Origin of the sequence: Xanthocytophaga agilis (assembly GCF_030068605.1) — a bacterium.
In the GTDB taxonomy this organism is placed as follows: domain Bacteria; phylum Bacteroidota; class Bacteroidia; order Cytophagales; family 172606-1; genus Xanthocytophaga; species Xanthocytophaga agilis.
This window is the reverse complement of the sequence record NZ_JASJOU010000004.1, coordinates 461,372-519,042: the sequence shown is the minus strand read 5'-3', so window position 1 is coordinate 519,042 and position 57,671 is coordinate 461,372. Positions and strand designations below refer to the sequence as shown.

Annotated in this window: 50 protein-coding genes and 1 tRNA gene (1 of these 51 cut by a window edge); 16 read left to right on the top strand and 35 right to left on the bottom strand. The window is 39.8% G+C overall.

Translation table 11 applies throughout. The features are described from left to right. Nucleotides 1-429: 429 nt before the first annotated feature. The gene (locus QNI22_RS15400; RefSeq protein WP_314511887.1) at nt 430-858 is read right to left on the bottom strand and encodes an SDR family NAD(P)-dependent oxidoreductase; all 429 of its coding nucleotides are present in this window, start codon (nt 856-858) and stop codon (nt 430-432) included. Here QNI22_RS15400 and QNI22_RS15395 point away from each other — a divergent pair. Next, nucleotides 804-1,139, top strand: coding sequence for a hypothetical protein (locus QNI22_RS15395; RefSeq protein WP_314512001.1), 336 nt, complete (start codon nt 804-806; stop codon nt 1,137-1,139). The genes QNI22_RS15400 and QNI22_RS15395 overlap by 55 nt on opposite strands. A gap of 71 nt (nt 1,140-1,210) precedes the next feature. Here the strand turns inward: QNI22_RS15395 and QNI22_RS15390 are convergent, their stop codons facing one another. The 9 genes from QNI22_RS15390 to QNI22_RS15350 form a co-directional block, all read right to left on the bottom strand. Next, entirely contained in the window at nt 1,211-1,726 is a 516-nt protein-coding gene (locus QNI22_RS15390; RefSeq protein WP_314511885.1) for a hypothetical protein, read from the bottom strand. Nucleotides 1,727-1,751: 25 nt separating this feature from the next. After that, a complete protein-coding gene (locus QNI22_RS15385) occupies nt 1,752-2,456 on the bottom strand; it encodes a hypothetical protein (protein ID WP_314511884.1) in 705 nt (234 codons plus the stop codon). A gap of 171 nt (nt 2,457-2,627) precedes the next feature. After that, nucleotides 2,628-3,863, bottom strand: coding sequence for an RNA polymerase sigma factor (locus QNI22_RS15380; RefSeq protein WP_314511881.1), 1,236 nt, complete (start codon nt 3,861-3,863; stop codon nt 2,628-2,630). 338 nt (nt 3,864-4,201) lie between these two features. Beyond that, entirely contained in the window at nt 4,202-4,546 is a 345-nt protein-coding gene (locus tag QNI22_RS15375) for a YciI family protein (RefSeq protein ID WP_314511879.1), read from the bottom strand. 142 nt (nt 4,547-4,688) lie between these two features. Next, the gene (locus QNI22_RS15370; protein ID WP_314511877.1) at nt 4,689-5,027 is read right to left on the bottom strand and encodes a helix-turn-helix domain-containing protein; all 339 of its coding nucleotides are present in this window, start codon (nt 5,025-5,027) and stop codon (nt 4,689-4,691) included. A gap of 228 nt (nt 5,028-5,255) precedes the next feature. Then, nucleotides 5,256-5,483, bottom strand: coding sequence for a hypothetical protein (locus QNI22_RS15365; protein ID WP_314511875.1), 228 nt, complete (start codon nt 5,481-5,483; stop codon nt 5,256-5,258). 224 nt (nt 5,484-5,707) lie between these two features. After that, on the bottom strand, nt 5,708-6,766 hold the full coding sequence (locus QNI22_RS15360; RefSeq protein ID WP_314511872.1) for a hypothetical protein: 1,059 nt from the start codon (nt 6,764-6,766) through the stop codon (nt 5,708-5,710). A gap of 99 nt (nt 6,767-6,865) precedes the next feature. Beyond that, on the bottom strand, nt 6,866-8,101 hold the full coding sequence (locus tag QNI22_RS15355; protein WP_314511870.1) for a hypothetical protein: 1,236 nt from the start codon (nt 8,099-8,101) through the stop codon (nt 6,866-6,868). Nucleotides 8,102-8,233: 132 nt separating this feature from the next. After that, nucleotides 8,234-8,536, bottom strand: coding sequence for a hypothetical protein (locus QNI22_RS15350; protein ID WP_314005992.1), 303 nt, complete (start codon nt 8,534-8,536; stop codon nt 8,234-8,236). Between the two features lie 822 nt (nt 8,537-9,358). On the opposite strand from QNI22_RS15350, the gene QNI22_RS15345 reads away from it, so the two are divergent. Further along, on the top strand, nt 9,359-10,948 hold the full coding sequence (locus tag QNI22_RS15345; protein ID WP_314511867.1) for an HD domain-containing protein: 1,590 nt from the start codon (nt 9,359-9,361) through the stop codon (nt 10,946-10,948). A gap of 91 nt (nt 10,949-11,039) precedes the next feature. On the opposite strand, the gene QNI22_RS15340 is transcribed toward QNI22_RS15345, so the two are convergent. The 13 genes from QNI22_RS15340 to QNI22_RS15280 form a co-directional block, all read right to left on the bottom strand. Then, nucleotides 11,040-11,666, bottom strand: a complete 627-nt coding sequence (locus QNI22_RS15340; RefSeq protein WP_314511865.1) for a TIR domain-containing protein — start codon at nt 11,664-11,666, stop codon at nt 11,040-11,042. A 1-nt stretch (nt 11,667) separates the two neighbouring features. Beyond that, complete coding sequence (locus QNI22_RS15335) at nt 11,668-13,110, bottom strand: SIR2 family protein (protein WP_314511864.1); 1,443 nt, start codon at nt 13,108-13,110, stop codon at nt 11,668-11,670. A 10-nt stretch (nt 13,111-13,120) separates the two neighbouring features. Further along, nucleotides 13,121-13,687, bottom strand: a complete 567-nt coding sequence (locus QNI22_RS15330) for a toll/interleukin-1 receptor domain-containing protein (RefSeq protein ID WP_314511862.1) — start codon at nt 13,685-13,687, stop codon at nt 13,121-13,123. A gap of 871 nt (nt 13,688-14,558) precedes the next feature. Continuing rightward, nucleotides 14,559-15,200, bottom strand: a complete 642-nt coding sequence (locus QNI22_RS15325) for a uracil-DNA glycosylase family protein (RefSeq protein WP_314511861.1) — start codon at nt 15,198-15,200, stop codon at nt 14,559-14,561. Then, nucleotides 15,154-16,527, bottom strand: coding sequence for a B12-binding domain-containing radical SAM protein (locus QNI22_RS15320; protein WP_314511860.1), 1,374 nt, complete (start codon nt 16,525-16,527; stop codon nt 15,154-15,156). Before QNI22_RS15320 ends, QNI22_RS15325 begins: the two co-directional genes overlap by 47 nt. 98 nt (nt 16,528-16,625) lie before the next feature. After that, nucleotides 16,626-17,150, bottom strand: a complete 525-nt coding sequence (locus tag QNI22_RS15315; RefSeq protein WP_314511858.1) for a PIN domain-containing protein — start codon at nt 17,148-17,150, stop codon at nt 16,626-16,628. Continuing rightward, nucleotides 17,128-18,204 (bottom strand): helix-turn-helix domain-containing protein, encoded by a 1,077-nt coding sequence (locus QNI22_RS15310; protein ID WP_314511856.1) that lies wholly within the window; start codon nt 18,202-18,204, stop codon nt 17,128-17,130. The genes QNI22_RS15315 and QNI22_RS15310 overlap by 23 nt, the downstream gene beginning before the upstream one ends. Nucleotides 18,205-19,106: 902 nt before the next feature. Continuing rightward, on the bottom strand, nt 19,107-20,216 hold the full coding sequence (locus tag QNI22_RS15305; protein WP_314511853.1) for a Shedu anti-phage system protein SduA domain-containing protein: 1,110 nt from the start codon (nt 20,214-20,216) through the stop codon (nt 19,107-19,109). A gap of 181 nt (nt 20,217-20,397) precedes the next feature. Then, nucleotides 20,398-20,760: a 4-fold beta flower protein gene (locus tag QNI22_RS15300; protein WP_314511851.1), complete on the bottom strand. Its 363-nt coding sequence runs from the start codon at nt 20,758-20,760 to the stop codon at nt 20,398-20,400. Between the two features lie 17 nt (nt 20,761-20,777). Continuing rightward, nucleotides 20,778-21,362 carry a hypothetical protein gene (locus QNI22_RS15295; RefSeq protein ID WP_314511850.1) on the bottom strand — a complete coding sequence of 195 codons (585 nt, stop codon included), beginning with the start codon at nt 21,360-21,362 and terminating at the stop codon, nt 20,778-20,780. A gap of 364 nt (nt 21,363-21,726) precedes the next feature. Beyond that, a tRNA-Cys gene (locus QNI22_RS15290) sits at nt 21,727-21,797 on the bottom strand. 163 nt (nt 21,798-21,960) lie between these two features. Beyond that, nucleotides 21,961-23,727, bottom strand: coding sequence for a 30S ribosomal protein S1 (gene rpsA / locus QNI22_RS15285; protein ID WP_313987001.1), 1,767 nt, complete (start codon nt 23,725-23,727; stop codon nt 21,961-21,963). 739 nt (nt 23,728-24,466) lie between these two features. Continuing rightward, on the bottom strand, nt 24,467-24,688 hold the full coding sequence (locus QNI22_RS15280; RefSeq protein WP_314511849.1) for a hypothetical protein: 222 nt from the start codon (nt 24,686-24,688) through the stop codon (nt 24,467-24,469). Nucleotides 24,689-25,302: 614 nt separating this feature from the next. Between QNI22_RS15280 and QNI22_RS15275 the strand changes: the two genes are divergently transcribed. Next, nucleotides 25,303-25,494, top strand: coding sequence for a hypothetical protein (locus QNI22_RS15275; RefSeq protein WP_314511846.1), 192 nt, complete (start codon nt 25,303-25,305; stop codon nt 25,492-25,494). A gap of 59 nt (nt 25,495-25,553) precedes the next feature. On the opposite strand, the gene QNI22_RS15270 is transcribed toward QNI22_RS15275, so the two are convergent. The 3 genes from QNI22_RS15270 to QNI22_RS15260 form a co-directional block, all read right to left on the bottom strand. After that, complete coding sequence (locus tag QNI22_RS15270) at nt 25,554-26,558, bottom strand: alpha/beta hydrolase family protein (RefSeq protein ID WP_314511844.1); 1,005 nt, start codon at nt 26,556-26,558, stop codon at nt 25,554-25,556. Nucleotides 26,559-26,688: 130 nt separating this feature from the next. Further along, nucleotides 26,689-27,573 (bottom strand): helix-turn-helix domain-containing protein, encoded by an 885-nt coding sequence (locus tag QNI22_RS15265; protein ID WP_314511842.1) that lies wholly within the window; start codon nt 27,571-27,573, stop codon nt 26,689-26,691. Between the two features lie 63 nt (nt 27,574-27,636). Continuing rightward, nucleotides 27,637-28,248 (bottom strand): DUF4240 domain-containing protein, encoded by a 612-nt coding sequence (locus tag QNI22_RS15260; protein WP_314511841.1) that lies wholly within the window; start codon nt 28,246-28,248, stop codon nt 27,637-27,639. A gap of 206 nt (nt 28,249-28,454) precedes the next feature. Between QNI22_RS15260 and QNI22_RS15255 the strand changes: the two genes are divergently transcribed. Further along, nucleotides 28,455-30,032 (top strand): glycoside hydrolase family 43 protein, encoded by a 1,578-nt coding sequence (locus tag QNI22_RS15255; protein ID WP_314511839.1) that lies wholly within the window; start codon nt 28,455-28,457, stop codon nt 30,030-30,032. 473 nt (nt 30,033-30,505) lie between these two features. Further along, entirely contained in the window at nt 30,506-31,141 is a 636-nt protein-coding gene (locus QNI22_RS15250) for an NADPH-dependent F420 reductase (RefSeq protein ID WP_314511837.1), read from the top strand. A gap of 104 nt (nt 31,142-31,245) precedes the next feature. On the opposite strand, the gene QNI22_RS15245 is transcribed toward QNI22_RS15250, so the two are convergent. Continuing rightward, complete coding sequence (locus QNI22_RS15245) at nt 31,246-31,842, bottom strand: hypothetical protein (RefSeq protein WP_314511835.1); 597 nt, start codon at nt 31,840-31,842, stop codon at nt 31,246-31,248. Nucleotides 31,843-32,077: 235 nt separating this feature from the next. On the opposite strand from QNI22_RS15245, the gene QNI22_RS15240 reads away from it, so the two are divergent. Next, entirely contained in the window at nt 32,078-33,358 is a 1,281-nt protein-coding gene (locus tag QNI22_RS15240) for an SMP-30/gluconolactonase/LRE family protein (RefSeq protein ID WP_314511834.1), read from the top strand. A 24-nt stretch (nt 33,359-33,382) separates the two neighbouring features. On the opposite strand, the gene QNI22_RS15235 is transcribed toward QNI22_RS15240, so the two are convergent. Beyond that, nucleotides 33,383-33,817, bottom strand: coding sequence for a PH domain-containing protein (locus tag QNI22_RS15235; RefSeq protein ID WP_314511832.1), 435 nt, complete (start codon nt 33,815-33,817; stop codon nt 33,383-33,385). A gap of 32 nt (nt 33,818-33,849) precedes the next feature. Continuing rightward, the gene (locus QNI22_RS15230; RefSeq protein WP_314004243.1) at nt 33,850-34,371 is read right to left on the bottom strand and encodes an HNH endonuclease; all 522 of its coding nucleotides are present in this window, start codon (nt 34,369-34,371) and stop codon (nt 33,850-33,852) included. An 850-nt stretch (nt 34,372-35,221) separates the two neighbouring features. Here QNI22_RS15230 and QNI22_RS15225 point away from each other — a divergent pair. Continuing rightward, nucleotides 35,222-35,599: a hypothetical protein gene (locus tag QNI22_RS15225; protein ID WP_314511829.1), complete on the top strand. Its 378-nt coding sequence runs from the start codon at nt 35,222-35,224 to the stop codon at nt 35,597-35,599. Between the two features lie 1,080 nt (nt 35,600-36,679). Here the strand turns inward: QNI22_RS15225 and QNI22_RS15220 are convergent. Next, nucleotides 36,680-36,853: a hypothetical protein gene (locus tag QNI22_RS15220; protein WP_314511828.1), complete on the bottom strand. Its 174-nt coding sequence runs from the start codon at nt 36,851-36,853 to the stop codon at nt 36,680-36,682. A 558-nt stretch (nt 36,854-37,411) separates the two neighbouring features. Between QNI22_RS15220 and QNI22_RS15215 the strand changes: the two genes are divergently transcribed. The 4 genes from QNI22_RS15215 to QNI22_RS15200 all read left to right on the top strand — a co-directional run bounded on the left by QNI22_RS15215 (nt 37,412) and on the right by QNI22_RS15200 (nt 46,280). Continuing rightward, complete coding sequence (locus QNI22_RS15215) at nt 37,412-40,555, top strand: hybrid sensor histidine kinase/response regulator transcription factor (RefSeq protein WP_314511827.1); 3,144 nt, start codon at nt 37,412-37,414, stop codon at nt 40,553-40,555. A 652-nt stretch (nt 40,556-41,207) separates the two neighbouring features. Next, complete coding sequence (locus QNI22_RS15210; protein WP_314511825.1) at nt 41,208-42,812, top strand: M12 family metallopeptidase; 1,605 nt, start codon at nt 41,208-41,210, stop codon at nt 42,810-42,812. A gap of 487 nt (nt 42,813-43,299) precedes the next feature. Then, nucleotides 43,300-43,875, top strand: coding sequence for a Crp/Fnr family transcriptional regulator (locus tag QNI22_RS15205; RefSeq protein WP_314511823.1), 576 nt, complete (start codon nt 43,300-43,302; stop codon nt 43,873-43,875). Nucleotides 43,876-44,573: 698 nt separating this feature from the next. After that, nucleotides 44,574-46,280: a methyl-accepting chemotaxis protein gene (locus QNI22_RS15200; RefSeq protein ID WP_314511822.1), complete on the top strand. Its 1,707-nt coding sequence runs from the start codon at nt 44,574-44,576 to the stop codon at nt 46,278-46,280. A gap of 679 nt (nt 46,281-46,959) precedes the next feature. On the opposite strand, the gene QNI22_RS15195 is transcribed toward QNI22_RS15200, so the two are convergent. From QNI22_RS15195 to QNI22_RS15185, 3 genes are all read right to left on the bottom strand, one after another. Next, on the bottom strand, nt 46,960-47,796 hold the full coding sequence (locus QNI22_RS15195) for an inositol monophosphatase family protein (protein WP_314511821.1): 837 nt from the start codon (nt 47,794-47,796) through the stop codon (nt 46,960-46,962). 35 nt (nt 47,797-47,831) lie between these two features. Continuing rightward, nucleotides 47,832-48,464 (bottom strand): NAD(P)-dependent oxidoreductase, encoded by a 633-nt coding sequence (locus QNI22_RS15190; protein WP_314511819.1) that lies wholly within the window; start codon nt 48,462-48,464, stop codon nt 47,832-47,834. Between the two features lie 464 nt (nt 48,465-48,928). Beyond that, a complete protein-coding gene (locus QNI22_RS15185; RefSeq protein WP_314511817.1) occupies nt 48,929-49,792 on the bottom strand; it encodes a helix-turn-helix domain-containing protein in 864 nt (287 codons plus the stop codon). A 492-nt stretch (nt 49,793-50,284) separates the two neighbouring features. Here QNI22_RS15185 and QNI22_RS15180 point away from each other — a divergent pair, with 492 nt between their 5' ends. Further along, nucleotides 50,285-50,881 (top strand): RNA polymerase sigma factor, encoded by a 597-nt coding sequence (locus QNI22_RS15180; RefSeq protein WP_314511816.1) that lies wholly within the window; start codon nt 50,285-50,287, stop codon nt 50,879-50,881. Nucleotides 50,882-51,023: 142 nt separating this feature from the next. Here the strand turns inward: QNI22_RS15180 and QNI22_RS15175 are convergent, their stop codons facing one another. Further along, nucleotides 51,024-52,604, bottom strand: coding sequence for a malectin domain-containing carbohydrate-binding protein (locus tag QNI22_RS15175; RefSeq protein WP_314511813.1), 1,581 nt, complete (start codon nt 52,602-52,604; stop codon nt 51,024-51,026). Between the two features lie 743 nt (nt 52,605-53,347). Here QNI22_RS15175 and QNI22_RS15170 point away from each other — a divergent pair. The 3 genes from QNI22_RS15170 (at nt 53,348) to QNI22_RS15160 (ending at nt 55,144) form a co-directional block, all read left to right on the top strand. Then, nucleotides 53,348-53,710: a hypothetical protein gene (locus QNI22_RS15170; RefSeq protein ID WP_314511812.1), complete on the top strand. Its 363-nt coding sequence runs from the start codon at nt 53,348-53,350 to the stop codon at nt 53,708-53,710. A 288-nt stretch (nt 53,711-53,998) separates the two neighbouring features. Beyond that, entirely contained in the window at nt 53,999-54,346 is a 348-nt protein-coding gene (locus QNI22_RS15165; protein WP_314511810.1) for a hypothetical protein, read from the top strand. A 210-nt stretch (nt 54,347-54,556) separates the two neighbouring features. Further along, nucleotides 54,557-55,144 (top strand): Crp/Fnr family transcriptional regulator, encoded by a 588-nt coding sequence (locus tag QNI22_RS15160; RefSeq protein ID WP_314511808.1) that lies wholly within the window; start codon nt 54,557-54,559, stop codon nt 55,142-55,144. A 2-nt stretch (nt 55,145-55,146) separates the two neighbouring features. On the opposite strand, the gene QNI22_RS15155 is transcribed toward QNI22_RS15160, so the two are convergent. Beyond that, nucleotides 55,147-55,539, bottom strand: a complete 393-nt coding sequence (locus tag QNI22_RS15155) for a DUF4345 domain-containing protein (protein ID WP_314511806.1) — start codon at nt 55,537-55,539, stop codon at nt 55,147-55,149. Between the two features lie 504 nt (nt 55,540-56,043). On the opposite strand from QNI22_RS15155, the gene QNI22_RS15150 reads away from it, so the two are divergent. Continuing rightward, nucleotides 56,044-57,671, top strand: the 5' portion of a protein-coding gene (locus QNI22_RS15150; protein WP_314511804.1) for a glycosyl hydrolase family 28-related protein. Its footprint extends 532 nt past the window's final position; only the first 1,628 of its 2,160 coding nucleotides appear in the window; the start codon lies at nt 56,044-56,046; its stop codon lies off the right edge, out of view.

Here is a 57,671-nt window from a genome sequence, read left to right as displayed (position 1 = left end):
TTTAAGGCATCATCTGCTATCTTTTCGGACAGATCACTCAGCGCATACGGATAAAAAACTATTCATTGACATCAGGCATAAAAATAGGGCGGCGCATCATGACAGCTTTATTCATTATGGTTTTTATTGTGCCTAAACGTAGCTCGAAGTGACCCGGACGCTGCAAAAAATCTAAGTAGTGGCTCTGTTGGGCATACCGATGAAGACTCAAGTAATCACTTCTGTTCCTATGCTCCACTATCCAGCCGCTTTGCTATCTTGCGCTTTGCCACCTTGAGATAGGAATTAGTGTTTGATCGCCAATACCAGACCCGAAAGGAAGCGAAAGCCCCTATTTTCGAATACATTCAAGTGTGATACGTTCCATCTTCTTTTAGAGTAGCTAATGGCAAGCAGATAAGCATATGTTGAGCGGAAGAGAACCATCCGTTACAAGATAGGACCTAAGCCAAAACCACCATCAGCTACAAATTCAGAGGCGGTAGAGAAAGCAGCGTCTTCCGAAGCGACAAACAGAACATAGTTGGAAATTTCCCGGGTAGAAGCCTGACGCGGAATGGCAAACTTGTCAACGGGCACCAGATTATTGCCCGTTACCAGATCATGCGCCAATGGGGTGTCAATGATGCCGGGGTGAACGGCATTCACCCGGATTTTATTGTGCGCCAGCTCATAAGCGGTTGTTCTGGTCAGTCCCCGCAGGCCCCATTTACTGGCTCCATACGCCAGCAGATTTGGTATAGCATGCAGGCCTGCAATGGAAGACACATTGACAATGGAGCCGCCGCCAGCCTTCCGCATAGATGGGGCAACGCTGCGTATGCCCAGAAAGGCACCGGTCAGGTTCGTTTCAAGCACTTTCAACCAGTCGATTTCCGGAACGGTTTCCGTGGTTCCTACCGCCAGGTTGGATGGCGTTATTGTGGGTGAGTTGTTTAGTGAGCGTTCTTATACGTGCAGGTTGGTTACGAATGGAAGTTCTTGCTTATATAAGCCTGCCAGAGCTGAAACCAGTTAACGAATATGGCTATGGTATACATTATTTCCGTTTTGAAGAATGGGGAGCAGCAGGAATGTTGCTCACTGCACTATTGATTAGTGTATTTTACCGAAAAAATAAGACAACAAACTGTAAGTGAAATAGCCCCATTACTCTCTATCCGAATACCCTCCCCACCTTTACAAACTTTTATTATACTAAACACTATTTTCACAATGGGCAATCTTGTTGGGTATCTTTTGGCAAATACTGGAATTGATATTTCTCTGGCAAATGGACATTAATGATTTGCTTAATCTCATCTACCTGTTGTAGATAATAGTGATGTAGATGAATACGTTTCTGTCTTGAATCTGTTTGGTAGTTTATGTCATATTCATCTCCACTGGTTGCCAGCACACAATTAGTAGTATAATATTCGTCAAGCGAATCTGAAACTATTTTATCAATCACCGCCATCTGCGCCTGATTTAGTTGAATGGGTTTGGAATACACCACTTTGCTTGTAGTATCACCAGGAAAGGTCTTTTTTACCTGTAGGATAGAGTCAGTGACTACATAGGTAGTAATCCCATCTACCAGTTGGCTGGCATGGTTAAAGCTGACAATAGATAGCCTAAACCTTGTGGGTGAGTTGTGTAGAGTAGTAGGTAATTGGGATGATGTATTTTGTTCTGAACAGGCAAACACACAAAATGCAAACACTATAACAGAAAAGAATCTCATAAAATTATTAAAAAGATTGCTGCACTTATTGTAACAAGGTTGTTTCCCAATACTTGTTTCCATCCAGGAAGTTTCTCATTTGAAACTTATTTTTTGCCAGCTTGCGCACAAGTGTTTCAAATTTTACTTTGGAAGGATTTTGTGTAAACAGATCAAATTCAGATGCCGCAATTTTCTCCCACTGATTATCTTTCAGTCGAAAAAGGTGGACAGATTTATACCGGCTAGCACAACTTGAATAAAAAAAACCAACCTCACATATTCCATCTTCATCAATATCTGGACCCTTAAAAAAATTACCAGGATGACAACATACTGATTCGGTCTCCAAGCGGGGTAACTTAGTATCTGTAAAATAATAGGACTGTCCATTCTCACATACATCTAATGGCGGCAAAATAAAAATTGTATCATTCTTCTTGTCATTATTTACATCTCCCAAATTCTTATATCCTTCAAAACTCTCCCGCAGCATGTGTTTGGCATAGGTTATAGGAACACAGCGATTATGATGGTACTGTTTTATCCAGAAACGAATCAGATTTGCATGCTCTGGAAATAAAGAATCTCCATAAAAAGAGTGATTAGTAGAAAGTACAGAATCTATCCCAGGACTTATTTTTACAGAATACGGTTGCGAAAATTGTTTGGGTGGTGTTTCTATCCTGGAAGGTTCTGAACACCGAAGGGTAACACAACATGATACAACCAGAAAAAATATATATGACAAATATTTAGATCCCATAAACTGATTTATCTCTCTTGTAAATATGGCAGATATTTGGGTACATGGCATAATTGATGTAAGTCTTTTGGAGGCATTGAAAATAGTATTGAGTTAATAATATTCAGAGCAATATACCCGTATCCGAAAAGGAACGAATGGATATTACAATAGATACTATATGGATACGGTTCGCTTTCTGATCTGTTCCTGTATCATTTTTTTCTCAGTGTCTGTTTTGCAAAGAGTAAGTGCCTTTTTTAAATAGGATACAGATAGGCTGGAATCGATTTGAGTGTAAAGTTCAGCCAAAAGAACAAAGTAAAAGTGATTTGTCTGCAAATGTAAGCTTTCGGCTTCCTGTATGGCCGCTGCGTTTCCGTGTACCTTTGACAAAGCCCAGATCCGGTTTAAAGCTCCAATTGGTGAAGGATGAATGGATAACAAAGCATCATACAATTTTAATATACTCGGCCATTTTGCTGCATTCGTATTATCAACCGTATGCCAATAGGCAATGCTGGCTTCCAGATAATACGGTGAGGTGATTTCCCATTTAGATGCCTGCTGTAAATAATAAAATCCTTTTTCTATAAATTCTTTATCCCAGAGCTTTCTATCCTGATCATCGTATAAAATCAGATTACCGTCTTCTGACGTACGCGCTTCTAAACGGGAAGACTGGAAGCACAACAAGGACAGTAACGCATTGGTAGCATGGGTGTTTGTTAACTCGTTTCCCAACAGCAGATAGGTTAAATTTAAGGCTTCAATGCAAAGTTCTTTTCTGACAATTGAGTTATTCCTTTCTGAATAGTACCCTTCACTGAATACCAGATAGATGGTTTGTAAAACAGTTTCCAACCGTTCTTTTATTACTTTACTATCCAGTATTTCGATTGTAATCTGCTCCGAACAAAGTTTTTCCCGGGCCCGTTGCAGTCTTTTGTGAACGGTTTCTTTGTTGGATAATAAAGCGTCTGCAATTTCAGCTAATCCTAAGCCACACAGTATTCTTAAAGCCAGACAAATTTGTGCTTCTGTTGAAATAGAAGGATGGCAAACCGTAAAAAGCATCTGGAGTTGGCTGTCGGCAATAGCATTGGCAGAAAAGTCAATGTCAATTTCATCCGGTATTTTTTCATCCCTTACTTTTTGAGATACCTTCGTTTTAAAGATGCGGTTGCGGACAAAATGATTTTTTATTCTATTCTTTGCTACTGTATAAAGCCAGGCAGTCGGATTGGCGGGTTGGCCTTTGTAAGGCCAGGTATTAAGAGCTATTAAAAAAGTTTCACTGGCTATATCTTCGGCGATTTCAATATGTTCAATACCGAAAGATCTAGTGAGCACAGACACAAGTTTGCTGTACTCTGTTCTAAACAGGTGAGGAATTAGGGTATCGCTTTGCACCAGATGTTATCTATTAAACAAGCTCCTACTTATTTTTACCAGGTTATCTTTTGCCTATGTAGCACTAACCGGATTTTTGCAGTCATCAGCGCATGTCCCATTGTTGCCGATTTATAATATTCCTTTGTAAGATAGCTAAAAATATCCATACCCAGCCTTCGGGATCAGCTTGCGCTCAGCAAAAAATACAGGTTTCAGATACAGAATCCGGTAATGCTAAATAACTACATCATTGTCAGCCGATCAAACCGGGAGACGGCGATCTATCTTTATGTTTACAACAGGCTCCTACCTTCCACAAAGAAGTTGTAAACAGGAGCCTGTTGTCTTTGTGGAATTTAGCTGGCTATCATTATTTGTCGCACTTCCACTGTATTTCCTTCGCCTTGCAGAACAGGTGCACCTTTCGCAAATTCAGCAGCCTCGTCAGCAGAGTTGGCTTTTACAACAATGTAACCGCCAAGGGTTTCCTTGACATCCCCAAAGGGACCGTTGGTGACGACCTTTTTGTGACTGACCACTTTGGCATCCTCAAACAAGAGTCCGGTTCCACTGACAAATTTGTTTTGTGCAGCAATACTGTCTATCCAATCCATTTGTTGTTTCATCCATTGTTGCATTTGCTCAGGAGAAACTTTTCCGTTGGCATTCTCGTGCCTGAAAAGAAGAATATACTCTTTCATTTTTTTAATTGTTAATACATGTTTAAAATTCCCCCTACTAACAATTGAAGATGATCAAAAGGGACATACTTCTCAAAAAAAATCGGATTGTTATTTTCTTGACCAGTAAGAGTATCTACAGGTAAACCAGCTATTGTCAGAGCTATTGCTTACTACTTTTTCCAGTATAGTCGTGCTCACATATACTCGTTGTCGTCACCACCGGCTCTCCAATTCCTGTAAAGAGCCAATGCACATTGGCCTGATAGGTGGCATGAAGGCACCAGAGAAAGAAGCAGCTTGGTAGCTGGTGACCTTTTTCCAGAGAAGACAGATTGCCCTGGGCTACTCCCATGCGCTGAGCAAATTCGCGTTGAGATAGGTTGAGTATATCCATTCGAAAGAGGCGGATGCGTTCGCCGATGTCTTTTAGGTTCATAGTATGGCTGGTTTGGTTTGGTGTGTATTTAGTTGCTTGTCTGCTGAACGGAAGTATGGTCATGCAAGTTGATGACTGGAACTATGGTCAGCCAATGATTTGACTGGAAGTATGGTCATTCTGTAAAGTGAACAGAGATCGAATATTTTTGCAAAGCGACTGGGATACCAGTCAAAACAAAAAGCGACCGGAAGTATGGTCAAACAGAAAAGCGAACAGAGTTCCAGTCATTTTACAAAGTGATTCGATTTCTGTTCACTTCCCTTACTGAACATTTCTCTGGTCACTCAGTCATCGATTTCCATTTTGACCATAGTTCCGATCAATCACGGCTGTTGACCATACTTCGGATATTTCTTCTGTGTGACCGGAGTTCCGGTCACATATGATAAAGCATCTTGGTCGTTCCCATACAACGCATAGGCATTTGTCCGAACCAATGTAGGGGCGACTGGCGGTCGCCCTGATTCCCCGCCGAATGATTATGATATTCCGACCATCATTTCGGATATATCCCATACCGTGTCTGTGGGAACGTGGGCGATCTGCCAATCGCCCCTACATTTCACAATGGTGATTCACCAATCCAACCATTTGCGGCACGAAACATGGGCGCACCTGCGTGTGCGCCCCTACATTGGTTTGGCATATTCCCAATCGTTCGGAGGGGAAATGTTTGGGCGTGATTGCCCCTACAGGGTATCGGAATAATTGTTGTTAGAATTGACATTTTGCCAGTCTTTTTAGGATGCTTTGGTTTTGGATTTTTCCTGCACCTTCTTCCATTCTGCTTTGAGCCATTCGACCAGTTCGGGTTGGCGGTAGGTTTCATAGTAATCCACATAATAGAGGAATTCCTGTTCGGTCATATGGTCCATATACAGCGTCAGCTCAGCCATGATTCGCTGGCGGTTTTCGGTCTCTGTCAATGGCTTAGGTCGAGGCAGTTTGGAAGTAGGTTTGTTTGCTTCTGCCAGAACTGCATCCAGGTCTACGCCTATTTCTGGTCTGTCGGGTGTGGCTGAGTGGGTGTCCTTTTCTGTTGATAACTTTTGAGCAATCTTCTGAGCAGGCAGGGTTTGGAATGGCTCTCTAAACTCTTCAGGCGCTTTGTCCAGGTTGCTCACAATGTCATACAGAATCGAACTTTGCGAATACTTCAGGTCTTTGTGTTTCTGGTCACGCAAGGCTTCTTTTTCCTGACGGTACTTTCGCAAAAACTCGCCCAGCTTGATAAAATCAAACGACTCATAGAGCTGCCCATACTTACCGCTTTTGGTATTACGAAGGCATATCAACACATCGGTCAGCGACAGATCCCGGAACTCCAGTTGTACCAGACTTGCCATTTCTACTGTCTGTGTCAGTGCCGGCGTATGTTTGATAGTAACCGATTCGGTAAACTGCTTGATGAGCACAAACAACAATCGGTTCACCGTTTCATCGCTCTGTGATCGGGCAAACACATCCAGAGACGGAGCTCGCAGGGCATTTTCACAGGTAGCGTACTGATGCATCTGTGCAATGATGGCCGATAGATCTGCATCCAGTCGCTGGGTATTGTACAGAATGGCCTCATCTTTCTGTGCTATCCCATTCACCGCTTCGAGCAAGGTAGAGGCATAGATCTGGTATTTTTTGTCGGTCGTAATATGCACAGGCAGATTGTTTTGCCGTTGCCATTCCAGCAGGCGGTCAATGCGCGTATCAGCCTGTTTGAGCAGGCTTTTCTCATACAAAAAACCCGATTGCGATTGAGAACCAGAGGAGGGAACCGTGTTCCCACGTTGAATCGTTGTCATAGCTTACAGTTTAAAAAAGTATATAAAAATTAAATGGGAATTATAGTGTTTGTAGCCTCTGGTGCGGAACAGTCTCATACACCGGAAGTCTTGTAGACTCTATCGGTTATGTCTTCCTCTGGACTGGAGTAGCAACTGCACTGTTTCATATTCCTGATCCTGCAAAGGTGCAAAAGGTCCCCGATCCCCTCCTCCATTGCCTGACTTGATAGCCGAATAGTACTTTTCGAAAAAACGGTTCAGGTCGTTTGGTGTTGTGTGTCCATTGTCCCGATACCAGGTAGGAATCATTTCCAGCAGGCTCTGGAAGGAATGTATCACTGATTCATCGGGAATGTCAGCCAGATTCCTATCGGATTGTTGCCACTGAACAGCGATTTTGTAGCGGATCTGTTCCAATACCTGTTTGAGAAACTTGTCATCGCGCCCATAGACCCACTTGTACGCCCCGAAATACAGCAGATAGGCCTCTCGACAAGGCACAAGACACGGATCGACTGGAGTAGCCTTAGAATCAGTTTTAAGGCTATGCACGTTTTGCATAGCATTTTCAGTCTGTACAGCCTTCTTAGGGGAGGGGGCCGGCGCAACCTGGGGAGGGGTTACTATAGCGGCTTCTACAACAGGTTGGTTGTCTTCTTCGCTCTTCAAAAAATTTTCTTGCTTCTCCCCTGCTTTTTCTTTTTTAAAAATCTCCTGCTCATTTGAAAATTGAAAATCTTGCGCGTATGCGCTTTTTTGTTTTATTACTATTGTATTAGTATTGATATTACTATATATATTATTATTGTCTGCGCTTGGCGCATAATCTAACTGTGAATCGTGCATACCTGATACTACGAAATTCACATGCTCTGACTGTGAATCCTGCAAACCACTATACACGGAACTATGTAAATTCTGCATAGGTTCTTTCCCAGTTTCTGCATAGGTTGACTGCACTTCATGCATAGCCTGTCTGTGCTTTCTCTGCGCCTTTCGCCTCTGCATTTTTCGCATATCGTCTGTGTTTTGTGCAGCTGTATTTTGTGCAGAGAGATGATCAGAAGTGGCACTCTGGGTTTTACAACTGGCAATTGCTTTTTTCCAGCTCTTGCTTGCCCTCAAAAAACGCGATTGTGGATCTACCTCAATCAGTCCTTTCTGGATTAACCGATTCAGTGATTCATACACCCATCGCTGTTTCACACAAATACAGTCGGCCAGTTCAGCTCGGGAAGCATAACACCACCCTGTTTGAGCGGATAGCCCGTCAATAGCAAAGATCAGTGCATATTCGGGCATAGTAATATCAAATTGTCTGAGTAGTGGATAATAGACGATTGCGTAATTCATAAAAAAGTTAACAAGTATAATAGATCAGTAAAGGCAATAGAATTCCACCACCCAGTGTAACCACCAGGCAAATGCAGCCAGGAGCAATTCCTGTGCATTGGGAATGAGAAACAACAAAGGGATTACCCGTTCTTAGGAAACGGATTCGATGTTTAGGAACGACGGATTTTTGACCAGATGTAAAATCTCCTGGTAGTCAAACGTCCACTTGGCGTTTTTGCCAGCTCCAATGCGTTGACCACTCTGAATGATACCGGCTCCGATCAGTCTGCGAATATGAAAGCGCGAAACGCCCAGTTGATTTTCGGCATCAGCCATCGTAATGCGTTTGGCCTGACCTGTGTGACTGGCTTGCAATCGTCTTACTTCCGCCTGCAATGAGGCCAACTCAGTTTGTAATTGTTCGAGTACCTGGGGTATGCGCAATAAGTCCATAGTATATACCTGGATAGGAATAAAAAAATGAATAATGTGAAAAGAATGCAGAGGCAGGGTGTACAACTGGGGAATTGTACTTTTTTGCGGAAGGCAGGTTAGTGTCCCGGTCGACTGGGGATACTGGGAGTATTACTAAAAAATAACGGGGTACTACTACACACAAACAAGGTATTTGCCAGAAGGCTTTTTACAGGTAACAGAAGGGTGTGTAACAAAAAAGGAAAGGATTGTTTTTTTAATAAAGCAGCTTTTGTGGGTAAATGGCCAATAGGAACACCTTTTTCGACGGATAATTTTACGGTTCTCATGAAAGTTGTATGGGTTTGAAGCACTAAAAAAAGTAAATAGACTGGTAAAAATTCAGCCCTGAATTTGATCAGTTTTCAGGTCCGAATCCTTAAAAGCAAAAATAATCCAAACCGATAACAGGTGCAAATAAAATAAGTAGAATATATAGTAAAAATTAAATTTTTATGATTTTTCTTGGATATATGGTAAGTACTCTTTTGACAATTCAGTCTATCCAATCCTGATTTATTGAAGTTTTAACGAAACCAACGTAATTAATATATTTATAAGCGTCCCTATTAAATATTTTAATAAAACTATCAGTTAAGCCAAGCTATCTTCTTAAAAAACCTATAAAATCATATCCTACAACATTAACCTGTTACACAGAACTCTGTATTTATTATATTATTCTTAATAACTACTTATGTAAGTATTTGATAATTAATTAAAAGCATAATAGATAAGGATTTCATTCTTTTGAAACACACGATTCTAAATACTTACTTTTACACTTTTTACTTTATTAATATGCAGTTTGATTATAGAGATAACTATTATGGGAGTATTTTAGACCCATTACATGGTGACATAAAACTTTCAGAAATTGAAAAATGGTGCATTTCGCAACCCATATTTTCCAGATTAAGAAAAATAAAACAAAACACTTTCCTCTATTATGTTTTTCCTTCTGCCAATCATACACGATTTGAACATTCTATTGGAGTAATGCATCTGGCAGGAAAAATTTTTGATTCTTGTAAAGAAAATTATGCAACAGGTAATAAGAAGCAAGAAAAATATTCACTACAAACAAATCCTAATTTTTTCGATTTAAATACATTACAAGGTCAAGAACAAGTTTATTATCAAGAATTAAGATTAGCCGCATTATTACATGATATAGGACATGGACCTATGTCTCATCTATTTGATGAGTTTTCAATTTCTAAAGAGGCATTTTTAAAGATAGTTGATGGAGATAAACAACTACAGAAATATAAAGTAGGTTTTGAAAATCTTATTGATAAAAATAATGGTAAAGTTGAGCATGAAGTAATATCATGTGCATTTATCTTTTATTTAATTGATAAAATGAAAAACGTATATATTCATACACCACAAAAGTTTTCTAATTCGAGCCAATATGTTGTTGATAGCCTTTCTTCAGAAAGAATTGTAAAGATGATTGAACCTAAATTTGAGGGTTTAGAAGATATAAAACATAATGATCTTGTTTATACGGAGTTTTTCTCAAAGATTGTTACAGGCTTTCCTATTGATGCGGATAGAATGGATTATTTGCTTAGAGATAGCTATTTTTCGGGAGTTACATATGGAGTCTATGATATAAATAGGATATTTGCATCATTCTTAGCTTATAAGAATAAAAAGAATGAAGTTGATTTATGTTTTAAGGAAAGTGGACTAGAATCCATGCTGAGATTTATTCAATCAAGATCACATTTATATAATCAAGTCTATTTTCATAAGACTAACCGAGCCGCAAATACTATGCTTACGTATGGAACTAGGCCAACATGTAGCTGTGGTACCAAAAGCAAGCTTTTAGATGAATGCGAAAATTTAGAAAAGCTTCTAGAATTTTATACTATAAATAGTGATGAATATTTTCTCAATAGAACAGTAAAAAAACAGCTAGCTCAATCAATGACACAAAAAAAAGTAATTGAAGAGTTAGTTAATAGGAAGCTTTTCAAGCGTGTATATCAGAAGAAAATTGTTTTAGGGGTTTACAGTGATAAAGAGTTAGAAACTAGAAAAATTAAAGAAATACGGCAAAAAATAGATAATCAACTGAATTCACTTTTTGAGCTTGATAACATTTGTGCGGTATCTGATTACTATGAAAACTTTACTTTCAAAGAGGCCGATTCTAAAAGTATCACTCTTGCAAAAAAGAAAAATAAAAAGTACGAATTTATTGAAGATTGGAAAAAGGCGGGAAAAGAATTTGCAATCCTAGATATAACTGTAGGAGTACTAAGAATATACTTACGTAGGACCTTTAAAGATTCAGATGAATTTCAAACTTTTGAAGAAAGAATACGTGCTGTATTAAGACAAGAAATTGAGGATTTAGAGAAATATGAGGATTAGAAATACGCACTACACTATATCAAGATATAATGTAGTGCGTAAAAGCCTAAATAATTTATCAATACAATTAAGGAGTTTTTTATACGATCTATTATTTTTCATAACCACGTTGTAAATATGCATTTTCTACCCAGCGAGTAAAATTATCGTATCCACTATTATCTACCCAACAATATGTTGGGAATAACTGGGAAAGTTTATAGAATTTGCCCCAAGCAGTTGATAGAATACCAGAAGAAAAATAAACGGTATTAGACCTCTTATTGCTTATTTGAGGTAGTTTTTTAAATATTTGCCATTTGCTATCAACATATTCATAAAAATCAATCGTTTTTCCATCGATAGCAACCTTAACTCCTAGATAATCAAAAGGGTTTGGACCTCTTGGAAGAATATTTCCATTTTTACATTTTATCTTATTAATGTAAATTCCAAACAAACCATTGCCATCTTCAAAACTTTTAAAGATCTCATATTTTACCCAGGGACGCTCAAAAGTATTTGATCCTATTAATACAGTTGTTATAGATGTATGATGAAGCCCATCCTCAATCAATTTTTTTAATGCTGCTACGCCTTTTAGTTGTGACTCCTCCCAAATAGATTTATCATAAAAAACAGATTCTTTGTCTTTGGTCAACCAAGCATTTCTAACAACATTAGCACGAAAATCAACTACATCTTTATAATGGAAACTAAAAAAAACATGTCTAGCCATATTATTTATTTACCAATTTGATTATGTCAACAACCCTCTTAATTAATACTTCTGGTAGACATAAATTGTCATTTAGCTCCATAAACTTTGCCTTGTTTCTAATAAGTGCTGTATCTTTATAATATACATCAAAATTTTGGTCAACTTTCCTCCATATCTCTTTTGACATATAACCAGTAGCACCAACAGGAATAGGAAGCAATCCTTTTGAAATGGCAACATCAAATTCTTTCATTACCCCATCTGCATTAATGGTTTGACCATCTTTACTTTTGTTACCAAACAAAAATAAAGCGATTCCTGCCATAGATATCATTTGGTGCCGATACTCATCCCACATCTCAGTTAGCAACTTTGTTCCTGTCTTAAATTGAGGAAATGGCCTTAATATCAATTGTTCTTCAGAATATTTATCTTGATTCTCAAAAATCCTTTCAAGTGCACCATTTATTATAGCACTTCCTACACCCCATCCAAATCCATTTACTATAGTTAAATTCTCCCTTATTAATTCACTACTTAGTTTGTGGATAAATTCTTGCGCTTGATTTGTATCCATTGAGCCATATTCAACAGCACTACCAGAAATAAAAATAGTTTTCTTTTGAAACTGTCTTTCAATCTCTTTTAATATTGATAAGATGTCCTCATATTCTTCTATAAGTAAAGCTTGTATTTTGTACCTCTTTAAGTCCTGTACCATTAATTCTTGCTTTCTATTAGCATATTCATAATCAGCTTTATTTTTAAATTCAGATCTTTTAATCCTTCTAATAAAGCAGTAGTGCTGACGTGAACTCTCACCGAAGCGAAAGCTTAATCTTGCTAACACATTTGCCAGGTTAGGATCAGTAAAACTGAAACCAATGAAAAGGAAAGTTTTTGATAGCAAGTCTCCATTTAATGCTGTGGCAAATGATTGGTGAGTAAGGGAGTATTTTTCAAAATGGTCTTTTGTAATGATAGCATCAGCAGGATGATGCACATCACCATGCATTTTATAGACAACAGCTTTTCTATTAGGTACAGTGTGTGGAAGCTGCTTAACCTCATGTTTAACATCAGGTTTACGATGCAACTGTTTTAATGCGTCTTCAATGAGTGTATCATAATTAGTAGTCCAATAGGTTTCAATTGGTAACTTAGCTAATGTTTGATGTACTTCTGACGGGGAAGAAATATCGGAAAACTCCTCCATAATCTTTCGTCTTATTTTGTCTATATTTTGGTTTTTATTGACATGATATTGAGCAATTGAAATAAAATCGCTTTCCTTGCTTATATCTAACCCTAGCTCGGTAGCTATATCATCTAATAATTGAGCCCAAGTCACAAAACCCTTTATTCTAGATAAACCAGCTCCAGCAAATATTGCAGCATCTTTTTGTCGAATATGTTTCACATATTCACTTATGAACGTCTTTATTTCAGGTGAAAAATTCATAGGAGTATCATTAATTAGTTAACCAATCTTTCAACATTATCTTTTTTCCATTAGGATAAATAACAGTATATATAGTATCCCAAACCTGTTTGTAATAGTTGTAAGAACTCTCTTTCTCAACTCTAGGATAAATTTGTAAATACTCATTACCTATCCAATTGCCATCATTTTCCGCAATGGGAATGATGGATATGTTTTCAATATATTTATCTGCATCACCATAGCCTAGCTCCCAATTTACCCACTTAGAGGTAATTGCTTTATTAGTAGCTAATACAACAAACTTTCTATTTTCTTTGATTTTATCTTTTATTTTTCTAGCTGTTTCACCGTTAGGAACATCAGGCATGCCCTCATCTAGCCAATCAACATATACATCAACTCCAAGTTTGTTTAATAAAACTAAAGCCTTTTCAATCTGTTCTTTATCATGATGACTATGTGATAGGAAAACAGTAGGGTTTCTATTTCGCCTTGCCTCAAACATCTGATTTTTTTTATTAGAGAAGGCACGAACTTCCTGTTCAGACGCACCCAAGCGAACCTGAAGCAAGTCATTTTTTGTAAGTATTGTCATACTAGTAAAATTTTTACATGAGATAATATCCAACTATCCTCCCGGTATTGGCATTAATAAGAAACAGAAGAAATAGTTTAGAAACCTCTCTTAAAAGAGAGGTTTCTACAATGGATAGAAAACGGATTACAAAAAAGATTACTTTTCTTTTCTCACACCCTTAAACGGTTTGTCATCCGATTTCTGGTCGATAAACTTCCCTGTGTTGGTATCACGTTTTACCCATCGTTCAGTCTGCGGATTGAACGTCTGAGATCTCTCTTTTATAGATCCAACTCGGTGTCCGTCTCCAGACTTGCCATTTTTAGCCATTTAAAAACACCTCCTCTCATTTTTTTTAGTGAAATAGCCTTTGTGCATTGACTTATGGAGCAAGCACCTCTCCATTGGGATAAAATGCTACAAGTTGAGGACAAGGTGTAGCTGCCTAAGAAGGAAAAACAAAAGAAGTATTGGAAATTCAGAACTTCTTTTGCTATTTTGCGGAAACAAAATAGTACCCTTAGCCTTTCCAAAAGGCTATCCTCAATACAGAACACGAAGTCGGTCTTCCGCCAAGTCGCCCGACTTTTGTGTTTTATTACCTTTCAAATTATTCAAGCACAAGCATTTCTTTTAAAAAGAAACTCATTCTTGCATTTAAAGAAACATAATAACAATCTACTTCTTTTGAACTTGTGACTTACCAAAAACAATAACTTTGTTTTGTAAACACTTACTATTAAAACTGCTTTCAACAGTAGCTTTATTGTTTACAAATATACAAATAAAATTATGTTTGTCAACCAAGTAATATATTTTTTATAAAAGGCATATTGCTGAGTTAATAAAGCCAATCAACATACAGAGATTGGATTCATATAGCTTATTTTTATAAACTATATAAATGATCTATTATACTGTAAGAGATGTGATTGATATTGAGAATGTTCATACACATTTTTTGAATACTCTCAATATATAAGTCTTTCTTACTTTGCTTGTATACTTGAATATAAGAAGGATGATGAATAGGGATAAAAGTGATATTATTGATAAGAATAGAAGAATACTTAAATTCGTCTGATAGGGTTATATTAGTAATCCCTTTCTTCTTTAGCACAAACGTTGCAACTTGCTTTCCCAATAAAAAAACAATATCTGGTTGAAAAAAATTTAATTCGATCTCTAAGTTTGGAAAACACTTTTCCATTTCATGCTCAAGAGGATATCTTATTTTGCCTTCTTTTAAAGGAAGGCATTTTACCAGATTAGTTTTGTAAAACGAAATTTTGTCTATTAAGAGATTTTCTATTGCTTCAATTAGAGCGCCTGAACGTGTATCAGATGCTAAAGGTTGTCTAGTAATTTGATCTTCATCAAATTGCACTGCAGAAAGTCCAACCCAAAAAACATTTGGATTTTTTGATTTATCTAATACAGGAAATTGGTTTAAGTAGAGTCCACATAGGTTGCATAACTTACTTCTAACTGGGTTCAGTTCGAGATTCAAGACCGTTGAATATTCTGCCATTATTTAAGTTGATTGTGTTGTAAATATAGGCATGAACCTTTTCACTTTCAACCTCTGAATAATTTCCGCTATGAAAATTAAATTGCAAGCGGCCAACAAGATTTGAAAGTGTATTATTAGGGGCTATATTTTGAACACTGGCATTTATCCCTTTTCTTTCCAAATCATGATATATCTGAGTTCCATGATATGGCCTATACTGAAAGACACTAGTTCTAAAGTTCGTCTGATAACTTTCTGAAATTTTCTTTAATTCTTCTGCTAAGCGAAATGTCATCTCCATATCCTCTAAAGTTTCATCTGGAAAGCCATAAATAAAATATCCTTTAATATTTATTCCTGCTTTGAAGACCTTTGTGAGATTCTCTACTATTAGTTGGACGTTTTTAGTTTTATTAATCGAGCTTAAAACCTTAGGAGATCCTGATTCAATCCCTATAAAGAGTTCATAACAACCGCTTTTCTGTAACAACTGCATTATAGAATCTTCAATGTTATGAAAAGTCATGACATGTGCCATCGCACGCCATTGAAGATTCTGACCTAAGAATACATTTATTGCTTTTTGTACTGTATTACGTGTTTTTAGGAATAAATCATCTAGCACTCTAATTGAGTTAACGGAGGGATATTGTTGCTTAATTAAATTTAATTCAGCTTTTATTGAAGCCTCACTCCTCTCTCGAATAGAAAAATCCTTATTTAAGGATCGAGCCGCAGCACAAAAGGTACAATCATATATACAGCCCCTACTCGTAACTATATTAGCCTCAATAAAACCTAAAGGGTGAGCAACTGGCTCATTAGGAAAAAAATCTCTATTTAGTGGAATATCAGAAATGTCATTTACAAAATACCTCGAATGTTGATCTACTTTAAAAACTCTTCTATTATTTGATTTGAAAAATGGATCTTCAATTAAACGATTAAGAATAATATCAAATGTTATTAATTCTCCATCTCCTGTTACTACATCTATTTTATTATCTGAATTCCAGCCTATTATGTCTTTGTATAAATCTTTAGTTGCTAGTCCACCAATTATTAAATGAGTCTGAAAAGAAATATTTTCAACTATTTCCTTTACTAGATCGTAATTAGTAGTAAATATATTGCTTGCTAAAAAGTCAGGCTTGGAAGTATTTAACTCATGTAGCAGCTCATTTACAGATATTCTCTGATGGACAGCGTCAATTAAACTGACATCAATCCCATTACTTTGCAAAATAGTAGCAATGTACCCTAAACCAATGGGTGGAAGCGAATCCTCATCATATAGGTCGTTCTTCTCTCTGAATAATGGAGAGTTAATAATTACCACTTTCATATTTTTAGTATTTAGTACCTAAAACTTTAAAAAGGGCTCAATAGTGACTATACTTATATTTATTTAGTTTGTTTGGATAGATTCGCTATTAGTCATTCTTATTTTAATACTGAGAGTTTCTGAGTTAGAATCATTATATCTTTTATTGGTGCTCTACTATTTATTTTTGTATATAATTGAAGTTTTTCTAGCGCAATTTCTACAGTTAAGTTATTCTTAATACACAATTCTTCGATTATCCATAAGACACCCCTTACCTGCAAATTTTTTCTTGTAGCCACCTTACGTAAACTTCCATCTGCACTATAAATAATTGCATTTTTTCTAAGAGCGAGCTCTAAGACTGAACAGTCGGCAATACTCAACCCACGATTTTCTATAGAGAGACTTAGAATCGTTTCTAAGTCTCCATCACCATTGATATTCAGCTTCCCACTTTTTACATATTCGTTAATCTCTTTCAGCTGAGTTTCATTAGTGATCTCATTAATAACTTGTGTGGTAGTATATACTACTAAATCCAGTTGAAAAAAACCCTCAATTAATGCTAAATCGACTAGATCAAATAGGATACATGAGTCCTTAATAACTACCTCTGAACTATTGCTTGCCAATGTATCCATTTCTTAATTGGTCAACTGTTACATCCCATAATGTTGCAGCCTTACTCAAACTTATTAGTTCCTCGGCTAAAGCTCTATTTACTAATTGATCAAAATTTCTTGATTTTTCTTCTCCTTTGTACTTGCCAGGTTCATCTTTCGCTCCGTATTCTTTTGATATGTAAACGACCCAACGATTATAATAACTTTCAGTTATCACCTCCATTTCTTTTAACCTATGGACAATTGCTCTAATTGAAATTCCGAAATACTCCTTGATGGCTATTAACTCTTGTATTTTAATATAGTTTCTTTTGGTAGAACCGATCATCTTAATAAGCATCTCTCTCGGTAGCAAAAAACAACTTGAAAACAAATGACAATATTTTTCAACTTCCTTTGGATTATCTTCTATTGATTTATTTAGGATGAGTAAAAGATGAGCAAGCTCATGAATAACTGTAAATCTAATTCGTTCAATCGGTTTGTTTCGAGTATTTACAACTACGATCGGAATCTTTTCTGAAGTGTAAACAGCGAGCCCATCTATATCATCAACATCATCAATCAACAATATTTTTACTCCTCTCAACTCAAGCATCTCCACCAAATTGTGAATAGGAATAAGTCCTAACTGCCAGTTACTTCTTAATTCTGCAGCTGCTAGCTCTATATCATTTCGATTATTTATTACAAAGTTTTCAAGAGGATTTTCAAATTTACTTTCTAATCCTAGTATATTTTCAATCTCCAAAGATCGTTCGACATAATATCTAACCTTCTCAATAATAGATTCTTCTATTTTTTTGGACAGCGTTGTTTTCTTTCTGAATAATACTTCTCCAAGCTCTACTTGGTCTGTCTTTAAAAAGAAATCGGGCTTAACCTTAAGTGCCTTTGAGATAGCTATTAGAGCATCATTTGAGGGTTTCATTAAGCCCATTTCATATTTATGAAGTGCTTGTTTTGTCACTATATTTTCTAGTGCATCGGCAAGTTCTTGTAAAGAAAATCCGGCCATTTTCCTAGCCAACTTTAATCTATTGCCAAATATATTTTGTTCTGACGGTGTCATTGATATAACAAATTAGTTGACAAATATATAAATAAATACATAAATGTCAACTAAACTATATCAAATTCATTAACAAATCTTAGATTACCATATTAAATAATATGATAGATGAATACATACTAGCCTTTCAGTAAAAAATATATTTATACTGTCCTTAAGAACCACTTTACTTTATCCAAACAGATAAAATCTAACCACAGTAAAATAGTTATTAACAATTTAGATAGATGCAATATCTCACAAGAACACAGAATATGTCAAGGGTGTTTTCACCTTATTTATACCGTATTTTTACGTATAATTGTAGAAATATCTATAGAATGAACCTATAGCCTATTATATCTAGCTTTATTTAGGAAGAGATAGAATAATCTATGCCAGAAAAGCCCCACAGCGTCAAATTGAATCCACTTATCTAGCAGCTTATTTCTGGAATAAAGCTACATAGCAGAAACATGTGTATTTTTGTTTTAGCATCTTTCCTCTAATGTTATTATAGGCATATTTAAAAAATAGAAAGAATATCACTAAACCTTATCCAACATACAATTTTACCTTAAGCTTTTAAGCTACTTACAGTTTACAATAATGGATATTTCCATAAATCAGGATTATACACATGAATTAAAAATAATTATCAACTTGGCGAACGAACGATAGTAACTCATATAGAGATATCCAGATTCTATAAATACTCTTTTATCTTTAAAGACACTATGCTTACTGTCAGGCAACAGTACTTTTATCACTACTTTTGAATAACCATTTACTATTGGTTATATAGCCGTTAAATATTGCTTGAATAACTTTACGTCATCGTTCATAAATGACAAATCATTTGCATCAGCTCAATGGTTATTGCCAAGCTCCGCTTTTGGAAATGCCTTTTTAGTTACAGGGAATCATTCCTTAATTGTTTCCTTAAATGTGTGTCTGTCAAATCCGAAATTAACTAGGTTGTCAAGAGTCATTGCTGCCCGGTTCAACAACCAATCAAATCCAACAATCTTTAGGACTCCCTGTGTTGATTCGTTTTCTTGCTTGAGTCGTTGAGCTTGCATTGCGTCCAGCTCTGTTTCACAACCAATTACGACCAAACAGTATGGACGATATATACCAGGAAATTTTTTTGCAGCGTATAAGCCGTTATTTATTGCCCAATCTCTGAAATCTAAAGCTTGCCTTTTAGCATGGGTCGTTTTAGCTGATAATTCGCCAGCTTTTGTCATAATAGGAAAATCAGCTTGTTCAATTTCTACTACAGTGTAACTATTATCCATAGATCTAATAAGGAAATCAGGTATCAAGTCTTCACCAAACTTAGGCTTTGACCAAATCTGAGCATGAAATGGCTCAAGAATGTATGGATTAGCAACCAAGAAATTCTGATAATCTATCTCGGCTTTACCTCTACTAAAGACTAGTTCTGAAAAGTGTTTCAACCCATTAGAACTAAAGTTAAACCATCTAGCAATCAACGCTGCAAAAATATGTTCCTGTGCATTCTCATTAATGGCAAAACCAAGATTATTGGTGATGCCCATTGGAAACCTGTCCTCGGTTTCAACTGATTTTACCACATCAATAAGAGATTCTTTAGCAGCTTTAGTCCAGGCAGACGTCTTATATTTTTCACTTGACAACTCTAATAATTGAATGCTAGGTAATCCTTGCATTATGAATGGAAGGTGTTCTAGAGACTTGCTTGATATATAGCTTAAAAATCTTGTAACATTGTTAGTAGCTCTATATCTTTCAGCATTGATTGCTGCTTCAGCTAATTTTTTTATTCCATTTGGCCCCCAATGGAGGGTTCCTATAACTCCAATGTTCTGAAATTCTGCTTTATAAGTTATGCCTCCATAATCTGACAAAGCAAGTTTTATACAAAGGTCCAAAGCTTTAGTGTCATTATGCTTATACAGTTCTGCGACAACTTGGCTTATCTCTTCTAAGCTACCTTCTCTCTCGGCTAAATCAACAAGTTGTTCTATTGAAAGTTCTTGTCTCATTTTGTGTTTTTTTAACTTGTCGCTAACTTTTTCAGACTTTGCGCTCGGGTGGGTTTCGTGGTACTAAAATATCAACGAGCGCTGAACTATGAATCGAAGCACGAAGCTCCAAGTTTACACGTTGCATCGTCTGACGCAAAACCCATGTTACTGTATTTTTTACTGAGTATTTGTCATTATACTATACTTTATCTTGTTCCAAAAACTCCTTTAACCCTAAGTCTGAGAAACCTAATGAAAAAATGGGCCTTACAGAAGAAACATATTTTACATATTTTACATACTGAACGTATTTTACATACTTTACTGGTTCAACATAAGGCATAGAAGGACAGGTTTCAAGGGTAAATCCAACTCTATAACCTTGTGTGTCATAAATAATATTGTCTACAAACCAACCTATATGTTTACCCTTCCAGCCATATATTTTATCTTCCTCAATGTAACAAACTGCGTGACCGTCCCATATATAGATTGCATTATCATTTTCCGATGAAATATATGCAACTGGTCTTCCGTTTTTATCATAAAGTGTTGTTTCCATCTTTCTTTATATTAATATCATTTTTTTACAGGATTCAGCTTACTTGTCAAACTTATTATTTCATTTTGTAAACTATCAACAGTTAGTTTTAGTCGATTATTTTCAGTTTTCAAGGTTATACTGAAATTTTCTGCTTCTTTTATTTTGTTTTCAGTCTGTATTATTTCTCTTTCTTTTTCAAGTTTACCAAAGTAGTTACCTATTCCAAAAACAAGTAGAATAACAAATGCCGCCCCACTAATTACTTCTGTATTTCCAAAATGATGAAGTAAATTCTTTTTATCTGGGCTTTTATAAATACCATTTGATTCAATATGCTTTATTGCAAACAAAATTAAATCTTTGAAATTCTGTTTTTTCGAATCGTCGTAAACATAGTCTTTGAAAATTCCAATAACACCTGGAACAGTGCTATGTTCCTCCCTTGTGAAATAGAGTTTGTCAAGTCTTTGAGATATGGAAGAATTGTTACCAGTGTATAAGTTAATAGTGTCTTTTAGTGCCGCCTTCCAAGTATTTCCTTCTTGAACATTCGAAATTGAATCGATATCACTCAAGTATTTGTTTAGGGCAGTTATTGCTTTTTTAGATTTACTCCACATACGTGTTAGATGTCTTTATATTCTTGTTTGAGTCTGTGTCAAAACTAGCGCTAGTTCATAAATAGACACACTTTTGGTTTGAGTGTAATAAGTGAAATATTGAGGCCAATCCAATAATAACCATTCTCCTTTCCTCCCACAATACCTCAAATAAGGTATTTTCACCCTTATGGTGAGCTATTTTTTCACCATAAGTACGGTTTCAGGTTGGCGGTCCTTCTTGAACCAGAATAGTAACGAAAAGATGGACAGAGTGTTGGTGAAAATTTAGGTGAGTAACCAATGTGTAACCCCAACAGCAACTGCTTAAAAACACAAAACCCCTGACTTATTTTCATAAATCAAGGGTTTTCGTGATTTGTTGAGGTCCCGAGCGGATTCGAACCGCTGTAGGAGCTTTTGCAGAGCTCAGCCTAGCCACTCGGCCACAGGACCATTCGTTTTTCGTGACGCAAAAGTAGGAATAATATTACATTTTCCAAACAATTAGCGCCACAGAAAAAAAAATCTTTCACAAAAAAGATTACTCCAAAAGCAAAAAAGCCTGCCTGAGGTTGCTCAGACAGGCTTTTTATGGCTTTCGAAAAGTGAAAAGAAATTATTTCTTTCCAGAATTCAGTTGCTCTTTCAGGGCAGCTAAAGCTTCGTTGTCACCAAGAGTTTCAGGTTTGTCTTCCTCTTTAGTTTCTTTCGCTTTTTTCTTAGGAGCCGCTTTTTCAGTGGCTGCCTCTGCTGCGTCTGTGTATACTTTAGAATGAGAAACCACAATACGTTTTTCGTCTTTATGGAACTCAGCTACTTTAAAGTCAAGAGACTCGCCTACTTCAGCTACAGAACCATCTTCTTTTGCCAGGTTTTTCAGAGCAGCGATGCCTTCAATACCATATGGCAATTCGATAGTTGCACCTTTGTCGTTTTTAGAGATCACAGTACCACGGTGAGTAGAACCTACATAGAATACTGTTTCGAAAGTATCCCATGGGTTTTCTTCCAGTTGTTTATGACCCAGAGCCAAACGACGGCTGTCAGCATCGATTTCAAGAACGATTACATCGATTTCTTCGCCTACTTTTGTAAACTCAGAAGGATGTTTGATTTTCTTGGTCCAAGACAGGTCAGATACGTGTACCAAACCATCGATACCTTCTTCCAGTTCTACGAACAGACCGAAGTTAGTCAGGTTACGTACAATACCTTTGTGCTGAGTACCAGGAGCGTATTTAGTCAACAACGCAGGGTTAGTCCAAGGATCTTCAGTCAGTTGTTTGATACCCAGAGACATTTTGCGCTCATCACGGTCAAGAGTCAATACTACCGCATCGATTTCGTCACCGATCTTCACAAACTCCTGAGGGTTACGCAGGTGTTGAGACCATGACATTTCGGATACGTGGATCAGACCTTCTACACCAGGCATCAGTTCCAGGAATGCACCGTAATCTGCTACGTTTACGATTTTGCCACGAACTTTTGAACCTACCTGTACGTCTGCTGGTAATGAATCCCATGGGTGAGGAGTAAGTTGTTTCATACCCAATGAGATACGTTTCTTGTCTTCATCGAAGTCAAGCACAACTACGGTAACTTTGTCGTCCAGCTTCAATACTTCTTCCGGATGCGTTACGCGGCCCCAGGAAATATCTGTGATGTGCAACAGACCGTCTACACCACCAAGGTCGATGAACACACCGAAGTTGGTAATGTTTTTCACAACGCCTTCCAATACCTGACCTTTTTCGAGGTTGGTAAGGATTACCTGGCGTTGGTTTTCCAGATCTTTCTCGATCAGGACTTTGTGAGATACGACTACGTTATCGTTAGCATAGTTGATCTTCACAACTTTCACTTCCATTTTCTTACCTACATAGATGTCGAAGTCACGGATTGGCTTCACATCAATTTGAGAACCAGGTAAGAAAGCTTCGATACTGAAAATATCTACAATCAGACCACCTTTGGTACGGCGTTTTACAAACGCTTCGATTACCAGGTCCTGATCCAGGGCTTTCTGAATGTTGTCCCATGCAGTCAGGATTTTAGCCTTTTTGCGGGAAAGAATCAATTGTCCGTTTGGATCTTCCTGGTTTTCAACGAATACATCGATAACATCACCTACTTTAAGGGTTGGATTATCGCGGAACTCGGACAGAGGCACCAGACCGTCTGATTTAAAACCGATATTGACGATCACATCTCTTTCCGAAATGCCTACCACTGTACCTTTCACCACTTCTTTCTCGGCTACTTCTGTCAGTGTACCTTCAATAAGAGCTTCCATTGCGGCTCTTTCGGCTGCCGTGTAGCCGCTACCAAGACCTTTGGAGGTTACCTTGTCCCAGTCAAAATTTTCAGGAGATTTACTCATAATGTTGTGTGTATGACCCAAATATACATCAGCCTGTGGGTCGGGCAAGCTGAAATTTAGTGAATAATAGACGTCTTGTCTTTTTGTAAAAAGGGAAAACGGGCTGCAAAAGTAGAAAAAAATATCAGAGAATCAAAATTTTCCGATCTGGCATTCGTATTCTTTGAAGATATTTTATTGTAAACGAAGTGACCGGAGTTCCAGTCATTGTTATCTGTGACTGGAACTCCGGTTAAAGCTGAAACTGAACATACTTCCAGTCATTTTGGAAAGTGAACAGAGATCGAATATTTCTTCAACGTGACTGGTATTCCAGTCAAAACAAAAAGTGAACGGAAGTATGGTCAAAACCGAAAGCGAACAGAGTTCCAGTCATTTTACAAAGTGATTCGATTTCTGTTCACTTGCCTTGCCGAACAATTTTCCAGTCACTTGACCATCGATTTCCATTTTGACCATACTTCCGGTCAGTCACCTATATTGACCATAGTTCGGATATTTCTTCTGTGTGACCAGAACTCCGGTCAACATTTACGACAATCACTTCATTCTCTCCCCTTTTTTGTCCTCCTGAAAGGAACTCGTGGCAAGACCGGCGGCCTCTGGATTTGGAAATAATTCTTTTCTCATACCCCAAACGCGGCTCTATTTGTCAAGAGATCCTTCCAGGAAGACAGGGAGAGTGTTTTTCTTTAGTTACAAACCACTTTTCCAGAAAAGTTGTGGGACATGATAAGACCTATGTATGCGCCCGGTTTCCCGCAAACCCTGTTTGTGAAAATCCGATATTGTAGGGGCGATTGGCAGATCGCCCTGATTCGTGCAGACACGGTATGGGATACATCCGAAAGAGTCGTCTGATAAACCCGGCCATTCGCGAATGGAACCAGGGCGATCTGCCAATCGCCCCTATATTGCACAATGGTGGTTCACCAATCCAACCATTCGCTGCACGAAACATGGGCACCCGCAAGGGGATGCCCCTACAGGTTCGGTTTACTCCATGCCGTGTCCTTGGGAACGTGGGCGCACACGCAGGTCTTATCCTGTCTCATATCTTTTCCAGAAATGAATGTTTTAAAAAGAGAGTGCTGGTTCGAATGTCCGTTCGGACCTACATTGAAAGCAACGTCCGTTGCGTTGGTACAAATTGAGCCTTGTTTGGGTGTGTGATATTACTCAAACAGGGTTTTGCCTACCAACGCAGCGGACGCTCAATGCTGTCAAGACCATATAAAATGTAAGTCTGTTTTGCAGGATTTCTCAGAAACCTAGCGATTGGACTACCTATAAAGTAGGAGCCTTTTTTGTAACATGTGCCAATAACCGGACTTTTGAACCACCCCACCCTCCGGGCACCCCTCCTTAAAAAGGAGGGGAGTGGCGAGCCTTTTGTTAGCTACCATTTCTACAATAAGTACTTTAAGTGTAGAGTATTGTCTTTTAGTATATTGGACAAGTTAGGTCATAGACTCGATAAACTCCCCTCCTTTCTAAGGAGGGGTGCCCGGAGGGCGGGGTGGTTCAAACGGTTGGAGTTTGTAAGATGCCACAAAATAAGATCCTATTTTAGGCGTGCTTAAAACGCTCGAACTTTTAGCAATCCTGAAAGGCAGGCTTAAACTCTCTCACTTTGACTGCATTGAGCGGTCGCTTGCGCCAGGAACTTTCTTTGTTTCCAGAAAAGATATGGGACATGATAAGACACGCAGGTGCGCCCCTACATTGGTTCAGAATAATCCATATCATTCGAATGGGAACCAGTAGCTATTATCGTGTCTTATACTTCTCTGAAAATAAAGTAAAACTACAGATGCAAAGGCTGCCTACTTTCCATCCACCCGTCCTTGCGGATTTGGATTGTTTTGTAACGCCTCACACGCTACTGTCCAGGCTGGATCTTCCGAATAGAGAGCACTGCGCAGATAGGCCCAGGTAAGTTGCTGCACGGCAGCCACCCGATCCGGATTTTCATCGGTGGTTTCTGTGACCTGATAGCCGGAAATTCCCCCGAGCATATGTTCAGCTCCAAACAATGTAACCAGCCAATCAGCCCCAGGACTCAGCGTATAGGCATCTGTAAACCACTCTGGCCCGCGAACGGTCAACTGTGAGTAATCCTGATCACCTGCTACGACAAGCGTCGGTGTGGTGAGTCCGGCATAATTCTGATTCAGATACGACAGATGTTCGGCAGCAAATGGACTCAGATCCTCCCCTCCTCTACCACTTGCACAAAGCAGCACCCCAACCTTGATACGGGCATCAGACATATCTTCGTCCAGGCTGCCATCCGCACCGATAACCCGTGAACCCAATAACATACTGACTGTATGCGCACCAAACGAATGTCCAACCGCAGCAATACGGCTTCGGTCGAGGCGGCCTGTAAGTCCGGGAATAGCAGTTTCAATCACATCCAACTGGTCGAGAATATGCTTCATATCCTCTACGCGAACCCGCCAGATGGAAGCCGAAGCCGGATCGGCCAGATAGGTGGCAAGTGCTTCACTGTGTTTTGCGGACGGATTAGGACTCAGTGTTTTGGAATCGAGAAAGGTAGGCTGGATTACTACAAAGCCATGTGCAGCCCAAAAATTGGCAAGGGGTGCATAGCCATCCATCGAAGAGCCAAAGCCATGGGCAAAAACGATGATTGGTAACTGGCTTCCGGTTACAGGGGCAGAAACCCGTACCTCCAAAGCCACTCTCCGACCTGGTGCTGACAACACAACCGGACTTACTGAGATGACAGGTGTTGGTGTACTACGTCCATCTTCTCCTTTACGTAAAGTGGATGTCTCCACGCTGTTTAATGCTGTTTGTTCCATACGTTTTGTATCATAAAAGTGTATTACAAAGTCAGTCCTGACGACTGATTTCTTCGTTGCATGTATGGATACAAAGCTCTGGGTAATTGGTGGGTACTTTTTAAGAGATTCGAACGAAAAGTTATGATTTTCATACTTTCCCTAAGCTCTTCCGAAAGGAGTTAGGGCTAGCACCAGTCACCCGTTTGAAGTAGTTGTTAAAGTAGCTTGGATACTCAAAACCCAGACTATAGCCTATATCCCCTATACTCCAGTTGGTATGTTGAAGCAAAGCCTTAGCTTCAGCAGTGATCCGTTCGGCAATGTGTACAGAAATGGGTTTGCCTGTCACTTCCTTTACGGAACGATTCAGATAGTTGACATGTACAGCCAACTGATCAGCAAAATCCTGGGCAGTCCGTAATTTAAGGGGATCAGTAGCAACTTCAATAGGGAATTGCTTTTCCAGTAAGTCCATAAACAGATAGGTAATCCGTGAAGCTGCATTTCTCTGCTTTGCTCCGTTTTGAGGCAGAATCCTCAAGGCTTCGTGCATGATCAGGTCTATACAACTTCTGAGCATTTCATCTTTCTCATCATACTCACCACTATATACAGAGAGCATTTGCCGATACAGCACTTCAATAAATGCTGCTTGTTCGCTGCTCACCGGAATGACAGGAGTTCCATCAAAACGGAATAGCGGAGAGTTCAGCAAACGTTCTGTCCGATCTCTGCTTCCGATAAAATCTTTGGTAAACAGGCAGGCAAATCCTTTTTGTTCGGGAGACCGATGTTCAGAGGAATAGGGTATATAAGGGTTGGCAAAAAATAGGAAAGTACCTGTTATATCAAAGGTTTGATCACCATAATAAATATGCATATTGCCGGTTCCCAACACTATCTTATAGAAATCACGTCTATTATAAGACAGTGCAGGATAAGCCGGTCCTGTAATCTCAAGGACTTTAAAACCTTTTACTTTCGAATCAGGCGTATAAAAGGCAGAAGCTTCACAATGAGGGGGTAGATTCATCCTACAAAATTAATAAAATCAAACCTTAGATACATTTGATTCCTCACGTAAACTTTTTTACTTCTATCTACCTATTCTGAATCGCTGATAAAGCTTTGGTAGCATTACTTGTAGTTTGTCTTCTATTGGCTTCCCATCTTGAATCCATTCTAACTCCAGATCTATATATACAAGAGAATCCATATTTTCTCCGAAATCTTCTTCAGTCAATAATTCCTCAAAATTGTCTTCCCCTGTTTTTTGTTCGTATGCTTCACTGGCAGCATATAACAATAACTCACCACTATATTCTCTTGCCTCTGCAATAAAATCAATATCTGCTAAATCATCCGGATTGGTTAATGCGATAGTATAAATCCTGCTACCCTGACCAATTAGCCAGGCTCGGAAATAATCATAGTTATCATCAGAACAATGCCCTCGTATTAGTTCACCTGAGGCCCAAATGATCGAAGAATGTAATTTAGAATACAATTCTCCAATTATCTGGTCAAACCGGATAATGCTTTTTACAGGTAGGTTAGTTAGTAAGTCTATGATATTTTCTATCTGTTTATCAAAATTCCGATCTGTCCTTTCTTTGGACTTTTCAATAATCTGCCAAAATTTATCTATATCCATTCGTTCATACGTAAATAGGTAAAAGACATTCTTAGTAGAATGAAATGCAAACATAACTTTTACACCTAAAAATTTGCACCTTTAGCTATTCCCTACTCTTCACACTAAAATAGTATCAGTATACATACCCATATAGGCGCACGATTTAGAAGCTTTTGAGGCGTATTGTCGTAAAATTTATTTATAAAATCTAATCATGACGATAAAATTTTAAACTTGTATACCAAAACGACTGAATACATTCCATCAACCTATCCATCATGTTCAGATTTATTTCTTTGTTTCTAACCAGCCTGTTTGCAGGACTTTCGTGTCTGATAGCTGTTGCCCAAGTCAAAAAAGACGTAACCTATCACAATCCAGTCATAGCAGGAGACTTTGCTGACCCATCCGTAATTCGGGTAGGCGATACCTATTATGCAGCCGGAACCTCTTCTGAATGGGGGCCTGCCTACCCTATCTATACATCCAAAGACCTTGTAAACTGGCAGTATCTGGGACCTGTCTTTTCAGAAATGCCTTCCTGGACTATGGGTAGCTTCTGGGCTCCGGAACTGTATTACCGAAACGGCACTTTCTATGTCTACTATACCGCCCGCCGCAAATCAGATCAACACTCATACATTGGTGTGGCAACCACTACAGACATTCGAAAAGGATTCACAGACCATGGCTGTATCATTGAATGGACCAATGAAGCTATTGATGCCTTTATTATTGAAGATGCCGGAAAGCTGTATATTACCTGGAAGGCTTATGGACTGGATCAGGGAAAACTGATTCAGCTACTGGGGCGTGAACTGACTCCTGATGGACTCAAAGTGCAGGGGGAGGTACTTATGTTGCTCCAGGCCGATCCTAATTCCTGGGAGGCAGGAGGTATGGAAGGACAGGCATTGTTCAAACATGGCGACTATTTTTATATGACTTATTCTGGCAACATATGCTGTGGTCCGGATTGTAATTACATGGTAGGCCTGGCACGGGCCAAGTCACTGAAAGGCCCCTGGGAACGGTATGCAGACAATCCGGTTTTAAAGAGCAGTAACGACTGGAAATGCCCTGGACATGGTACGGTGGTAACGACACCTGATAACCGATACTTTTACCTGCATCATGCCTATTCCGGAACCGACTTTACCTTTATTGGACGGCAGGGAGTACTCAGCGAACTCATCTGGGATAAAAAAACAGGCTGGCCTGCGTTCCGGTATGGTACTACCACACCTGTAGAGGGAACCGCAGCAACTGGAAAAACACAACAGCAACAACTCAGTGTATCAGCAGATTTTTCAAAAGACAAAGCTAGCTCTATCAACTGGGTATGGGATGTAAGTCAGCCTAAACCTGCATATGCTGTTCGCAATGGCTATCTGGAACTCACAAGTCCATCCAATGGAACACAGGCATCTTCCGGCAGCTTTCTGGGACTAGTACTCAAAAAGGGAAATTATACCTTTACCACCGAAATTCTTCCACAGGCTACCAGCACCCAAAGTATCTGCCTGTATGGAGATGCTGAGAATACGCTGAACTTCGGAATAACCAAAGATTCGCTGCAACTCTGGCAGGTAAAAGAGGGCAAAAAAGAGATACTTCAGAGCCGTGTACTGCCAAAAGGTAAAGGCTCTATCCGATTACAGGTACAAAGCACGAAAGGACATCTGTATCAGTTTCGCTGGGGTCGTGCTGAGGCCAAAATGGAAACTTTCAATGCCCAGGCATTTGAAGCGAACTCACTGCCACGTTGGGATCGCGCACCTCGTATTGGATTACAGGTAAGTGGTACAGAAAAGCAAAGTGGTTTATTCCGCTTTGTTTCTGTGGTATACCCGTAAGGCTTATCTATAGCTTTGCAAGCTTTCTTTCGGAGTGCTCTTGAAAGGAGCACTCCCTTTCTGTCCTATGTCCTTGCAGAACAATATCTGCCCTCGCTGCCCTACTAAACTCTACATCTCTCTTCTACAGCCCTCTCTTCCCTGTCCTTCTGAAGGAATCTTGTGACAAGACCGGCGGCTTTTCCGACTGGAGATAATTATTTCTCCCAGAAACCAAACATCACTCTATTTGTCACAAGATTCTTTCAGAAAGACAGAAAGGGACCGATCCTTTCAGGATGACAGGGAGGAGAGTGTATCTTGCAGAATGACAGAAAGAATTATCTTTTCTAAAAACCAATAGAGAGCTTTTATAGCATGTCATTCCTGGCCTGTGTTTGGAAAACAATCTCACACAATCCTTTTGTTAACCACTGATTTACAACACATTACAATCACTAAACCATTTTTTCAACGTAAATACAACCAGCATAATGAATATCGGAATTATTGGATCAGGCCATATAGGAGGCAATTTTGGACTTCATCTCGCCAAAGCGGGGCATCAGGTTATGTTTAGTTCCCGCCATCCTGAACAGCTGGCAGACCTTGTCAGACAGGCGGGATCTAACGCACAGGCAGGCACTATTGCACAAGCAGCAGATTCCGGTAGTCTCGTGGTGTTATCCATTCCCTACGGGAAAATTCCTGAGGTAGCCGAACAGGTGGGTACGTTTGTACATGGCAAGACATTGATTGATACCTGCAACGCCTATCCGCAACGGGATGGTGAAATTGCCGAACGGGTCCGGCAAAATCCGGATCTTCGGGAAACTCAGCTTACCGTAGATTCCTTCCCTATGGCCTCTGTGGTTAAGGCGCTGAATACAATCTACTTTGTGAATTTACGCGATTATGCTTTTCGTCCGGAAGGTAGCCGGTATGCATTACCTATTGCCGGTAATCGCGAAACGGCCAAGAAGGAGGTTACAGATCTATTACATGAAATAGGTTTTGATGTGCTGGATGTAGGGAGTATAGCAGACTCCAAAGTGATGGAAGTAGACCAGCTATTTTACAACAAGCCAATGTCGTTGCAGGAGATGCAAAAGGCAGCCGGCTCCAGATAAACGTATGGCCTGGTTGTTAAACTATAATTTTCAGAAAATTACGGAGTAATAGCCAGGCCTTCTTTCTATTATGCATACAAAGAAATAACCTTGATCCTGTTTCATTAATAAACCGACTGTATGGTATAATACATATACGGATCGTTTTCGTCCAGCCACCGATAGCTTTCATAGACCTCTACATCTATTCCTGCCTGAACAACTGACTCAAATGCTCTGGGTATCCAGCAAAACAAGGCTTGCTCACAAAGACGATCTGCATGCAGGTACTTCTCTTTCAGAAAAAACCATGTATCAATGGGTGGTGTATCACCCAGATCAAAAAAAGTCTTACTCTCATGCTCAGCTGCTCCATCACAAGTGGTGTTACATGCTTCGAAGGACAATACTCTTCCTTGTTTCAGTAGTTCCTTCAAATCTTCAGTGGCATAGTGTGGTCTGGCATTTTTTGCCAGTTGAAGCATTTCTCTCAAGTGATCAGGATAGTATTTGTCTGTGTCACAGCGATAGCCACCATTCTCTTCAAATGTATACAATTTTGTGCCTCCTATCTCAGGATTAGTCTGCCGAAATACTCTGCCATAGGATTCATGGGTGGGATCAAAGTTTGCGGCAAGTCTTTGTGTCCAGTTTATTACCCGCCGGAGTTCCAGGACAAAGGTGGCTACTTCTGTGGGTGTCCAGTTTTGTTGTGAATACATGTATAAATCTTGTACCTGATGTTGGCTCTGAAAGCATCAGTAAAATAACGGTGTAAAAGCGAATGATCCTATCATATTCTTAAATCCCTCCAGGAAACAAGGCAGGAATAAGTATAAGCAAACCAATCAGGTAACCTAATTTCCATATATCACTATCTGTTTCCCTCATATATCTTCTACTCCTATCTTTAAACAAAACACTTGTATAACTACCACAAAGCCAATCGGTTCACTTATGAAAGCTCTTCTGAGTAGTGCCTGTATGTTATTAACCTGTGTAACCTCTCTGCAGGCACAATCCTCTTCAGATTCCCTGAGCATACTTGCCCAGTATCAGAAATTCATACAAGTGTATACTGCTAAAGACTATAGCCAGTGTGTAAACATTGGATCTCAGTTGCAAAAACGGCTGGAACATCCCAATGTGTTATACAAACTGGCCCAATGTCAATGTCAGTCAGGCCTTACTGAGCAAAGTCTCGCCTTACTTGGCCAGCTAGCCGTGCTGGGGCTTCCCTACCAACCAGAGGAAAACGAAAACTTTCAGGCACTGACAACCCATAAAAATTTCCTAAAGATTCGTGAGCAGTTTGCCCAAAACCGACAGCCTGTACAAAACAGCTCAAAAGCATTTGAGCTGTCAGACCCGTTACTGATTCCGGAAGGCATTGCAGCAACCTCACAGGGAGAACAATTTTTTATCGGCAGCCTAGCTAAAAATAAGATTGCCTCTTATACCCCACTGGCAGGCGAGCACGACTGGGTAGCTTCTCAACAGGATGGGATGTTTTCGGTGCTGGGGATGAAAGTAAGCAAAGATGGTCAATCGCTATGGGTATGCAGCGCATCTGAAAGAGATTCGCTGAATGGGTATTCCGGCATCTTCCAGTATGACATTTCTACTGGAAAACTGCGTCACAAGTATCTGCTGGACAACAAAACCGGAGCACACCTTTTCAATGACATAGTGGTTACCCGCAAAAATGCCGTTTACTTTACCGATAGCAAAGGCGGACAGGTACTCACTATCCAACCCAATACCAACCAGATAGTACCGTTACCGAAAGAAGTCGACTTCATCTACCCCAATGGCATTGCGATGGATGAAAAAGAAGAAAATCTTTATGTAGCTGATTTGACAGGCCTAATCCGTATAGAACTCACCACAGGCAACTATTACCGGATTGCAACTAACCAGGTAACCTACCTGAATGGTATTGATGGATTATATATCTACAAAGGTACACTTGTCGCAATCCAGGATTCGGGGAATAATGACGACCGGATTATACGGCTGTATCTGGATAAAGACAAGAAGAAGCTTGCCAAAGCCCAAACCCTCCAGTCTTTTCATCCGGACTTTGTGATTCCTACTACAGGAACAATTGTGGGAGATGAGTTTTTCTATATTGCCAACAGCCAGTTACGCAATCTGAATCCGGATGGCTCCTATACCCACTCCGAAAAGCTAAAAAAACCATTGATTCTAAAACTGAAACTGTCACCAAAAATATAAATCAGGATATGCAGGCCACCTAAATTAGGTCTCCTTTACATTCACCTGTATGTTCTCATTAGCCGTAGTTAGAGTTGCAACAAATCTGTCGCTGTCTTTTGGAGAAATATAGATCTCATCCCACTTATTGTAATGAATGATAATTCCGCCTGTACTCAAAGCAGGGCGAAAGCCTACCCATAGTGTTTGATTGACATCCATCTGCCGTATTTGTGAGATGGCTATTTTGCCACGTATTGGCCCCGATTGGTAGTAGAGATAGTTTCCGTCAATACTATAAAAAGTGCGTGTCCATACCCAGACCAATACTGCCAGTACCACTACAACCGGAATCCATACCATCGAAAGCGGCTTAGTCCACAAAGTAAGCACTGTTACTGCCACCAGAATCAGTGCAATGACGCCAAACGTGATGACTGTAAAGGCATTTTTCCGCGAATAGAAAATGGTAGCTTCCATAATCTGTCAGTAAATAAGTGGAAAAGAAAGCGTTATTCGTAATCAAACGCTTTCATCTTTTTACTCAGATACGGATGCCAGTCATCTTCTAGGTGTCCTGAAAAATCACGCAGGAACATAATAAACGACGGACGATAGGGCTTTTGTCTCAGGGCCATTTCGGCTTCTTCCGGGGTGTAGTCACCTTTACGGGCGTTGCATCGCCGGCAGGCAGCCACCAGATTGTCCCAGGACGACTTGCCACCACGTGACTTAGGCAATACGTGGTCAAGGGTCAGGTCTTCGTGTGTACCACAATACTGGCACCGATGTCCATCTCGTTTAAAAATGTTCTGCCGGGTCAGGATCACCCCTTTGAAAGGCAGATGCACATACCGATGCAACCGAATGATGGAAGGCATCGGAAATGTAGAAGATATGCTTCGTAAATAATTTGATTGTGATTCACTCACTAACTCTGCTTTGTCCAGAAATACAAGAATAAAGGCTTTTTCTACACTGCAGATCGTGAGAGCTGAATAATCCTGATTTAATACCAATACTTTCTTACCCATAAGAGAAATGAAAATAGGATGAATTACAAATAGTGTAATTACCAATACCTTTAAATTAACTGAATATCAATCAATTGGGATGCTTGGTGAATAATATGTACTATTTTTGACAGTCTGGGAGCTTCGCCTGTCTAAATTAATACAATTTTTCTTGGAAAAAAATTACACATTTTTATGAGAATTATCAAATCAGGTGATTTGTAGAAGAAATTTTGGTAGAATGACCTCCTTTCCGACTTATTTCTGATGTACACGAGTCATTCTGAATTTTGGATGGGTATTTGTTTTACAAAATCAGAGCCTAAACTTTTGAAAAGAGTATAGGCGCTGATTAATTTTTGAGCATCTATTTAGTTGAGTCAGTTTATTGTCTCCTTCTTCACTCTACCTGTCATGGTACTTTTTTGTCATGCCACGGCGTAATACCCCAAAAAGGACAAGAGATTCCAAAGCTTCGCCCCACAGGCCAACGCTAGGCCCGCGGAATTTTTATCTTCACGCACCTACACGACCACACAGATTGAAGTTATCTTGGCTCTCTTTGTAGCTCCTTTGTTTCTCTTTTTCTAAAGGAGGCAATAGTCTTTTCCTCAAAATTTGGGATGAGTCATGGATTACGGGGCGACTTTTTCTGCTTTTTTTTGCTTCTCTCGCTTCTTTCCCTATCGCCTATTTGGTCAAATGAGGCTTTTTTGCGGTTGGTTACAATAGTAACAGATACTGTTACAATAGTAATAACCCCTCAAAACCTCCTGGCCATACCTTTGTCCCATCTTCAATCTGCTAATCGGCAGAGGGAAAACAAAAACAAACACTATTTTATTTTCACTTCATTTATTCATTTACAACTATGATTCGCACAATCAGCACATTCGCTCTCTTAGTACTTGTTTTCGTAACTACATTCGGCTGTAAAGACAAAGAGAATATAAAACCAGCTAATCTGGGTTCGTATCAGCTCTATACCAATATGCCGGATGTTGAATTTGATCAAATCGAGATTAAGATTGATAACGAGGTAGCAGGAACACTTACAGCGCCCTATATGGACACTCCTGTATGTGAAACCACTAGTCCGGGAGCTATACTTCGGGCTGAACGTACAGCAGGTACACACACGCTAAAGGCTACGGCCTACAAAAACGGCGAATATGTAACTTCCTGGAATACTGATCTCAATTTTGAAGCTAATTACTGCAAGAAAATACGTCTTAAGTATGAAGATTAGTGTAATACGTTTGTAGTAAAATGGAGAAGCGTCAGGTTTACCAACTTGGCGCTTTTTTATTTAACCTACTGTAATTTGAACTTTGATTCCTTTTCTAATTTCATACTTTTCTAGAAATAAAGAAGTATCCGGCGCAAGTGTCTACCCAAGGCTATCCACTAAAGAGAGTTTCTCTCCTTTGATCCTCGTACCTTTTTTGTCCTTCTGAAAGACGGAGAGGGGGACATTCTTACAGGAGGCCAGGGAGAGTAGCAAAAAATAGACTTTACTGCTTAAAACTCTTCAGTTGAGAGCATTCAGGAGCCGTTGGGTTGGCATCATTAAAGTTACATTCAGGTTTGTGCTATCTGGTAAATATATTTGTCGATATAAACACAGTAGTGTCAAATTAAGGTAAAGGATTCCGGAAAATCTCTTTCTGTTCTCATGAAAGTAGCTCATAACAACATGAGTCATCCCGAATGTTGGATATGAGTAAAACCCAAGACTATATTTTTGAAAAATATGGGCTTGGGTTCATTTGAGAGATGTTTCTTTCTGAATTGGTTTATAGCCCCTTACCTTATTCTTCCCTAGGCTTCTTCATTTTTTGCTTGTCCAAAACAGGGCACCAAATGAGAATTTGGTGAGCCAGATTTGTGTGTGTGCAAAAAAGGGCAAAAAATTCCAAAGCTTCGCCCCGCAGGGCTATCGCTAGACCCGCGGAATTTTTATTCCTACGCACCTACACAACCACTCGCGTTTAAAGGAATCGCAGCTCTCCTTGTGACATTTTTTATCATTTCTCAATGATACCCTTTTACTCAAAAGTTGGGATGACTCATGGATCATATGTATACTTCAGTTGAAAGACCTTAGAGGAAAGAGATAACTATTTCCTTAAGAACACTTCATTCAGCAAGATAAACAAATGTTGTTATCAATTTTTATACAACTAGAAATGCCGTCAAAGGATTCTCCTTTTGGATCAAGAGCAGAAATTTCAAAACAAAACCAGCCACGCCCATAAAGAATAGCTCTACAGGCATGACTGGCTTTCAGGATAAATCTGTTTTATAGGAACATGTTCAGATTATCTTTCTAACGTGGGTAATTGGGGTGTTGCTTTACTTTTTTGATTTGTCGCAGATGGCGGTCAATATGCCCAAACACATTGATATATACTTGCTGTACACTCGGTCTCCCAGCCCGTAGGAAATACAAACGTAAATCTTCAGGAGCTTTGGTGAGGTAAGCAATAGATTCGCTTCGCATTTTCAGGACCAGGCCAGTGTATTCTTTCCTTCATCCAATCCCATTGGTACACTAAAGGTGAACGGTTCGGTATAATCAGTAGTACTATGTGGCGTTTCATCCAGCAAGAAATCCAGGATCACACTGTCAGGCTTCGTTAACTTTAGCAGTCAGTTGTGCTGTCTGTTTAACAACCTCATCACGGGTTCGAATCAGATTGTCCAGTAGATACTTTCGCTCCTCTTCTGTCTACTGACTCACTTCCTGTGCAGAAACAGTGCATGAAAGAATACAATTAAATAAAAAAACAATAACGATGTGAATGGTTTTCATAATTGAAGTTTACAATAAAGCGTGAAAGTTAACTAATGTGTATTGTTAAGATAAGAGCCTGGTAAACAAGCAAATTACTTCATCTCCAATGCTATCAGAGACGATGGCAAAAGTATAGTCTGAGATATAGTAGCTGTTAACAGTATTGTAACTCTGTTTTATAGTATGGTAACATAGTCCTGAAATGGACAAAATCTTGCTGCCAGGCCATTCTTTATAGTATTTTTTCACTACCCGCTTCAAAGGATGATATCAAAGAACCAAACTCCTTACACACTACACAAAGCGAGAGGGCCCCAACATCTTTGTGTATGTTCTTCTGTTCCGTTAGGGCATACCACATGGCTAGGTAAGGCCTGTCTGCTCACAATAGCAGCGCTTTTCGCTGTTGTTGTACTTCAGGCACAAGATACTGAAGCAGATAGCCTGCTACAGCAATTAAAACTTGCCAAAGACACAAGCCGAATCAATGTATTGAATCAACTAAGCTTTCACTACAATGCTGCTGACCCTGCCAAAGCCATTGCCTATGCTACCCAGGCATTACAGCTTAGTCAGCAACTGGATTTTAAGAAAGGAATGGCTCAGGCATTCAATCGGTTGGGTATAGGCTATTCGCATCAGAATAAATATGCACAGGCAATGGCATACTATGATAAAGCATTACCACTCTCCCAGGAACTTGGCGATTTACCAGGAGAGCTGGCCCTGATGCTTAATATTGGTATGGTCTATCACAAACAGGATAACCGTCCCAAAGCTACTGAGTACTATCTGAAAGGATTGAAAATTGCAGAAAAGCTGGAAGATGACATCCGGATAGCCAATATCTATAACTTCCTGGGTAATATATACAGTGAACTGGAAGATTATCCCCAAGCCATTGTATATTATCAGAAGTCACTGGAACTAAAGAAAAAACGTTTCACCAGAGGAAGGCCGGTAAGCCAGGTACTGAACAATCTCGGGGATTTGCATATGCGACAGAAAGAGTATCAGAAAGCATTGCCTTATTTTACCAAAGCCTTAGACGGGCTTACAGAACAGGATAAAGATATTCAGGCTGCCTGTTTTATCAATATGGGTCTGGTATATGGCGGACTACCGGATGGAGGCCTTCAACAGTATTCCAAAGCACTTGAATATCTTAATCAGGGGTTAAGACTTCAGCAGGAAGTGAAAGATCCCTATACTATACCGTATGTCCTCACAGGACTGGCCTATGTATACCAGAAAACAGATGAATTAACAAAAAGTGAAGCCAATGCACAGCAGGCACTGCAAATGGCCCGACAGATGGAAATCAAAAGTCTGGTGGCAGAACTTTACCAACTCTTATCACAACTGGCCTCCAGGCAGAAAAAATACCAGCAAGCTTACGACTATCAGTCACGGTTTATCCAAACGCAGGATTCACTCCGCAATGACGAGAACACCCGTCAGATTGCCAAATTACAGGCAGACTACGAAACTGAAAAGAAACAGGCAGAGATTGAACTTCTGAAAAAAGAAAGCGAAAAGGAAGCATTACTACGCAATATTATTGGACTGGGCTTGCTGGCAACTCTGATCATTGGCGGACTGATTGTGAGCCGTCAGCGACTGAAAATACGAAACAATCGGTTACTGGTTGAAAAAAGCCTGGAAATCAGCCAGAAAAATGAGGAACTTGCCCATACCAATGAACTACTATCCTCCCAGTCCGAGCAACTATCTATCATCAATGAAACACTTAGTCAACAATCCAGACAACTGGCAGAGCAAACAACGAAATTAAAAGAACTGGATCAGGTAAAGTCTACATTCTTTGCCAATATATCCCATGAATTTCGTACACCATTAACACTTATTCTGGGCAATCTGCAGGATAAGCTGGAAGCTGGCAAAGGTGCTGGCCATCCGGAAACGCTTTCTTTTGGTTCTGGAGAAGTAACCAGTATGCATCGTAATGCAGGTCGCCTGCTAGAGCTGATCAATCAATTGCTGGATCTATCCAAACTGGAATCCGGGAAGATGCACTTACAGCCACAGGCAGGTAATCTCAGTCAGTTCTTTCGTCTACTCACGGCTTCGTTCTCGTCTCTGGCTGAATCTCGTGAAATTGCATTCAAACTGGATTTGCCGGCAAAGGAGTTATATTATGCCTTTGACTCAGACAAACTCCATAAGATTTTTGCCAACCTGCTATCCAATGCCTTTAAATTTACGCCTAACAATGGAGAGGTATCCCTTCGGGCAGAAGTCCTTCCTTCTGTTACAGATGCACTTCCCCGATTAAAAATTACTGTACAGGATAGTGGCAGCGGTATTTCTGTTGAACAGCTGAACTCTGTTTTTGAACGGTTTTATCAGGGTTCTCAGCATTATAGTGACCAGCAAGGTACAGGTATTGGGCTGGCATTGGTAAAAGAGTTGGTTCAGTTGCATGGTGGCCAGGTATATGTAGCCAGTGATGCACTTCAGGGCACCCGGTTTGTCATCGAACTGCCATTGGCTCCATGCTCTACTACAGATATAGAGCCTATACCTTCCATTGCTACTACTACAACATCCTATGAACAGATAGCTGATAATGCATCTGTTGAATCTACAGATGATATAGATACTGTTGCTGGCAATGAACAACCACTGATACTGATCGTAGAAGACAATGACGATTTACGTGCCTATATTCGAAAGCATCTGGAAGGCCCCTATCGCATTCTTGAAAGTAGCAATGGGAAAGAAGGATTTGACACAGCACTAGCCCAGATTCCGGATCTGGTTATTACAGACCTGATGATGCCCGAAATGAGTGGTACGGAACTATGTGAACGCTTAAAAACCGATGAACGCACCAATCATATTTCAGTGATTATGCTAACGGCATTAGCTACTCAGGAAAGCAAACTACAGGGACTTCAGACAGGTGCGGATGATTACCTGACCAAACCCTTTGATGCCCGGGAATTACGGTTACGTGTAGGTAATTTGCTGGAAAGTCGCCGTAAACTACGCGAACGGTTTAGCAAACAAATTCGGATTGCCCCTTCGGATATAGCGGTTAGTTCGGTAGATGAAAAGCTGCTGGAACGTATTCTGAAGGTGGTAGAGGAGAATATGAGTAATACAGAATTTGGGTCTGAAGAATTTGCCCGTGAAGCAGGCCTGAGCCGTATGCAGCTCCATCGCAAACTCACCGCCCTGACCGGACAGTCGACCAGCGAATTTTTGCGCAGCATGCGATTGAAACGAGCCGCTCAACTGCTTGATGCCAGAGCTGGCAATGTTTCAGATGTGGCCTATCAGGTAGGCTTTGATAATCTGCCATACTTCTCCAAGTGCTTCCGTGAACAGTTTGATTGTACTCCCAGCGAATACCTGGCCCGGCAAGTTGCCTCAGTGGTGTAACCCGAGGAAACTTATACATAATTCATCACATACGTTATCTCAAATTTTAAGAAAAAAAAGTTATTTTCTTTCATGAAAGCAAAACAAAGGAGCCACAAAGAGAGCAAAGATGACTTTACTCGTGGAAGGCCCTGTAAGTGCATAGGGATTCCTTTTCCCGCGAGGTTGGCTCCTTATCTTGTCTCAGATTTTTTCTGGAAATGAAGGTTCTAAAAAGATAGCGTTGGTTTGAACGTCCGTTCAATGCAGTTAACTTAAGAAAACCACTCAAACTACCTTAAGTTGACAGCATTGAGCAGACGCTGCGTTGGTTGTTAAAAACCTTTTTGGATACTATCACAAACCTGACAAGACTCTTTTTGTACCAAAGTAGCGGACACAACATTCCATTTCTGCTCTCCCCAACCCTGCTCTCATCAAAAACCCATTATAAATCTCACAGACAATCAACATCTTACAGGATTCCTGGTCTTCTTTTTCCAAGCGTTACAATAAGAGCAAACTCAGTTACAATAGTAATAACCCTCCCTCCTCTCTTCCCTATACTTTTGCTCCTGTCTTCGTCACCACAACCAGCCCGGGACAGTTGCGGTGACAAGACATTGTAATACACTACCTAAATAAAAACAACTTACAAACAATGCAATCAACTATGTTATATGCATGCACACTGCGCATAGTATTTACCGGCTGTGTTATCGGTTTAAGTTTATCTGTACAAAGCTGTAAAGAACCACTGGGTGAAGTAAAAGATCCGGCACCCGTAGGCTCTGAAACAACAAGCAATCCGGCAGATCTGGAAATAGCCTTTCCGGGTAAAAGAGGAATCGTCAAAACAGGTTATCTGTTTGGTTCACCTGTTACCTATGAAGAAATAGAGGGTCAGGCTGTATTTCAAGGCGATATGCTCTTATCAGAAGACATGCTAAGCTCGGAAAGTCCCAATGGACGTACGTCGGCTACAGGTCGTAATATGTTGGCCTATCGCTGGCCTAACAATACGGTCTATTACAGAATAGATCCTGCCTTGCCTAATCCAGCACGGGTCACACAAGCTATTGCTCATTGGGAGGAGGCGACAAACCTGAAGTTTGTGAACAATCCCAATGCATCCCATCGGATTGTATTCATGCCCGGGGCAGGCTGTTCATCAGCAGTGGGTATGCAGGCACAGGAGCAGTCTATTATTCTGGGACCAGACTGCACCAAAGGCACTGTTATTCACGAAATAGGCCATGCAGTAGGACTGTTCCATGAACATAGCCGTACTGATCGGGATAACCATTTGGTTATCAAATGGAATAATATCAAATCCGATCAGGCTATAAGAGATCAGTTTAAGAAATGGGCTGAGTTTGGCTACAATGGATTTGATCACAGTAACTTTGATTTTGGTTCTGTTATGCTGTATGGCAGTTATTCTTCCAAAGCAGCTATTGATCCATCCAAACCAGTAATCACAACAACCAGTGGCAATACCTATGAGGCACAAAGAGAAGGACTCTCTCAAGCAGATATCAACTGTATCAATGATATGTATCCGGCTTCGCCCACCTTTGATCCGATAGCAGGTAAAGCACGCGAAATTGTAGCGGGAGCAGATGGTTCTATTTACAAAGTAGGTACAGTAAATGCTCCTGGTGGTTATATTATTTCCAAGTGGACAGGTAGTAGCTGGCAAGATATTGATCCGGACCAAGGAGGTGTACATGTAGCCGTTATGCCTAATGGACAACCCTGGCTTTGCACAGCCGGAGGATACATTTATCGGCTGGTTAATAATCAGTGGAAACAGGTACCTGGTCAGGCAGTGGATCTTGCCATCAATAGTATTGGAAGTGTATTCCGGCTTGGAACAGAACTAGCTCCAGGAGGGCATAAAATATTCAAATGGAATGAAAACACAGCAACCTGGACGGCAATAGGTGGTAACAAGGGAGGCAATCAGATAGCTGCATTTTCCAATAATGTTATTGTTATTGTTGATAGCCAATATCAACCATTTCTATACAATGGTGTAGAGTGGCTTCCACTAGGCAAGCAGGTACACGACATCAGTATTAGCCCTGATAACAAACTGTTTATGTTAGAAAAGTGGGAGAAGAATCTGTATAAATGGAATGGAAACAGCTGGACTCTACAACCTGGAGCCGGAGAAAGTCTGTGTGCCACTACGCTTGAACGAATCTGGCTGACCGACGCTAACAACAATATATCACGCCGGGGATACATCTATCCGATTCCATATCCATTATAATGGTTTGATATTAGAAAGAGTATTTTTATTATCTAACTTAACCTATAGTAATACAGAGTCTGTGCTTTAGCATAGGCTCTGTTTGCTTTTGAAATTCATTTTCTCAGATTGCTTTTCAATAGTTTAAGGAAAGAAGACACTGGCTCAGATGCCTGTTCGGATCTGAAAGCAACATCTGTTTAATGATGTGAACTTAAGAAAAAACGCCCTCCCTATTTGTCCTTCTGAAAGAAACAAGAGAAAAAGAAATAAACTCTCTTTAGTTAAAAACATGAGGTAAATACTTGCGTCGGAGACTTTCTTTATTTTCAGAAAAGATATGAGACGACATAAGGAGTCAACCTTGCAGGAAAAAATGCCCTAGGCATCTATACAACCAAACATAAACTCTAGGGATCCGTATTTCATGTTTCAACATTTTTATTCTGTTAGGACATTTCTCTGTTTTCTCCTAGCTTCGTAGACAAACGCTTAATTTTTATTGTCCATGCACACCACCCTAATTCAGGCTATCAGTAGTGTAATTTCTCTTGATGAACGAGAAATTACCTGTATAAAGCAGCTGTTTAAAGAAAAGACAGCTGCCAAAGGAGACTATTTCCTGCAAGAGGGTGAGGTGTGTCGTCAGGTAGGGTTTCTTGTAAAGGGCCTCATACGGTATTTTATCAATAATGATGGGGAGGAAATGATTTATGACTTTGGAAAAGAAGGCAACTTTATATGCAATTATGAAAGTTTTCTGGATCACTCAGCCTCTAATAAAAATATCCAGTTTATTGAGGATAGCCACTTTCTGACTATCTCCTATGATCATCTTCAGGTGTTTTATGAACAGATCAGAGAAGGACAAAAGTTTGGCAGGATTGTATGTGAGCAGATTTTTGTAGACGCCATCCGTAAGATCACATCCCTGTATACACATCCTCCTGAAAAACGGTATCTGCATTTTATGGAAACCTATCCTGATTTACAACAACGCATTCCTCAATACTATACGTCTTCATTTGTAGGTGTGAAACCGCAATCCTTAAGCCGAATCCGAAAAAGACTGGTATCCTCCTAGTAGCTCAGATCATACAACCATACTGGCAAGTTTGATTTCCGGTGTGTGGATAAGAACGTTTATAGCTTTCAAAGACAAAATTTTACATAAGAAGTACATTGTTCTTTGGAGTTTTTCACTCTGAAGAACAATGTAGGTTTTATGCATTTTCTCCTCTCCATCTCTCTTTCAAGAGCATAATCTTACTATTCAGAAGTATGTAAGAATCTACTCAAAACCATATATCCTTTGGTTATTTTTCTTTCTACTTTTGATTACTTATCTATAGCTAAAACACATCCGTTCAGGACATTAGTACTCGTAGTTTTTATGTAGAGATGCGAAGTTGTCGGGAGTAAAATTTTTCTTTATCTATTACCTGAATTAATACCTATAAAGAGCAATTAACTTTAAATAGTACCAGAACTCCAGTTTATTTATCAGAAACTTCAGGATATTTTTCAATACAAATAAAAAAGAAAAAGACCTTCGTTACCTGCTACCTTATACAGAAAAAAGTTCACACATACCTATTACAACGATATAATAAAAATAACTAGCGAAAATTAGTCTATTTTACTAGCAAAAAATACATGTTATCAGGCAATATAAAATTCAATAAGTAATACCCAAAGGCCAGATTAACAAAATACTATAGCCTCTTCTGGATTCATCAGTCTGTATTTCTATTACTAAAAGCTTCCAAAAGTCTTACGAGCATGCAACTCTCAATAAAAGTAAAACTAATTCTAGCGTTTTCCGCACTTCTGCTTTTAGCAGGAGTGATCTTCTTTATGGGCAATCGCAACACCAGCATTATCAATGCACGGGTGAATCAGATTGTCGATATAAATGCCCGATTAATCACTTTATCAGCTAAAATTGCTGAAGATGTCCAGTTTATTACCAAGAGAGAAAAAGACTTGATTATCACTCGTGATAAGGACCAGATGCAGGAGTGGATTGATGACAGTGAGTCACGCAATGTCGATATGAGTAAACGATTGGAAGAGTTGCAATCCCTCTCCAGCAAAGAAGATCAGGAGCTGATCGGACAGTTCCAAACAGCATGGAAAGACTATAATAAAAACTTTAAGAAACTAAAATATCTTGCCTTTACACTTAATACAGACTCAAGCAACCAGGCAGCGTATATGCTATCCAGTACAGTAAACAGAAAGATAGCCACCGAGTCTTCTGCCATTATGAGCAGAATAGTAAAACGCAATGAAGACTCTCTGGCAAAAGCAAAAGAAGAAACAGCAGCCATTTATGCAGATGGACAAACTACAATGCTTCTGTTGGTAGGAATAGGTGCACTTGTGGCTGCGGGTATTGGCTTCTGGATCATTACCTCACTGCGAAAATCATTGAAACAGGCACACGATGCTATCACCTCATTGGCTGCAGGCAACTTCTCTGTAACCATTGACGATTATGATCATGATGAAATAGGTGCGCTGCTGGATCAGATTCGATATATGATCAGTAAGTTACGTTCCAGTGTGGATCTGGCTAAACGTGTGGCGGCAGGAGATCTTTCTATAGATCAAAGTCATCAGGCAGAAGGCGAACTGGATACGGCATTAACAGAGATGGTCAATCGCCTGCGGGATATTATGGGCATGATTATGCAGGGTGCTGATAACATAGCTTCGGCCAGTTTGCAGATGAGTGCATCAGCTCAACAGGTATCTCAGGGAGCAACCGAACAGGCCGCCTCTATCGAAGAAGTATCTTCATCTATTGAACAAATGAGTTCAAACATAAGCCAGAATACAGACAATGCACAACAAACCGAGAAGATTGCTCTGCAAGCAACAGAAGATATCAAAACAGGCAATGAATCGGTACGCAATACGGTCGCATCCATGAAGATTATTGCTGAAAAGATTTCCATTGTAGGTGAGATTGCCCGTCAGACCAATCTGTTGGCCTTGAATGCAGCGGTAGAGGCAGCCCGTGCCGGAGAACATGGTAAAGGATTTGCCGTTGTGGCAGCAGAGGTTCGCAAACTGGCAGAGAGAAGTCAGACAGCAGCCTTGGAAATTGACGGACTATCCAAATCCAGTGTGCTGACAGCAGACAAATCAGGCAAAATACTGGAGCAACTGGTGCCTAATATTCAGAAAACCTCTCATCTGGTGCAGGAGATATCAGCTGCAAGCCTGGAACAGAATTCAGGTACGGAACAAATAAGTCTGGCTATACAACAACTGAATCAGGTAATTCAGCAGAATGCAGCAGCATCTGAAGAGATGGCAACCAGCTCTGAAGAACTATCGGCTCAGGCAGAACAACTGAAAGATGTTATCTCTTTCTTTAAACTGGAAAAATTTGCTTATCAAAAACTTCAAAAAATGGCAGAACAGGCGTCCAAAAAGAAAAATACGATTGATCTGAGTGAGTATACAGTAGGTGCGTAACTATCTACTATATGAGTCATCCCAAGTTTAGGATATGAGTAAAACCCAAGCTTATACTTTTGCAAAGAGTGTAGGCTTGGGTTAGTTTTGAGGAAGCTATCGTCCTGAGTTTGTTTATTGTGGTTTTCATCACTCTACTTGTAGCTTCTTCATTTTTTGCTTGCTAAAGAACAGGATACCTCCGGCGATGCTCTCACCCGCAAGATCAAAAGCTAACCATTGTCGTGTCCCATAACTTTTTCAGGAAATAAAGAAAATTTCTGGCGTAAGCGTCCGTTCAATGCTGTCAAGGTAAGGGAGTTTATTTCTTATTTTTCATATTTCTTTATTGTCCTTCTGAAAGAATCTTGTGACAAATAGAGCTACGTTTGGTTTTTGAGAGAAAAAATACTCTCTAGTCGGAAAGGCCGCCGGTCTTGCCACAAGATTCTTCCAGAAGGACAGGTAAGGTAGTTTGAGTGGTTTTCTTAAGTTGACTGCATTGAGCGTCCGCTGCTTTGGTAGGTAAAACCTTGTTTAGGTACTATCACAAACCTGAACATAGCTCAATTTGTCCCAACGCAACGGACGTTGCTTTCATTTTAGGTCCGAACGGACGTTCGAACCAGTGCTCTCTTTTTAAAACCTTCATTTCCAGAAAAGATATGGAACACGATAAGGGTCACCAAAACAAGATTGGTTAAAACGAGAGCATACCGTTGGATTCTTTTTTTAGAAACCTTTCCAGCACACCCGGAGCTGCGACAAACAAACTATCCGCGCCCCAGGTCCAGTCTTGGCCATCGGTAGTGGAAATCTGCGCACCTGCTTCTCTGGCAATCAGAATACCGGGCAGACAATTGTAGGTATCCAACCCTTCCTGACAAAACACATCAATACGTCCGGCACCCAACCAGGCTAGCTGCAAACCATGTGGACCATAATTACGTACCGTACCAAACTGGTCTAACAGCTCTTCTACGGATGCCCCTATTCGGTGATTCAGCCCTGTTACACTTTTTGAAAGAGCAGGATGTTCAAATACACTCAGCATTAACCATAGTTCGCTTTTCGCTTTCGCTTGTAAAGGCTTGCCATTCAGATAGGCACCTTCTCCTTCTTTAGCCCAGTACATCTCCTGTTGCATAGGATCATAAATTACAGCCAGATACGGACGCCCCTCTCTCACCAATACCAGATTGATAGTCCAGCCCGGAAGGTGTCGCATATATTGTACAGCCCCATCCATAGAATCGCATAACCAAAACTCAGGCAAGTCCAGCGGTTGCTTTTGTTGTTCGAAGTCAAATTCGCTATCCTCTGCCCAGGGAATCTCCGGATACATTGGGTTTAGGGCATCCTGTAACATCACCAGACATTTTTTATCTATTTCCTGAAATTGAGACATCAGGTCTTCCTGATCTTGTGGGATATTGTTTTGTTTAAATGTTTGCAAAAAGGTATCACCTGTATGACGGATGCTTTCCAAAATAAAGGGTACATCGATTTCCTGCATAGCGTTACGTTCAGTTTTCATGGAATTACAATTGAAAAATGTGAGAATAAATAAAATTATCGTGAATAGGTAAGTGCTACATACTTGTGTAGGAGTGTAGGATTTTCCGCCTGGCGCAGCAGAAAATCAGCCACATCAGCTCGGGAAATACGACTAACCTTCATTCCTTTGTAGAGTTCAGGTACCACCTGATACTGCCCTGTCCAGGAGTGGTTGGTGAGCAGGCCCGGCCGTACAATCTCCCAGCGAAGTGAGCTGTCTGCCAGCATCTTTTCAAACCGGGTTTTGTCTTCATATTCCTTTTTGAGTATCGTATTCATCACCAGTTTTACCCACAAAGGATTGTACGAATGACTCTCCCCTGCTCCAAATCCCGTAATAGCCAGGAAAGGCACACGGGTGTGTAATTCAGTGGCAGCGGCAATCAGTGCCCGGCCTGTATCTGAAAAGAGAGAAGGTTGTTTGTCAGAACTCTTTCCAATGGTGACAATCACTGCGTCTGCCTTGCTAATAGCCCGTTTTACATAAGTGACCGAAGTAGCACTCCCACTAATCGCTGACAACGCAGCATGTGCGGGTAAGGATTGTGTTCGTCTGGATAATGTAGTAACCTGATAGCCCTTATCCAGTGCCTGTTTCACTACCAGTAGCCCGATACCGGAGGAAGCGCCTATAACTGTAATATTCATATTTTATAAATGTATATAGAGTAAGATAAAGCAGAGCAGTGTAACTCATATCTAAATAGGTTTGATCTACTATACTGGTTCTAATTCTCGATCATTGCTTTTCCACAAGCATCTTCCTTTTTGCTTGTCTTTTCCTTTATTTGTTTATTGTTCCAAACATCATTCTTCTTGTGGCTCCTTCATTTTTTGCTTGCCCAAAAAACGAAGCAAAAAAGGGCGCCTTTTCCCGATCCTTCCCCCCGCAAGGCCAAAGGCCAACCTCGCGGGAAAAGGAAGCCCTACGCACCTTCACCACCAACCACGATTGAAGTTTACTTTATTCTCTTTGTACCAAAATTTTTCTTTATTTCTAGAAAAGGGGTAGGAAAGCAGATAAATCTATCGACATTTCCCTTTGTTTTTGACATAGCAAAGGAAGAGGGAAAAAACAGGATATTATAGCCGTAAAAGAGGGAAGAATAGTTCTAATCGCGGAATTGCTGGCGAAACTCCAGTGGCGTCAGATCTGTGGCTTTTTTAAATAGCTTTGAAAAATAAACCGGATTGTCATAGCCAACTTCATAGCCAATCTCTTTTACACTCAGATTAGTAAAGTACAACAATCGTTTGGCTTCCAGAATGGATGTTTGTTGTATGCGTACCGATACCGGATACCCACTGATATCTTTGACAGTATCATTCAGATGTGAAACAGATACAGACAACGCCTGTGCATACTGGGATGGTTGCTTCCAGGTTTTATAATAACGTAATAGCAATTGGCTGAAATCCCGTTCAATAATAGAGGGACGGCCTTCTTTGGATTTATTTCCAACCGGCATCTGAGAGAACTTTCCAGCCAGCAGACTCAGGATGGCGGCCAGCAGTTCATGCATAGTTCTTCCTGTATAGGTAGTAGGTACTTCAGATTGGAGTTGGTGCATCAGACTTGCAATGGTAATTACCTGAGCCTGTAATGTGTCTGTTTGCGTAAAAAGCAGAGGTTTGGCAAAGCCTGTTTGTAATACACGCTGAAACTCCTCCTGAATCAGCGAAGGATCAAAGTGAATAGCCCATCCCTGAGGATCTTTCAGTTCAACTACATGATGCACCTGCTCTGGAAAAACCAGCAACATAGAAGGTTGATTTATCAGCACCTCTTCAAAATCAAGCATCATCTTCAGAGATCCGCCCAGAGCAATAATCAACATATAATGCCTGTCACGGTGAGGCTTGAAGATATCATGTCCTCCTTCCGGTTCATCATTCCCGATATGTATCACAAACACTCCTGCCTTTGCCAGTGGAGTAAGATCAAACTGTTTGATAGGTTGTCCTGAAAAATGCAAACGGATGAGGTAGTTTAATCCAGTATTGTTAGGTAAGAAACACAAAAGAAAGGCATTTCACTTTCAAATAAAACAACACAACAAACAAAATTAATCCTCCTGTTCTTTCTATAAACAACACAAAAGTATATATACCCATACCTTGTTCTGTCTAGGTTCAGCCCAAAAAAGGGGGTTATTTTTCTAAGATAGAGCAATCTCAAAATAGGCAAAGATATAATTCAGACAATCTACTGAGTATCTGAACCTTTCTACAGAATCTATCCTTTTCAATTTGTACACTACACAATATTTTTTGTAACATTCCCAATATTTTCAAAAATAGTCTGAAAATAAATGTACTTTCCTCAGGTGTTTTACGTATTTTACTCTAGTTGAGTAGTTGCCAATAGAATTTTTTCTATAAGTATAAAAAAAACATAAATAAAAGTCTGGCATAACTTCTCTTCCCCTTCTCTATTCATTTTTTATAGCACTAAGCAATAGGACCTTATGAAAGACACACACAATTCTCCCCCGGATACGGTACTTATCTCTGACTGGCAACAGGGAGATGAGAAGGCATTCGATAAATTGTATTATCGATACCATCCGCGTTTATTCCGGCTAGCCTTTAAAATAACCAAATCTCAAGCCCTAACTGAAGAGATTGTTCACGATGTATTTATGAAGGTTTGGCAGAATAAAGACAAGATTGATCCACAACGATCTTTTCAAGCCTATATTTTTACCATTATTAAAAATGAAATTTTCCGTTATCTGCGCAAACAAACCAACTCACCGGTTACCGTCAACTTTTCATTTGAAGGACAAACTCCTAATGCCAATCCAACAGAGCAGGATCTGCATTTTACGGATTATCTCCAGCTATATCAATGCGCACTGAATGCCCTTCCCGCACGAAAAAAAGAAATTTTTCTATTACACCGCCAGGAAGAACTATCCTATCGTGAAATCGCCAGCCAGTTACAGGTGTCCGTAAAAACAGTCGAATTCCATATGAATGACTGTCTGAAATGGTTCCGAAAAAATTTACGCGTACATACAGATCTCGTTTTCCTGTTTCTTTCGGTCTCTTACATTTTTTAAAAAGTACTATCTGCCACCACCTCTATAAAAGATATCTAACCCATATCTTACCCTTAAAAAACGTTATACTAAAACCCGGCTCATTACTCTTTACACTATATCAGTCTGTTAAACCACAACCCACACTCTTACTACACCGCTTCTACCGATTAATAACGAGTTTCTTTTGTGTATGCTTTCCATTGGTTTCGACCTTCACCAGATATAACCCCGATGCTAGCGAAGCTTCCTGATTCAGCACCAGCAATTTTTCTGATCCAATCTGAATAAAGTTAGTTGTATGCTTCTCAATCAAGACTCCCTGCAGCGTATATACTTCTAAAGTAGCCGACAAATTTTCAGCAGATTCAAACTCTACGATAACACCACTATTGGATGGGTTAGGAAACACCTTTAGTGTCATTTCAGTAGCAGATGGATTCCCACTCCCTGGATTTGTAATCAATGGAATTACCTCAATAGCCGAAATCATAGCCCGGCTGATGGTACTGGTAAATACCAGATCCAGCATACCATCTTCTACTGTTACGATATAGGTATTGGTCAGAGCTTTATTAGCACCTCCTGCTGATACAAACACATCCAGGTCAGTGACTTCCTGATCACCCTCTTCCAGGTTAATAGAAAACTTACGCTGATTGGCTGATGTATAGTATATTTCTGCAAAATGCAGCACCACCTGATAGTTGCCGTTTGCTACCGGGATAGTATAGGAAAAGGTATCACCACTTCGAAAGGTACGATATAGCTCATCATTCGTAGTGTTGGCAATCCGGGTAGTACCAGGAAAACGCGATTCACTACTATCTGTAAAGTATTGATCTGCTCCGAATATTGTTCCGCCAACCGTTATTTCTGGTCCTCCACAATTAATACGCACTGTCGACAAAGATGGATCAGAGACCGCAGGTATAACTTCAATAGCAGAAATCAGTCCCCGGCTAATGCTGCTATTTAACTCCAGATCCAGCGTGCCATCATTCACCGTTATCAGATATGTATTGACAAGGGCTTTGTTAGCTCCACCAGCAGAAGTAAAGACATCCAGATTAGCTATCTCTGTATCACCGCCTTCCAGGTTAATAGAAAATCTGCGTTGATTGGCTGTGGTATAATACACTTCAGCAAAGTGCAGGATCACCTGATAGCTGCCATTTGTTACCGGAATATTGTATGAAAAATTATCGCCACTCCGGAAGGTACGATACAGTTCGTCGCTGGTAGTACCTTCAATAGCTGCATCCGGAAAATAATGTTCATCACTACTATTACTGGTATACCGATCCGAAACAAAGGTAAGACCTGCTGCGGTATTAAGTTCTGTACCCCCACAATTGATTCGAATAGGAGGATATACGATAGATAGTGTCACTTCTTCTTCATCCCATAGTGGAAGGGATGCATTATCTGTTACCCGAATGGTAAGTGTTACTACTCCTGTACTATCTGGTGTATACCGAAATACCCCACTGACAGGATCAATACTTGCTCCTTCCGGCCCGTTCTCCAGACTATAGGTAAGCGATTGTCCACTGTCTGCATCTGAGGCGGTTGCTGTAAAGGAAACTGTCTGTCCGATAATGACAGATTGGTTACCGATTGGATTTAATCTGGGTGCTTGATTGGCTTGGCCTTCAAAGGCGTAAGATGTAATTGTTCCCAAAACATATATAATCAGACACAATCCTATGTTTAATTTATATGTATGTAGTAGTAATTTCATAGAAGTATAGGTTGTAATTGGTTTATCATTTATTCTTTTAACTTCAGTAGACTGATGTCTACTTATAGTATGTTTTCCCTATATGAGGGCTTATAGTCCACAGCATCGCTCCTCCTGTGGCTTCTGTTTTTTTCTTATCTTTTAGTGGTTTATTGTCTCTTTCTTCACTCTATTTGCAACCTCTTCATTTTTTGCTTGCTAGTATCCATACTTATTTATAGCTCCTTTTCATATCTCTTCCTACCACCTGTCACTTTCTTTGCTTGCCCAAAGAAAGTAACCAAAGAAAAGGCACTTTTTCCCGATCCTTCTACCCACAAGGCCAAAGGCCAACCTCGCGGGAAAAAGATTGCCAACGCACCTACACAACCACACACGATTAAAGTCAACTTTGCTCTCTTTCTACCAATATATACCATCCTTTCCTTCTGAAAGAAACTTCCCGCCACGGCGGGACAGGTGTGATAAATAAAACCCTTTTTAGCTTTTGACCAGATAGTTATAATGCACAATCGATTCTGTTATTCTTTGCGTCCCACTCGCTCATATAACATACTACCTCAAATACAGCCTCTACCCTAGTCATACAGGCTGATTTATTTTTTAACACCTATGTTTTTAACTCTTCATGAAAAAAAATAGACATACCTGGCTAGGGTAGGCTATAAAATCAGGGTATATACCATTACAGGGATAGAAAACCTATTTTTTTAACTATGTGCAATCAGACCCAACCAAAACCTATGGCAAGAGTAGATGAGAAACAGTATCAGGCATTACTTCGCGCATTGCGTAAGCTTCAATGGGCAGTAGATTGCCATGAACAGTTGTTTGACGAAAAAGATGATTCTGTAACAAACCTAAAACAGATGGAAGAAGATCTGCTGCGTTTTCAGCAGGAGTATCAGGATAAGGAACAAGCCTTACGACAGGCTCAGCAGGAGTTTGCGGTAGGGATCAAACAAATCAGACTTCAGATGATACAACAGGCACATCAGATCCGGAAAGTATTAGTCAGTATGTCGGTTTCGCCCAGTACATTAGGTATTCCTAAAGGTTTATCCCAAAACATAGATTTAGAATTAATGAAAGAGAAAAGTGCCTAGACAGGTACTTTTCTCTTTCATTAAACGTGTGCTACCCATTATACCCCTGAAAACATAACAAAATGTTCATGTAACAGTAAAAAAGATAGTACCACAAGCTAGTATTTTGAATATCTGATAGTATTTACTTAAATATATTCCTATTTTTATACCACTATTTTCAGTATTAACACCATTTTCTGAAAAGCAGAACCATACAAAAGACTATTTTATGGAAACCTGTGACAGATATACTATCATGTATACATCAACAGGATCAACTGGTATAAAAAGCAAATAGGACATCCATTGGATACTCATATTACAAAAGAATTAGTAGAAAAATACCTGCAAGGCAACTGTACCCCACAAGAAAAGGCACAAGTGGAAACATATATCCAGAAAGGAGGAGACCTCTCCGTATTTGAAACTGCACTGGAAGAAGAGTGGACCCATACAGATGACCAACCTTCGGCAGATATTGATACAGAGGACTCTCTACAGAAATTCAAGGCAAAACGTCAGCAATTAGATCTGGTTAGTGATACTACTAAACAGGCATTCCAATTTTATCTGCACAGATACAAGTTGCTTTGGATTACAGCACTGTTTCTGATTATTATCTCTGTTCTCTTTCTAGGTTATATAAAATACTAGTCAAATGACAATTCTGGGACTAAGCTACCCTTAGTAATCTGTACTCCTTCCTGTATTCCGGCCTTACATCCGCTCTGTTGTTTATAGTCAAGGCAATTTTCCGTATTTTGTCAGAATAGATAGTTGTACCGTTACAGCGAAATAAGTCTCGCTGTAATTTCCTGATATATATAGGTACAACCAGGGTTTACATCTTTAAAAACAAGCAACATGCAGGATATTGCCAGGCAGTTTTTACTCAAATTCAATAAGTTTAGTTCAGACGAGATTAACCTGATTCTGGACAACACATCCATAGAGAGATTCAGGAAAGGGCAATTTGTTGTACAGGCAGGAAGCATCTGTAAGAAATGCTACTTTGTGCTACAAGGATGTCTCCGCCAATTCAGAATCATTGACGGAGTAGAAAAGACATCGGATTTCTTTCTGGAAAAAGAACCTGTTGTTTTGTATTCCAGCTATATGGATCGCAAACCTGCAGAGAGTAGCGTACAATGTCTGGAAGATTGCATTTTACTTAGTGGCACAAAAGAACAGGAAATTACCATGCACAAAACCAATCCCTCTCTTGAACATCTGATATATACTTTATTGTCTGATGATTACAAAAAGGCCGAAAGTTATATCACCCTACTTACCTGTTTCAATCCGGAACAAAGATACCTGGCTTTATTGGAAACAAGACCCGAAATTTTAAACAGAGTGCCTCTTGTTTACATAGCCTCTTATATAGGCGTAACTCCAGAGTCTCTGAGCAGAATCAGAAAAAGAATTATGTTCCATACAGATAAGCCGTAAAATCATTGCCTTTGCAATCTCCGATAGGCCGTTAAAACTGCACTACCGATTATGATTTCACCTATAGTTACCAAAACCAAACCTTGATCAGGTATACCATCAATCAACATACCATATACTCTGGATAAGCCGTAACACAGATAAAACAAGGCAGCAATAAATAGAGCCTTAGCGCTTAAAGACGGCATAAATGCCCCTAAAATCATAACTACTCCTGCAGCTAACAGAGTACCTCCTGATCCACGGATCTCGCTTAATAAACTACTATTGCCTGCTATATCTATCCCAGTAGAAGCTTCAAAAGCAACAGGGAAAATCAACTGGCCAATGCCAACGGCAGCTCCAATAATGCCCGCAAAAAATAACAGGGCTTTTACATAAAGTGATTGTTTCATAGTACATGGCGTTAAATTGTTAGAAACACTTTTTTAGTAATACTCCAAAGGTAGATAAGCCGGATACTAGAGTTCCTTGACTTAAGATAAGAAATCAGGCAGTCTTACATTACGTAGAAAAGTTAATTTGGCGGAAGGGCAGAAGAATGAAAAATAAAATACAAGTAACATGTAAGAATTAAATAAGTCAAAATACAGTCATCTACCAGTAGGCCCACATTTTCTTGGCCTCCTATAGCAATCTGGTAATAAATAGTACCACTAGCAGGTAAAAAACAACTATCTCATCTTGTTAGAGCTTAAAATTCAGCCATCTCCCCTCCTGGTTAACACCCTTTCAACGCGTACCTTTTGCACAACAATTGCGGCATCTTTTACCCCTCACAAAACGTATCTATTCATGCAAGCGCTTGTAAGAATTATCACCCTCTAACAGATAGAATTCCGCCCGAAACCGGATTCTGATTTTAATTAACCCTAGTTAGCCTCGTGCAGGAGATTTGAATGATGAAAAAAATAATTCTGAGTATTTTACTTCTTTCCAGTGCGTATATCCAGTCAAATGCCCAGTTAATCAATTACCCAAGCAGTTTAGACAGCACTCATATTCAACAATATGATGGATACACTATTGCCAATACAGGCGGTTTCTTCAATGTGAAACAGTATGGAGCCAAAGGTGATGGGGTCACAGACGACACGAAGGCCATACAGGCAGCTCTGGACGCCAATCGAAAAGGTGTAGACACCGGGGGAGAATCGGCCTACTTCTATGCCCGTCCCAAAACCCTATACTTTCCGCGTGGTACCTACCTTGTCTCTAACACATTAACCTGGATTGGACAAGCGATGATGATGATGGGTCAGGGAAAAGGACAAACAATTATTAAGCTGAAAAACAGTACGTCCGGATTTACCAATGCCAGTGTACCTAAAGCCGTGCTTTCCTCACCAGATGGTATTTATCAGTTTCATAATTACATCCGGGATCTGACAGTCAGTGTAGGATCTGGCAATGCAGGTGCCATAGGTATTGACTTTATAGCCAATAACAGTGGGGGTATAGTCAATGTAGAGGTTCGATCTGAAGATCGGTCCGGGAAAGCAGGCATCAGTATGCGACGTGCCTATCCTGGCCCCTGTATGTTAAAGAAGGTGGCAATAACGGGCTTTGATTATGGCATTCAGGCATGCAGAGCAGAATATAGTATCACTTTCGAGGATATTTCGCTTACCAATCAAAAGGTTACAGGCATAGAGAATGATGGTAATATTCTACTTATCCGCAAACTAACCAGTACAAACTCAGTACCTGCGGTACGTAATCTTAACCAATATGGTATGATTACTCTTCTGGAAGCAACTCTTTCAGGTGGTAGCAGTAGTGTAAGTGCGATTGATAATGTGAATGGGAATCTTTTCGTCCGAACGGTTACGGCAACAGGCTACCGCACTGCCATTAACAACAAAGGCACATTGGTTAGTGGGCTTACGCTACAGGGATATGTAAATGGTGCAGTATCCAATCTGTATGCGAATGGTACACGGGCTTTAAATATTCCGGTGGAAGAAACACCTGACTACGATGAGGGAGACATCACCAAATGGGCTCAGCTTTCCTCGCCAGGCTGGTATGGAGATAACACCAACTGGCAAAATACAATCAACTCAGGTAAGTCGGTGATTTATCTCAAAACAGGTACCTACCAGGCGAATAACCGAACCTATAACATACCCGTAAGTGTACGAAAATTTATGGGCTTTGGAGCTGTGGTGAATGGTGGGGATCAGTTTGCTATGAAGCTGGTAGTCAAAGATGGCAATGAAAATAGTCCGCCTCTTATCATCGAGCATTTTGGCTTCGGTATTTCGATAGAACATTTGTGCAAGCGTCCTATTGTGATCAAACACTGTAAAATACGGAGTTACACCAGTTCGGCACAGGCCGGAAAACTATATCTGCAGGATATGGAGTCTGTCAATCTGATTACGTTGTATCCTCAGCAGAAAGTATGGGCACGACAATTCAACAGTGAAATTCTACCCGGACAAATCTGGAACAAAGGAGCTACGTTATGGATATTAGGTATGAAGACCGAACAGAGAGGTTATGTGATCAAAACAACCGATTG

Bases quoted from the DNA above. Each gene is read 5' to 3' on its own strand.
- QNI22_RS15395 (WP_314512001.1), top strand. From the start codon at position 804: ATGGGGCAACGCTGCGTATGCCCAGAAAGGCACCGGTCAGGTTCGTTT.
- QNI22_RS15390 (WP_314511885.1), bottom strand. From the start codon at position 1,726: ATGAGATTCTTTTCTGTTATAGTGTTTGCATTTTGTGTGTTTGCCTGT.
- QNI22_RS15375 (WP_314511879.1), bottom strand. From the start codon at position 4,546: ATGAAAGAGTATATTCTTCTTTTCAGGCACGAGAATGCCAACGGAAAA.
- QNI22_RS15370 (WP_314511877.1), bottom strand. From the start codon at position 5,027: ATGACCATACTTCCGTTCAGCAGACAAGCAACTAAATACACACCAAAC.
- QNI22_RS15365 (WP_314511875.1), bottom strand. From the start codon at position 5,483: ATGGGATATATCCGAAATGATGGTCGGAATATCATAATCATTCGGCGG.
- QNI22_RS15360 (WP_314511872.1), bottom strand. From the start codon at position 6,766: ATGACAACGATTCAACGTGGGAACACGGTTCCCTCCTCTGGTTCTCAA.
- QNI22_RS15355 (WP_314511870.1), bottom strand. From the start codon at position 8,101: ATGAATTACGCAATCGTCTATTATCCACTACTCAGACAATTTGATATT.
- QNI22_RS15350 (WP_314005992.1), bottom strand. From the start codon at position 8,536: ATGGACTTATTGCGCATACCCCAGGTACTCGAACAATTACAAACTGAG.
- QNI22_RS15345 (WP_314511867.1), top strand. From the start codon at position 9,359: ATGCAGTTTGATTATAGAGATAACTATTATGGGAGTATTTTAGACCCA.
- QNI22_RS15340 (WP_314511865.1), bottom strand. From the start codon at position 11,666: ATGGCTAGACATGTTTTTTTTAGTTTCCATTATAAAGATGTAGTTGAT.
- QNI22_RS15335 (WP_314511864.1), bottom strand. From the start codon at position 13,110: ATGAATTTTTCACCTGAAATAAAGACGTTCATAAGTGAATATGTGAAA.
- QNI22_RS15330 (WP_314511862.1), bottom strand. From the start codon at position 13,687: ATGACAATACTTACAAAAAATGACTTGCTTCAGGTTCGCTTGGGTGCG.
- QNI22_RS15325 (WP_314511861.1), bottom strand. From the start codon at position 15,200: ATGGCAGAATATTCAACGGTCTTGAATCTCGAACTGAACCCAGTTAGA.
- QNI22_RS15320 (WP_314511860.1), bottom strand. From the start codon at position 16,527: ATGAAAGTGGTAATTATTAACTCTCCATTATTCAGAGAGAAGAACGAC.
- QNI22_RS15315 (WP_314511858.1), bottom strand. From the start codon at position 17,150: ATGGATACATTGGCAAGCAATAGTTCAGAGGTAGTTATTAAGGACTCA.
- QNI22_RS15310 (WP_314511856.1), bottom strand. From the start codon at position 18,204: ATGACACCGTCAGAACAAAATATATTTGGCAATAGATTAAAGTTGGCT.
- QNI22_RS15305 (WP_314511853.1), bottom strand. From the start codon at position 20,216: ATGAGACAAGAACTTTCAATAGAACAACTTGTTGATTTAGCCGAGAGA.
- QNI22_RS15300 (WP_314511851.1), bottom strand. From the start codon at position 20,760: ATGGAAACAACACTTTATGATAAAAACGGAAGACCAGTTGCATATATT.
- QNI22_RS15295 (WP_314511850.1), bottom strand. From the start codon at position 21,362: ATGTGGAGTAAATCTAAAAAAGCAATAACTGCCCTAAACAAATACTTG.
- rpsA (WP_313987001.1), bottom strand. From the start codon at position 23,727: ATGAGTAAATCTCCTGAAAATTTTGACTGGGACAAGGTAACCTCCAAA.
- QNI22_RS15280 (WP_314511849.1), bottom strand. From the start codon at position 24,688: ATGTTTCGTGCAGCGAATGGTTGGATTGGTGAACCACCATTGTGCAAT.
- QNI22_RS15270 (WP_314511844.1), bottom strand. From the start codon at position 26,558: ATGGAACAAACAGCATTAAACAGCGTGGAGACATCCACTTTACGTAAA.
- QNI22_RS15265 (WP_314511842.1), bottom strand. From the start codon at position 27,573: ATGAATCTACCCCCTCATTGTGAAGCTTCTGCCTTTTATACGCCTGAT.
- QNI22_RS15260 (WP_314511841.1), bottom strand. From the start codon at position 28,248: ATGTTTGCATTTCATTCTACTAAGAATGTCTTTTACCTATTTACGTAT.
- QNI22_RS15255 (WP_314511839.1), top strand. From the start codon at position 28,455: ATGTTCAGATTTATTTCTTTGTTTCTAACCAGCCTGTTTGCAGGACTT.
- QNI22_RS15250 (WP_314511837.1), top strand. From the start codon at position 30,506: ATGAATATCGGAATTATTGGATCAGGCCATATAGGAGGCAATTTTGGA.
- QNI22_RS15245 (WP_314511835.1), bottom strand. From the start codon at position 31,842: ATGTATTCACAACAAAACTGGACACCCACAGAAGTAGCCACCTTTGTC.
- QNI22_RS15240 (WP_314511834.1), top strand. From the start codon at position 32,078: ATGAAAGCTCTTCTGAGTAGTGCCTGTATGTTATTAACCTGTGTAACC.
- QNI22_RS15235 (WP_314511832.1), bottom strand. From the start codon at position 33,817: ATGGAAGCTACCATTTTCTATTCGCGGAAAAATGCCTTTACAGTCATC.
- QNI22_RS15230 (WP_314004243.1), bottom strand. From the start codon at position 34,371: ATGGGTAAGAAAGTATTGGTATTAAATCAGGATTATTCAGCTCTCACG.
- QNI22_RS15225 (WP_314511829.1), top strand. From the start codon at position 35,222: ATGATTCGCACAATCAGCACATTCGCTCTCTTAGTACTTGTTTTCGTA.
- QNI22_RS15220 (WP_314511828.1), bottom strand. From the start codon at position 36,853: ATGCGAAGCGAATCTATTGCTTACCTCACCAAAGCTCCTGAAGATTTA.
- QNI22_RS15215 (WP_314511827.1), top strand. From the start codon at position 37,412: ATGATATCAAAGAACCAAACTCCTTACACACTACACAAAGCGAGAGGG.
- QNI22_RS15210 (WP_314511825.1), top strand. From the start codon at position 41,208: ATGTTATATGCATGCACACTGCGCATAGTATTTACCGGCTGTGTTATC.
- QNI22_RS15205 (WP_314511823.1), top strand. From the start codon at position 43,300: ATGCACACCACCCTAATTCAGGCTATCAGTAGTGTAATTTCTCTTGAT.
- QNI22_RS15200 (WP_314511822.1), top strand. From the start codon at position 44,574: ATGCAACTCTCAATAAAAGTAAAACTAATTCTAGCGTTTTCCGCACTT.
- QNI22_RS15195 (WP_314511821.1), bottom strand. From the start codon at position 47,796: ATGAAAACTGAACGTAACGCTATGCAGGAAATCGATGTACCCTTTATT.
- QNI22_RS15190 (WP_314511819.1), bottom strand. From the start codon at position 48,464: ATGAATATTACAGTTATAGGCGCTTCCTCCGGTATCGGGCTACTGGTA.
- QNI22_RS15180 (WP_314511816.1), top strand. From the start codon at position 50,285: ATGAAAGACACACACAATTCTCCCCCGGATACGGTACTTATCTCTGAC.
- QNI22_RS15175 (WP_314511813.1), bottom strand. From the start codon at position 52,604: ATGAAATTACTACTACATACATATAAATTAAACATAGGATTGTGTCTG.
- QNI22_RS15170 (WP_314511812.1), top strand. From the start codon at position 53,348: ATGGCAAGAGTAGATGAGAAACAGTATCAGGCATTACTTCGCGCATTG.
- QNI22_RS15160 (WP_314511808.1), top strand. From the start codon at position 54,557: ATGCAGGATATTGCCAGGCAGTTTTTACTCAAATTCAATAAGTTTAGT.
- QNI22_RS15155 (WP_314511806.1), bottom strand. From the start codon at position 55,539: ATGAAACAATCACTTTATGTAAAAGCCCTGTTATTTTTTGCGGGCATT.